Raw genomic sequence first — 56,825 nt, 5'->3', positions numbered from 1 at the left:
CCGAGCAAGCAGGCCAGGCTCCCCACCCCTGCCCGTTGAGCACGCGCTCGGCAATGGCGATCTGCTGGTCCCGGCTGGCCAGGTCCGCTCGGGGCGCGTACGCACCGCCGCCGTAGGCCTGCCACGTGCCTTGCGTGAACTGCAGACCGCCGTAGAACCCGTTGCCGGAATTGATCTGCCAGTTGCCGGTTGCCTCGCATTGCGCGAGGGCGTCCCAGTTCGAATTTCCGGTGACGGGGGCTGGCGGTGGCGCGAAGTTCTGGGTGCGCTCCGGTTCGGTAGTGGTCGGTTTTGGTACCTCCACAAACGACGACGGCGGAGCATTTTGCTCCGTCGTCGTTTCTGACGTTGGTTCCGGGACCGCGAGGTCCGCGATATCAGAACGGGACTTCTCGTCGGGGATCGTCGCCACGTCGGGCTCCCACGCGATCACATCGTCGTCCGACGCCGCTGCCAGAGGAGGCACGACAGCCTCGAGCAGGGCCGCTGAGTTCGCCGTCCGGACGTCGGAGTGCGACAGAGTGTGGCCGGCGACGCCGCCGACACCCAGAACGAGCGCTGACGCACCCAGAACGATTCGTGTTGTCGTGAAGACCGGTTCGACCTTGCGGGCATGCCGACCGACGACACGGGCATGCCCAACTACTCGGCGATGCTTCGCGACCCGGTAATGCTGGCCCATGGTCACGGAAGGCTAATGAAATAACGGCGGGGATATCGGTGAATTGACGTAATCAATTCACCGATATCCCCGATATATACCGTCTGACCAGCGGTTTCTTATTCAATTATAACAATTGATGCGGATCGTTCATTCTTATTACAAGATCATCACGAACATCATTGGTCACATTGTTAACGCAATCCCAATTGCGATGAACACGATGGCCAAGCGCCCCAACCCTGGGCCGCGCGGACCTTTTCCGCGATCGCGATCTGCTGCTCACGCGATGCGAGATCTGCCCGGCCCGCATAGGCGCCACCACCGTAGGCATCCCACGTTCCCTGCGAGAACTGCAGTCCGCCGTAGTAGCCGTTGCCGGTGTTGATCGCCCAGTTCCCACCGGATTCGCACTGCGCGATGGAGTCCCACGTCGCGCCGTTGCCGACTTCCGGCGCCGGTGCCGCAACGGCCGCGATCGCAGCGACTTCCTTCGTGCCGATCCGGACGGTCTCGGCCGTTCCGGCCACGAGGACCTTCTGGCCGACCTGTTCACGCGACACCTCGGTGCCGTTGACTGTCGTGACCTTGAAGGTCACCTCCTCGGTGCCGACCGTTCCCGGAACGTCGACGATGACGACACCGGAGTCGAGGTTCGCGTCGTACGTGACATTCTGCGGCGGCGAAGCCGGACGAGTTTCCGTGACCTCCGTCGTGCGGTTTCGCGTCACGTAGATGTCCGGAGCGGTCCACACCGGCGAATCCGGAGCGGGTGACATCGAGTCGGCCTGCTGCAACGGAACGCCCGCGATCGCGAGGAAGGTACCGAGGTTCGGTGCGGCGAGAGTCAGCCTGCGCGGCTCGGCATTGCCATCGTGGATCGTGACGGTCCACGGCCAGTAGACGTCGATACGCCCACCCTCGATCGGCAGCGGGGCCTTGCGATCGCCCACCACGAAGACATCGGACGGGAAGTTCAGCTGCGCGAGCGCTTCATCTGCGGTAGCGCCCGTGGTCACGAAGTCCTTCGCGTTGCCCTCGGTCACGATGGTGACCTTGCGCGAGCGCTTCAGGGTGATCGTTGCACTGTCGGCAACCTGGGAGGTCAGCGCAGGGGCGACGACGTCGCCTTCCTTCACCGAGTATCCGGCGTCCTTGAGAATCGCGTCGACATTGTTGTCCCACGTCGAAACCTTTTCCGATTTCCCGTCAACCACAACCGTCACTGCATTCGCAGAAGCGACTGCAACGATTCCACCGGCCAGGATCGCGATGAGAAGGGCACCGATTGCGGCATAGAGCCACACGGTCCTCGACTGAGTTATTCGAGCAATTCCGGCCATGGTCACAGGACAGTAACGAGGAATAGTGAACCTCGCCACCTCTGTGACGCGCATCATAACGGTTTGGTTACATTCAATGTCCGCAAAAACATTGATTGACCTGCATTAATGCAAGTTGAAAACTTTTTCGGAGTTCTTGGTCACAATCACGGACAGATCACGCGGATCAGCCCCACGTAGCTCTGCCAGCGCAGATGCGGTGTAGGGCAAGCAGTATGACTCGTTCGGGGCACCTCGGAAGGGGTGCGGAGTGAGGTACGGGGCGTCCGTCTCGACCAGGATCAGGTCGTCCGGAACGAGCCTCGCAGCCTCGTGGAGATCCTTCGCATTTCGGAAGCTGACGGTCCCCGAGAAACTCAGGTAAAACCCCAGGTCAACGCATTCTTTGGCCATCGCGGCATCGCCCGAAAAGCAGTGGAAAATGACCGAATTCGGCGGACCTTCCGATCGAAGAATGGTAAGGACGTCCGAGTTTGCATCGCGATTATGAATCATTAACGGTTTGTTCATATTCTTGGCGAGCTCAATGTGCCAAGTGAACGCCGATTTCTGTTCTTCGATTGTGGCGCAGCCCTCGAGCTTTCCCGGCCAGAAGTAGTCCAGGCCGGTCTCCCCCACCGCCACGACCCGCTCATCCGCCACCAAGCGCTCTACCTCGGCTTTCGCCGCATCGTCGAGCGCGTTGGCCCGCGTCGGATGCAGCGCAACAGCCGCGTAGACGCGCGAATCCCAATGCGCCGCCTGCACCGCAAATCGCGCGGCCTCGATGTCGTCGGCGACCGTGACAACTCGTCCCACACCGACCGATTCGGCGCGATCGACGATGGTTGCCACCGATGCGGCGTCTGTCGCGCCACACGCGTCGAGGTGCGTGTGGGAATCGACCAGCGGCGACAGCGGCTCCGGGAGTGCGGGCGCAGGACGGTTGAAAGCCATGGCTACTACAGTATTGGTCACCATGACTGACACACGTCCGCCGTTTTATGTGACCACGGCTATCGCCTACCCCAATGGCAAGCCCCACATCGGTCACGCGTACGAGTACATCTCCACCGACGCGATCGCTCGCTTCAAGCGTCTCGATGGCTTCGATGTGTTCTTCATGACCGGCACGGATGAGCACGGCCAGAAGGTGCAGCAGTCCGCCGCCAAGGAGGGGCTCACCCCGGGCGAATTCGCCACCCGCAACTCGGACGTGTTCGAGAAGCTCGATGGCATCCTCAACATCTCGTTCGACCGCTTCATTCGCACGACCAACCCGGACCACAAGGTCGCGAGCCAGGAAATCTGGAAACGCATGGAGGCGGCCGGGGACATCTACCTCGACAGCTATTCCGGCTGGTACTCGATCCGCGACGAAGCGTTCTACACCGAGGGCGAGACCACGCTCCAGCCCGACGGAACGCGCCTCTCCACCGAGAGCGGAACGCCGGTCGAGTGGACCGAGGAGTCGAGCTACTTCTTCCGCCTCTCGAACTACCAGGACAAGCTCCTCGCGCTGTACGAGAACCAGCCCGACTTCCTCGCTCCGGCCACACGCCGCAACGAGATCTCCAGCTTCGTCAAGAGCGGGCTCAAAGACCTTTCTATTTCGCGCACCACATTCGACTGGGGTGTCGAGGTCCCGAGCGACCCGGCGCACGTTATGTACGTCTGGGTCGACGCGTTGACGAACTACCTCACGGGCGCGGGATTCCCGGACGTCGAGTCCGAGTCCTACCAGCGCTATTGGCCCGCCGATCTGCACGTCATCGGCAAGGACATCACCCGGTTCCACGCGGTCTATTGGCCGGCATTCCTCATGTCGGCCGGTCTGCCGCTGCCCAAGCGCGTCTTCGCGCACGGATTCGTGAACATCAAGGGCGAGAAGATGTCGAAGTCGGTCGGCAACGTCGTCGACCCGGTCGACATCGTCGGGCAGTTCGGGCTCGACGCGGTGCGCTTCTTCCTGCTTAGGGAGATCTCGTACGGCCAGGACGGCAACTACAGCCACGAGGCGATCGTGACGCGCATCAACGCCGACCTCGCCAACGAGTACGGCAACCTCGCGCAGCGGTCGCTGTCGATGGTCGCGAAGAACCTGGACGGCATCGTTCCGACGCCGGGCGAGTTCACGGCGGAAGACACCGCGCTGTTGGCGCAGGCCGACGACCTGTACGCCAAGTGCAAGGAGCACTTCGACGTACAGGCACTGCACCTCGCCGTCGAGACGCTGTGGGCGATGCTCGCCGAGACGAACCGGTACTTCTCCGCCCAGCAGCCATGGGTTCTGCGCAAGACCGACCCGGCACGCATGGCGACTGTGCTCTACGTGACCCTCGAGGTCGTCCGCCAGGTCTCAATCCTCGTCCAGCCGGTGATGCCGGATTCGGCCGCGAAGCTGCTCGATCTGCTCGGCTGCCGAGAGTCGGAGCGCTCCTTTGCAGCACTGCAGAACCGCTTGGAGGCCGGCCGGTCGCTACCGGCGCCGAGCGGTGTCTTCCCGCGGTACGTCGAAGCCGAATAATCACGCCGAGCCCGGAAGCTTGGGCGCGACGGACGTGTACCGGTGGCCGGTCGGAGTCTTGATCTCGAATGAGTGCCGCTCACCATCAACGGGTTTGGCACTGAAGCCGGGCGATTCTTCGGCGTAGTTGCAGCCCTCACAGACGCCAGCGCCGTTCTCCCCACTGGTGGCACCGCCATGCTGCTTACCCAGGATGTGGTCCCGGTGCCGGATCGGGGCACCGCAAAACGGCATCCGACACGTGTCATCGCGAATGTCGATGAACTCGCGCAGCTTCTGCGGAAAGAGCCGTTTGCGCGATTCCATCGCGACCAGCTCACCCGTTGTCGGCCGCACATAGAGCCGTCGGATGAATCGGGCTCCCTTCTTGATCCACCGACGGGCGATGACCGTGGGAACCGGACCGAAACCTGGAATCGTCGCCGGTTCGCAGTCGCCGGCGAACAATGCGTGGTCGTTGATCGTCAGGTTCACCGTCAGCGGAACCTCGTCGGCGTGGACGAGGCCGGTCAGCAGCTCGACGAACCGGTCCGCCTCGATCTGGCTGTGTGACCGCCCATCACCGCGCGCCTTGGCCGCATCGGCGGCACGCTTGAGCGCCGCCTTGACCGCGACGCCTTGGATCAACGGGACCAGCGCCGTCACGTAGGTCATCGCGTCCGGCGCCGGACGCACACTGACGTGCCGTTCGTTGAGCGCTCGCTCATGCCTCTTGACCACCGCCTCGGGCTCCAGTTGATAGGCGAACTTCTTGATCTCCTGCTCGAACTGACGATCGCTCCACCCATCAAAGGTCGTGGCATCACCACAAATCAGCTCATCGATCCGCGCGCGATCCTCCCGCGTGAGGTAGCCCGTCTCACGAGCCAGAATCGTCGCCCGATATTCGGTCAACACTCCCTCGCGCATGCGATCGAGGGCGCGCGGCATCTCCGCGACCAGGGCCTTGCCGAGCCCCAGGTGCAGATTGCCCCGCTTCGGCGATTCGCGCCGAGCCAGCCCGATCTCCAGGCCGACGCCCTTGCCCTGCCGGTGTTGTGGCAGGCCGGCGGCAGCGTGCTTTTTGCGCACCGAGGCATCGAGTGCCGCGGCCTCCTCGGCTTGGGCGGCGGACAGCGCGTTCTTGGCGCGTTCGTACAGCGCGATCCGGTCGATACGGGTGGCGTCGTCGACGTCCGACTTCCGGTTCGGCAGCCAAACGATCAGGTCTTCGAGTTCGATCACGTGTTCGAAGTTATACCGACCCTCCGACAAGTTCCGGAGCCGGAAAAGGCCCATCTACCTGCAACAATAGGAATCGCACACGATCTCGAGATCGCAGCTGAATAACGCTTTCAGCCGGATCCCGGCCCGAGCGCAGGAAGTTGTCAGACCCCGGGTGCAGACTGCGTGACATGGCCCACACTCGCACGCTTGTTCGACCCGCTTCGATCCATGTCAACCCCGCCGCCCGCTCTGATGGCTGGGCAGTTCTCGATGCTCTTTCCTTCGCTTACGAACGCGGCTGGCTACCCGCCGACCTCATCCATGTGACGCGGCAGTCGCTGGGTACGGCCGAGGTGCGGTTGGCCGCATCGGCGATCCTCTATCACGCGAATGCGTGCCGCATCTACAAAGCCGCGCCCGCTTCGTGGGTCCGTCAGCTTCGCACTATCAGCGACCAACTCGGGGAGCGCCCGCTCGAGTCCTCCACACCGATCCAGCGCTCCGCGCTCGGCGCGCTGTGGCGCGGTCTGCCGAGCCTGTCCAGCGTCGGGTATCCCGCTCCCTCGGAGTGGCCGCGGGTGCGCGCACCACGTCGAGGCAATGCCGGACGCGTCGCGCCGGTCGTCCTCGCCGAGGTCGAGTCGCTGTTGATGCAAGCTGAGCAGGCGATGTTCGGCGAGGAGTCCGAGACTCTGACCGCAACGGCGCAGACCCTGCTGAGTCGTCACGCGGCCGTCGCTCGTCCGGGCCGCGGGGTCGAACCGACCATCAACAGTCGGCACTTCCACATCGAGGCGCCCTTCGCGAGCGAGAAGCTCCTCCTGCTCACATCGGTCGCGGCCGCAAACCAAGCCCGGGTCGCCTGGCACGCGAAGGTCGGCATCGCGACCGTCGTTGGCACCACGGCCTCCCTGAATCACGTTGCGATTCTTTACGGCTCCCTCAAGCGTCAAGCGGAGATGGCCGTCGGAAGGACCCGGGAGAAGGGCAAGACGACGATCAACCAGCGCAAGTCCTTCTTGTACGGCTACGCGGTTCGGATGGGCGTGCGACTGGCACTCGCGGACCGCAACGGCGCTCGGCAGGCTGCCGAACCCGGCGGCCCGGCGGCCGGCACAGTGGAGATCTACCGCCACGTAGACAGCAAACGCGCCAACGACACCTTCCAACGGATGCTGTCGCGATTCGCCACCGCCGAAGATCCTGGCTCGGCCGACCTGCGCAAAGCAGTCCAGACCGCGGCTGCCGGCCGAATCCTGCCGCCGATCTCCGCGCGGGCCGGCTAGGGCATGTCTGACATGCCCTACCCCTTGCGGGCTTCGAGCACGGCCTCGTACAGGTCACGTTTGGAGACGGTCCCAATGGCGACCTGGGCGCAGGCGTCCTTGAGCCGGACTCCGGACTCGACCAACTCGTCGACCTTGGCGATGAGTTGGTCGACGTCGACCTCCACTGGGGCCGTCGAACCCTCGACGACGACGGTGATCTCACCGCGGACTCCCTCAGCGGCCCATTCGGCCAACTCCGAGAGAGTGCCGCGACGGGCTTCCTCGTAGGTCTTGGTGAGTTCTCGGCAGACCGCAGCGCGGCGGTCGGCCCCGAGAACCTCGGCAGCATCGGCGAGACAGTCGGCGATGCGGTGCGGCGCCTCGAAGAAGACGATCGCACGTGGTTCGGCCACGAGCGCGCCGAACCAGGACTTCCTCTGACCGCTCTTACGCGGTGGGAAGCCCTCGAAGCAAAAGCGGTCGACAGGCAGTCCGCTGAGCGCCAATGCGGTCGTCACCGCAGACGGTCCGGGCAGGCACGTCACCGGCAGCCCGGCCTCGACGCACGCCGCGACGAGCCGATATCCGGGATCGCTGAGCGAGGGCATTCCGGCGTCGGTGACGAGCGCGACCGTCTTACCGGACTCGATATCAGCCAGCAAAGAAGGGATACGCGCCTGCTCGACATGGTCATAGAAGCTGACAAAGTGGCCGCGAACTTCGAGGCCGAGACTCGACGCGAGTTGCCGGGTGCGCCGAGTGTCTTCGGCCGCAATCACATCCGCAGTCGACAGCAATTCACACAGACGGGGCGTTGCGTCACCCAGATGTCCGATTGGCGTACCCGCGAGAACCAACCGACCGGGTGCACTCTCAGGAGCCGACATTCTCCACAGCATACGATCGTCGGGTGACCCTCCTGGACTCGCGGCCAACTACCCGACCTTCGGATCGGATCATGATCAGTCCGGCACCGACGGTTCCGCAGGAACTGCCGATGCCGAACGATCGGCTCGAGGCATGGCTCATCACCCTCGTGCTCACTGTCCTGGCTGCCATCACGCGATTCACGATGGTTCAGTCGCCGACCGACGCCAGTACCCCGGTCTTCGACGAGAAGCACTACGCGCCGCAGGCATGGCAGGTGCTGCAGAACGGTGGTATCGAGGACAACCCCGGCTACGGACTCGTCGTCCACCCGCCGTTCGGCAAACAGTTGATGGCCATCGGCGAGGCGATCTTCGGCTACTCCGGACTGGGCTGGCGATTCTCCGCGGCGGCCTGCGGCACGATTCTCGTGCTGCTCGTCATCCGGATCGTCCGTCGTCTCGCGCGCTCGACGATGATCGGCGCCTTCGCCGGCGTCCTCATGATCTGCGACGGTCTGATGTTCGTGTCGTCCCGGATCGGGATGCTCGACATCTTCCTTGCCGTCCTCGTCGTGGCGGCACTGGGCTGTCTGGTCGTCGACCGCGACGATGTGCGGGCACGCATGGCGAAGGTCTATGCCGAAGGCCGGATCGAAGACAGCCCCTGGGGCCCGCGTCTGGGCATCCGGTGGTGGCGGTTCGGGGCCGGCGTCCTGCTCGGTCTCGCGTGCGCCACCAAGTGGTCCGGTCTGTATTTCGTCGCCTTCTTCGGCGTCATGTGCGTGGTGATGGACTACCTCGCGCGGCGCGCGTACCGCGTCCAACGGCCGCTCATCGGTACGGCACTGCGCGACGCGATTCCCGCTCTGTATGCACTGGTCGCGGTCCCGATCGTCGCGTATCTCCTGACCTATGCGCCGTGGTTCGCCAGCGAGTTCGGCGTCGGGCGCTACGTCGTGGGAACGAAGATCGGCACCGACGGGCCTTACGCCTGGCTACCGGACGGCCTCCGATCGCTCTGGTACTACAGCGGCAATGTCCTGAAGTTCCACGAGGAACTCACGAATTCGGCCGGAAACCGGCACCCGTGGGAGTCCAAGCCGTGGACGTGGCCGATGGGCCTGCGCCCGATGCTCTACTACTTCTCCGAGGGCTCGAAGACCTGCACGGAGTCGGGCTGCATCCGCGCCGTCATGGCGGTCGGCACCCCCGCGATCTGGTGGTTGGCGCTGCCCGCCTACTTCTGGGGTGTCTGGCGTTGGCTCGTCAAGCGGGACTGGCGCTACGGGATCGCGGTCGTCGGGTACTCGGCGGCACTGCTCCCCTGGTTCACGGTTCTCGACCGACAGATGTACTACTTCTACGCCGTCGCCATGGCGCCGTTCATGTGCATGTTCATGGCCTTGGCGATGGGTGAGATCGTCGGCCGGGCCCGAAACGGCGAAGAACGGCGCAAGACCGGTCTTCTGGCGGTGTCGATCTACCTCGGAATCGTCGTCGCCAACTTCATCTGGCTGTACCCGATTCTGACGGCGATGCCGATTTCACCGGCCACCTGGAACTCCGAACTGTGGCTGCCTAGCTGGCGCTGAACGCCGCCGTCACGAGCGCCAGCGCCTGGCTCTGAGCGATCCCCAGCTTGCGCATCACGGTCGCGAATTCACCGGCCGCCCGGCCCGCTTCGTCAAGCACCGGGTCACCCGTCGATGCGATGAACGACCCTCCGCGCCCGCGAGTTTCGATGACACCGCGCTTCTTGAGTTCCTCATAGGCACGGGCGACAGTGTTCGGTGCGCGCCCGATCTCGGCAGCCAGTTCGCGGACCGTGGGAATGCGTGCGCCGGCAACAAGCTCGCCGGCCCGAATCTTCTCGATAATCGCCTGACAGACCTGTTCATACGGTGCGATCTCGGCCACCACGAACCTCCGGGCAGAATGACACACATGGCTGACGTGACGATCTACCACAACCCGCGTTGCAGCACCTCACGCACTGTTCTGGGGACGCTACAGGACGCGGGACTCAACCCGACGATCATCCGATACCTCGAAACGCCGCCCGACGAGGCGACTCTGCGGCGGCTGCTGACGGACGCGGGTCTCCAGCCCAGCCAGGCGATTCGCAAGAAGGAATCGCTCTATGCCGAACTTGGTCTGGCCGGAAAGTCCGAGGATGAACTGCTCGCGGCGATGGTCGAGCACCCGATTCTCATCGAGCGTCCGATCGTGGTGACGCCGAAGGGAACGCGGTTGGCCCGCCCGGCCGGCGCAATCAACGAGATCCTCTAGTCGGGCAGCACCGAGCTGAACTTGTTGTTGGCCTGCTGCATGACGAATTCGTAGGGCGCGGCGAACTTCCGCGCCCACCAGTACCCGAATTCGATGTCCCGGCTGGTGTAGACCATAAAGCGGTTCTTCTCGATGCCCTCGACGATCTTCGCGGCGGCCTGCTCCGGCGTGATCGCGGCTTTGACGAACAGGTTCACGTACTTCTGGATCTTCGGATCAGCCCGGTCGACGCCGGCGATCTCAACGGTCTCGACAAGTGGAGTCTTCACCGCGCCCGGGACCACCAGGTGCACCTTGATGTGGTGCCGCTTGAGGTCGAATCGCAGCACCTCGGACAGCCCGCGCAGACCGAACTTGCTCGCGCTGTAGGCCGCGTGCCACGGCAATGCGAGCAGACCAGCCGCCGACGACACGTTGACCAGGTGGCCGCCGCGCTTGGCCGCGATCATCGGCGGGATGAACACCTCGATGATGTGGATCGGGCCCATGAGGTTGACGTCGATCATCGAACGCCAATGCTTGTGTTCGAGGTTCTCGACCGTGCCCCACGCCGAGATGCCGGCAACGTTCATGACGATGTCGAGGCTGCCGTGCGCGTCGTGGACTTGTTTACCGAACGCCACCACCGTCTCGTAATCGGTGATGTCAAACGCCCTGAACATCAGGACTTTTCCGCCGGACGCCGTGATCGAAGCGGCGACCTCGGCGAGACCGGAAGCGTTCACATCGGTGAGAACCAACTCCGCGCCCTTGCGTGCCGCCAATTCCGCAGTCGCGCGGCCGATGCCGCTCGCAGCTCCGGTGATGAATGTCTTCTGGCCGTTCAGCGCGCTGCTCACGCTGTCACAGTAACCGCGATCACCCGGTGAGCGCTGAAAGCATGCCGTCGACCGAAACCGGCCAGCTGAACTGCTCGGCACGCTGACGCGCGGCGAGCCGCCGCTCGACGGGAGGCATCGTCAGGACTCCGCTCACCGCCGTCGCGAACGCCTGCGGGTCATCGGCCGCCACGGCACCGCAGTCGGCGGTGACGATCGACCCGAGCGCCGACGACTTCGACGCGACCACCGGAGTCCCCGCGGCCAATGCCTCAAGCGCGGCCAGGCCGAACGTCTCATGCGGTCCCGGAGCGAGCGAAATATCGGCGGTCGCCAACAGCGTCGCTAACTGGTACCGATCGCCGATGAACCCCGAGAAGCGCACTGGGAGACCGCGAGCCCGACGCTCGAGAGACTCCCGGCGCGGACCATCACCGGCGATCACCAGACGCGCGTCGACCCCGGATCGCCGCAGCTCGGCGAGTGCTTCGATACTGCGATCGACCCGTTTTTCCACCGACAGCCGACCACAGTGGACGAGCAGTGCTCTCGAAACGTCCGCTAGTTCGGTGCGGAGTTCGTCGTTGTGCCGGTCGGGGGTGAAGAGGTCGAGGTCGACGCCCAGCGGCACTTCGCGAACATTGTCCGCACCGATCCGGTCGAACTCCTCGCGCGCGAAACCCGTCGTGCACACGACGGTGTCGTAGCTCGCGGCTGTGTCCTGGTTCGCGATGTCGGCGAGCGCCTGTGCGGCCGACTCCGGCAGCGCCTGACCGAGCAACCGGTCGAGCCGTTCGTGGCTGATCATGACCGACGCGACGTTGCGCCGCCGCGCCCATCGTCCCAACCCGCGGAGCGTCAGCCGGTCGGACACCTCGATCGCGTCCGGGTGCAACCCGCGCAGCACATCCGCCACACGCCAGGGGCTCACCGCCCGGTATCCCCCGGTGAACGGGATTTCCATCGCCGGCAACGTGATCCGAAGAGTGCCGCCTGGAAGCACCTCCTCGGCATAGCCGGGCCCGGGCACGATGAGGATGACTTCATGGCCACGCTCGTGGTAGCCGGCCCCAAGACTGTGCAAGGCCGTCCGGAGCCCACCTGACCGGGGGCCGTAGAAGTTCGCCAGCTGCACAATACGCACGTCAATATGGTTGAACGCACGAATGGATGTGCCCTTACAAGTGGGCCAACGACCGATGAACTCAGCCGCGTCGAGCAGTGACCTTGATCAACCCCTGAGCCGGAAAGTCACGGCTGACAAGAGTCAGCAACGCGTCGGCATCGACCCAACCGCTGCCCGGGAAGCACACGCGCAAGGGCACGGATTCCCGCTCGGAGTCCGCGGCGAGTCGGTCGCACGCGTGCGCCAACGCCTGCGCGGAGTCCGGGTCTATCGTGGGCCGTTCCCGGGTCCAGCGGTCCAGCGGCGAGGCCGGTGCCGTGAGCCATTCGTAGACGAACCTCGAGTTGAGGCTGATACGCCCGATCCCATCGTCGGACAGCGCCGCAGCCGCACGCATCGTCGCCGAGTCGACGGACGGCGCGGGCGGAAGAGCCCCCGAGATGTCGTGGAAGAGCGATCGAATCCGCTTGAACCCGTTGTCAATCCACGCTCGGGACACGAGCTGGAGATGCCGGCTCTCAGATTCTCCGTGACGCACCGAGAGCTCGCCCTCCCACGCGGCCGCGTCCTCGAACTGCGCCGCGAGGCCCATGAGCCCCTGCCAGTCGTCGAACCGCAGAACACGCTGGAAGAAGTCGGTGGCCATCATGGTCGGGCGTTGTTCGCCAGCCGGAATGCCTAGGATGGAGCCCTGTAAACCAGGGCCCTGATGAGCGACCATCGACTCGAAATCCCACACGCTCGCAGCGACGGTTCGGCGTGCAGGCGGTGACATATCCGCAGGCCCAGCCCACATCTGAACGCCGAGAACCGCGGCTGTCGTCGTGCGGACCGGAATAGCGATGACTCGGATCGGACCCCGTTTGGTGTCGAGAAGCCGCTCCTGACGGTCCGACGATGTTCGGCACGCCGCGATGACCTCGTCGAACAACGACGATGCGGCCGGGCCCAAATGCTGACGTACCCGCCGGACGCTCGCGAAAGACTTCCGGCGAGCTCCGTCAGCAACCACGGCCGGCCCTGCAGCGGGGTGCAGCGTCTCGATCAGAAACCATTCAGGGACAGCGGTTTCAGTTGCGTCGTTCGAGTCCATCCCCCGTCCGCACCTACTTCCGCGTATGCGTGGCTACTTTCCCAACGATGCTATGGCGTCCGAACATCTCACCGATACCGACCTCCCGATAGTGAACGGGTGAAAAGATCAGCGGGTGAAGCGTTTGCTGGTCCGCCTGGGTTTGTTGATCTCTCGCTACAAGATCGTCGGCTCGACCGACGAACCGCGCGGAATCTTCGTCGGGTATCCCCACACGTCGGCCTGGGACTTCTTCGCCGGAGTCGCCGTCATGTGGCATCTCGGGCTGAGCATGAAGATTCTGGTGAAGAAAGAAGCGTTCAAGGGGCCGATGGGCTGGCTGGTGCGTCGCCTCGGCGGGATTCCGATGGATCGCCAGAACCCGGGTAACGCCGTTGCAGACCTCGCCGCAATGGCTCGCGAGTCCTCCGGCAGATTCGCCATCGTGCTTGCTGCGGAAGGCACGCGAGGCGAGACCAAGTATTGGAAGTCAGGTTTCTATCGAATCGCCCAGCAATCGGGCCTGCCGATCATCCTGTCCTTCATCGACGGTCCGACAAGGACAATCGGCGTCGGGCCGGTGTTTCATCCGAGCGGCGACATCAAAGCTGACATGGAGATGGTTCGCGCCTTCTACGCCGACAAGCACGGAATCAAGCCGAAGGAACTCGTTCCCCCACGCCTGCGCGAGGAAGACGCCGCCTAATCAGGAGTGGCGTGACGCCCGTGCCGCTTTCAGCAGTGTGACCGCGACTCGCGGCGCGTAGACCAGGAACTTCAGCGGTCGATAAACACGAGCCGCAACCAGGCCTGCCCGGCCTCGCTTGGCGACCGGATACCGGTATCGGAGCTCGTCGGCCGAGGGAAAGACCAGGTGGAACGCCTGGCGCAACCGACGGCCACTCCCCTCGGTTCGCTGCAACCGGTGCACAACGTGCAATCCATACCGCAAGGACAGACTCTCGTCGGTGAGCGCCGATCTTTCGAGCGCGCCCACGAGCGAGGCCGGCACGTCGAGGTCGAGCCGTTCGAGCAGGTCCGGACCGGACTTGTGGCGAGCTATGCCATCCACGAACGCGGAACGGCAACCGAGCGCATCAGCGCGAGCCACGGCCTCGACCCAAGTCGCATGATCGAAGATGTTCAGCGCGCGTTCGAGGTCATCGTCCTCACGACTGCTCCGCGTCTGCACCGCGTTGTGCAGCGCCACGATCAACGCCGTGGCGGGCGCATCAGGAATTCGGACCAGGGCATCTGCAATGCTGAAGTCGACCGCGGTGGTGCTGAGCATGTCCCACCATGCATTCCAGTCCTGGACCCCATGAAAGCCTTGATGGACGTCGATCGCGGCGCCGCTGCGCTCATGAGTAAGCGGCACTTCGAGCGTTATCGCAGATTCCGCGGGATGCAGGTCACCTCGATCCAGACCGCACCCGTGCGCCGCAAGACATTGCTGGGTACTGACGAAATCCGCGGGCGCGACGACGAGGTCGATGTCCCGATAGGAGCGCGTGTGCGGGTCATCCGCATAGAGGTAATGAACGGTCGCTGGACCTTTGACGAGGACGACCGGAATCGAATTCGCCGTAAGAATCGCGATGATTTCGACCGCGACGGCGTCGAGTCGCAACGTCTGGAATGTCGTTCTTAACAATCCGCTGGGAAGAATATTGTCCAAGGTTGAACCTCCCGTCCAGCGGATAGTATCCGGGCATGGTTGCTGAGTTTGATCAGCATGACAATTCACCGCTGCAGCCATCGACGATGCTGGCAATTGCACCCGGCGTGCTCGCACGAAGCAGCGGGTCGGAGATGGTGCTGCTCGAACCGTCAACCGAGCAGTTCTTCGGCCTCGAGGGTGTCGGTGCTCGGATCTTCGAACTTCTGCGCGAACAACGTCGGTTCTCGGATCTGGTCGACATCCTGCTGACCGAGTACGACATCGATCGGGCCACGCTCGAGAACGACGTTTGGGCCCATGTCGAGGACATGGTTCGGGCGAATCTGCTGCGCTTGGTGGTCTGATTGAGCGGGTTCGCGGCGCTGCTCACCGCGCGTGAAATTCCGCCAACGATCGTCGATGGCGTCCGCGAACACATCGCATCTCGCGGGCGCCACGGGCTCTCAACCGAGACTTCAGGCCCATGCGTTCTCCTACATTCCGCACTGTGGACAACGCCCGAATCCACGGCCGAGCGCCAACCCCAGCGCCACACCAATCGCGAGTTCTGGTTGACCGCGGATGCGCGGATCGACAATCGGCGGGAGTTGCGGACCACGCTGCACGGGCACGTTCGCCACCCGCTCGAGACCGACGCCGACCTAATCCTCGCGAGCTACGAATGTTGGGGTCAGCGATGCGTCGACCATCTCATTGGCGACTTCGCATTCGCGATCTGGGACGCTGAGCGCGCCGAACTGTTCGTCGCGCGTGATCCGTGCGGCATGCGGCCCGCGTTCTATGCCACCACCGAAAACGGATTCGTCGCAGCTTCCACGATTCAGTCGGTTCTGGCCGTCATCGATGGAAGTCCGACCATCGATGAGGACTACCTCATCGGCTACCTCGCGGACGTCACACCACGGGACCGAACCATATGGAACGGCATACGCCGCCTCGCCCCGGGGGAATCCCTGGTGGCAAATGAGAGCGGCACGCGCGTGTGGACGTACTGGCAGCCGGACCTCGACTCACATGACCTGTCCCTCACCGAGACCGCCGAGACTGTTCGCAGGTTGTTCGATGACGCCGTCGAATGTCGAATGCGGACCACCGACGGTGTCTCCAGCCAGCTCAGCGGTGGATTCGACTCGACTACAGTGACCGCGACCGCGGCGCGCTTCACCACCGACCTCCAGGCCGTGTCGTTGATCTATCCCGATTTCCCCGGCACGGACGAGTCAGCCCACATCGACGCGGCGGCCGCGCATATCGGTCTCGATCCGCATCGCATCGACGGCGGAAAACTGGCACCCAGCGACCCAAGCGCGTGGTCCACCGCATTCGGCGAGCCTTTGTACTCGGCGGACGCGCCGGACACTGCCGCGTGCCTCGAGGCAGCGGCAGCCAGTGGGCGATCGGTCCTTCTCATCGGTGGCGGCGGCGACGACTTGTTGTATGGCTCCGAAACGGCGACGTTCGACCTGGTCATGCAGCGACGTTTGGTCTCGGCGTATCGCTGGGCCGCCAACGACGGCCTCTCGTCAGGTGCCGCGACGGCATACTTCGCGCGTTCGATGCTCGGCTCCGTTGTCCGGAGGAGTTCTGTGCTCAGACGACTACGGGAACGACAGCGAGTCCAGGCTGCACAGGTGCCGTGGTTGCGGACCGACACCCCGCCGCCGCCGACACCAAGGGCTTGGATTCCACGCGGCCGTTCCGAACGATTGACCCTCTTCACCGACCGTTCCTGGGCGCAGTACCCGACCGAATTGACGAACTGCCTGGCCGCCCAATCCGGGGTCGAGGTTCGCGACCCGTTCACAGATCGACGGTTCGTCGAGTTCATTCTCAGAACTCCGGAGGAACACATTCGAGTCGGCGGCCGTTACCGCGGATTGCATCGAATCGCCTTTCGCGACCGGCTTCCGGCAACGTTGCTCAGCCGAACCGACAAGGCCGAATTCTCGGGACCTTATCTAGCCAAGATCTACCGAACGTTCACCGACAGCGACGCTATCGAGGCCTTCGAAGCTCTCGGTGACCGAATCGCCCAAGAGTCTTATCTGCGGGGATTTCGACGTCAAAGCGACGCATTCGCGGTCGCAGACGTACCGTTCGGTTTCTATCTCTGGGCTGGATTGTCAGCTGGAACGTTTCTTTCGACCCACGGTTCCCAGGGCAACCAATAGTCCAACATTCAATTGCGACTTCAACTAGCGTGTGTACAACGTTTGACTGATCAGACTGAGCGAGGCTCACATGCACCCCCCTGCCGAGAAGAAGCCTTATGCCCGACCCGAGTTGAAGCGCTTCGGTGCCGTGACCCGACTCGTTCAGGGCGCCAGCGGCCTGCTCGCCGATGGCGTCTCGGGCCGCCGACGCAAACTGTAGCCACCCGCAGGCAGCTTGTCCGGCCGGAGTCGGAACCCCCTTGAACCGCTATCACGCTTATGGCCTCGAAGTCTCGAGCGACCGTGCGATCGCTGCGCTCGTCCGCAAGGACGCCGCGCCGCTCGCCGACGTCGCCGTGATCGACGCCAAGATCGACACCGAAGGATTGTCGTTCGCACCGCTCGAAGATGCGGACGCAAGCGACGCGTGGGTCGCATATTCCTGGGATACCAATCGAACAGTCATCCGTTTTCCAGGAGTGACGGCCGAGTTCGACCTCCACCATCGCCAGATCAAGGTCGACGATTCGAGCGCGGACGAAGGCTACGCCGAGCACGTGGTGCTCGACCACGTACTCCCCCGATGGCTCTCACTGAGCGGCGACCTGGTTTTGCACGGCAGTGCCGTAGCGACTGCCCGGCACGCCGGCATCGCCTTCATTGGCGACACCGGTCGCGGCAAGTCGACGACCGCCACGGCTCTGGCCATGCGGCGTTGCTGGACGTTGCTCGCCGACGATGTCTGCCGAATCATCGACCCGCAAAGCACCCCGCTGATCGTGCCGAGCTACCCGGGAGTGCGACTGACCTCCCAGAGCCGCACCGAACTCACGCCGGATTACGCGAGCACTCCGCTCGCCGCGGGGTCGGACAAGGGACGCGTATGCCCCGACGTCGCCCCCGTCTACGGGCCCGTTCCGTTACGGCTCGTCGTTGCCCTCGGAGAAAACAGCGCAAGCCTCGATGCTCGACGGCTTGGACTCGGTGAGGCGACCGCGACGCTGGTGCGCAACATCTTCCACCAAGCTCGCACTCTCGGCGACATCGCACCTCAGGCCTTTCTGCTGGCCAGCGAGGTGGCGGCGGGCATTCCCTGTTATCAAGTGGACTTTCCACGCCAATGGGGCGTATTCGACGACCTGTCCGAACTGCTCGAATCTCTCGTCTAGCGATGGACGGGTGGCGGACTCTTCCGCGCAACACACGCACCGCGGTCCGGCTGGTTCGCCAAGCCGCACCGCGCGAGTACGCCGTGCATGTGGCCACCTCAGTTGCGTCCGGGATCGCACTGCTACTGGTGCTGCTCAGCGGTCGTGAACTCCTGATCAGACTCGCCCCCGCAAGCGAACTTCCCCGGGTATCCGCGCTGGTACCAGTTGTTCTTCTCCTTGGTGCGGCGGCCCTCATCTCAACCTGGGCATCGGCGATCCAGACTTCACGCGAAACGATCCTGAGCCAACTCGTGGTCCGGCGTGCGACCGATCGCATCATCGATGCATCAACCGCCGTACCGCTCGCCGAGTTCGAGTCACCCGACTTTCAAGACCACTTGCGACGTTCGCTCGACCAGTCCTCGTATCGCCCGTGGGAGGTTGCGCAGGCCGTCGGCCAACTCGCGGCGGCCCTCGCCGGCGCTGGCGCAGTCGCGGTCGTACTGCTCGGAGTCATGCCGATCCTGGTTCCGGTCATCGCCATCGCCGGCATCCCGCTATTCATTGCGGCGACCCGCAACAGCCGGACCCTGTTCCAGGCATACCAGTCGGTGACACCCATCGCGCGCGAGCGGATTTACCTCGAATCAGTGCTGACCGGCCGTCGCGAAGCCCCCGAGATTCGTACCTTCCGCAGTCAGAACCACCTGAAGCAGCGCTATGCGGCGTGCTACGACCGCGAGATCGACGCCCTGCGTCACGCCGGCCGAATCCGTGCTCGACGAACAATCATCGCGGGCACTGCGTTCGCCGTCGTCTCGGTGGCGGTGCTTCTGTTGCTGGTGATTCTGACCGCGAACGCGAAGGTCTCTCTCGCGGATGCAGCGGTCGCCGGTGTCGCAGTGCAGCAGCTCGCGTCCCGCGTCCGCGGCGTCAACGGTGCCATAACGGCGATCCAGGAGAATGCCGTCTTCTTGACCGACTACGAAGAATTCCTCGACCGGACTCGGCGGGCTGGTGCGGTGCCGCGCCAACCGGTCACCCAGGCAGGCAACGCCGGACTCGACGACGTGTGGTTCACCTACCCCGGGGCGTCGCAACCAGCGCTCAAGGGTGTCGACATCGACATCCGGCCTGGCGAATTCACTGCCCTCGTCGGACCCAATGGGTCGGGAAAGTCGACGGTGGCCAAACTGATCTGCGGCCTTTATGAGCCGCAAAGCGGGTCGATTCACCGTACGAGCGATGTGGGCGCGGTCTTCCAGGACTTTGTCCGGTACGACATGTCCGCGGCCGAGAACATCGGACTGGGCAACCCGGACCGAATGTCTGATCGAAGCGCCGTCGTGGCCAGCGCGGCAGCGGCCTCCGCGGACGGCTTCATCGCCGACCTTCCCCGTGGCTTCGACACTCGCCTCAGTCCGGCTTACGAAGGTGGCGTAGACCTTTCGATCGGTCAATGGCAGCGGCTCGCAATCGCCCGCGCGCTCTTCAGCGATGCAACGTTGCTCGTCCTCGACGAACCGACCGCATCGATGGACCCGATCGACGAGCACGAACTGATGGACAACTCGACCGGTGCGTTTGCGGGTCGGACCGTCTTGCTCATTTCGCATCGGTTCTCGAACGTCATGCGTGCCGACCGCATCTACGTCCTCGATGAGGGCCGCGTCATCGAACACGGAACCCACGCGGACCTGATGGCTCGCGGTGGCGCTTATGCGTGCATGTTCGACGTGCAGGCCGCCACGTACTCGGAAGCGGTCCGGTGAGGCGGGACCCGGCTCTCGTTGTCCAGGCGGCGGTGATCCTTCCCGCCATCGCGATTTTGCTACGTGTGGTCGGCCTTCGGCGAACGCGAAAAGTTCTTCGCCTGGACGGGGCGTCCGAATCAGGCGACGTACCAGAAGCGGTCCGGCGCAGTGCCGCCGCAGTCGCCACGGTGGTCCGGCACAGCCCCTCGACAGTGCGGTGCCTCCCGAGATCCCTGGCCGTCGCCTACTTGTCGCGCCGACGCGGCCACCATCTCGACATCGTCATCGGCATTGCGCCCGGAACAGGGGATCTAGCAGCCCACGCCTGGGTCGAATTCGCTGGCATTCCCGTCAACGACACCGCAGACGTCCGCGAGCGGTATGCCGTACTCGCGCCGGTCCAGCAGATTTAGGGCATAAGAAAACCCGACCAGCAGAAGCTGGCCGGGTTTAACTCAAGCTCTATCAGAGCGGACGAACGTTCTCCGCCTGCAGGCCCTTAGCGCCCTGGGTGGTGGCGAACTCGACGCGCTGGTTCTCCGCGAGGGTGCGGTAACCATTCGTCTCGATTGCCGAGAAGTGAACGAACACGTCCTGGCTGCCGCCGTCCGGGGTGATGAAGCCGAAGCCCTTTTCAGCGTTGAACCACTTGACGGTTCCCTGTGCCATGTGAATTGCTCTCCCTATTACTTCGGGGTTTAGGTGGCCGCACCGTGCGGGATCACCTGGTTTTGCGCCCCGGCCAGTGGCCGAGTCCGACGCCGCAACAACACTCCAGCGCGAACTACGTGAAGGAAGATTGCAAGCAACCGCTCTTGAGTGTAGTCGTGAAAGACCCCGGTTGCGAACCGGGGTGCGGCGTAGATCACATAGGCTGTTCGGCGAGTCTCACAGTCACACGCCGAATCAGCCCATATTTCCGGCTTCCGGTGAACGAAAATCTCGCGCCCTGGCGGCGATCGCCGGCGCTTGAGGATTCCAGCAAGTCCACAGATCCAAGCCCCAGGGTGGCAACCTCCGCCCCCTAGGGTGCCTACTTTCGGCGTCTCGACAGGCAGATTCTCAAAGGGAAGTACCAATTGGGGCCGCCGCCCCGACCCGAGGAGCTAGCTATGTCCCGGAAGACGACCCTCTCCAGTGTCGGCATCGCATCGGCCGCCGCCACGGCAGTCTTGGCGATCGGTGGAGTGGGAGCAATCGTTCTGTTCTCGAGCGACAGCGACGCGACATCCCCGACCCACCCCCATCCGGCTGCGGTCACCCACATTTCCACGGCTCCGCAGGCTCAGACCGCGCACCTCGACAACAGCCAGGTCGGCCAGTTGAAGCCCCCGCCCCCGCCGGAGCCGCCCGCACCGCCACCGTCGGAGTACACCCCACCCGCTAACCCGGTCCCGCTGACGAACGACAACAACGGAGGGCAGGCCCCCGACAACAACAACGGCGGCGGTTACACCCCGCCTCCGGCGAACAACGACGGCGGCAACAACGGAGGTGGCAACAACGGAGGTGGCGGCTACACCCCGCCTCCAGCGAACAACGACGGCGGCAACCAGGACGACCACCACAACTCATGCGATCGGGACCGCGACTGCGACCGTCACGATGACGATCACCACGACAATGACCGTCACGACAATGACCGTCACGACAATGACCGTCACGACAACGATCACCACGATGACGACCACCATGACAACGACCACCGCGGGCACTGGAACTGGCACTGACCGGGCGCTGTTCGCGCAAACCGTCAGAGCGAGGTCGGACCGTCCCCTCCGTGCCGATTCAGCATTCGGACGGTGCCGTTACGCAGATGCAGAACGATCGATGACGGCGTCTTGGACGACGCGAGGGCGTGCAGGTGCTGGAGCGCCTCGGCCAAGTTCGAATGTTTGTCGATCGGGCGCACTCCGTGCTGGCACACCCAATGGTCGTCACACTCTTCGACGAGATGGAAGTACCAAACCATAGGCCTTTTCTACGGGCCCACAGCAGTCAAACCGTAGGGTCCAAAGGCCTTAAAAGTCCTCGAGGTCACCGACCGGCGTGTGAGAACAGCGTCGAGGACGCGTACGCAGCGGGCGCAGCGCTCGAGACAACGGGCACCGGTGTACTACGCGGCGTTGCCACGATCTTCGACAGAAGCGCGAGATAGTCGTCGATCATCCGGTCGGCGCCGAAGCGTTCGACGGCGTCTTGCCGGCATGCCTTGCGGTCGAGAGTCTCGACCTGGCCCACGCGCAACACCGCTTCATCGATGTCGGAGACGAGGAAGCCGGTCTTACCGTTGCGAATCAACTCCGGCATCGAGCCGAGCGGGGTTGCGATGACGGGAGTTCCGGTCGCGAGCGACTCGACGACCGACAAGCCGAACGGCTCGGCAAAACCGACAAGGTGCAGCAGGGCGCGCGCCCCACCGAGCAGTCGGTTGCGTTCGGCCGGACCGACGGCACCAACAAAACGCACGTTATCGCCGTCGATGTGCGGTTCCACCTGCTCACGGAAATACTCTTCGTCCTGAATAATTCCGGCGATAACGAGAGGCAGGCCGGCTCGTTTGGCGACCTCGATCGCCTGATGTGTTCCCTTTTCCGGATGAATTCTGCCGAAGAACAACAAATAGTCACCGGACGTGCCGACGAAACTGAATTGCGATATTTCAATCCCGTGATGAATTGTCGCGTCGTAGGTCAGGTCGGCGTGGCGGTTCGCCGCACTTATCGCGACATAGTGCGCAATATCGTTGTACGCCTGGTAAACCGGAACAATTTTTTCCGACGAGAAGCCATGAATTGTCGTCACCATCGGAGTGGCAACGAGCCGACTGTAGGTCAGCGGCATGAAGTCGAAGTGATTGACGATGACATCGAAGTCGCTCGCACGCTCGAACACCGCCGCATTGTGCAGGGCCTCGCTGACCTTCGCATCCACACCTGCGGACTCTTCATAACCTGTGGGAACGGTCGCCGAGAGCTTCGCCGACGTCGTCGAGTCTGAGGTTGCGAACAGTGTCACATCATGCCCCCGCGCGACGAACCCCTCGGCCAGCGTCGACGCAATCTGCTCCCACGGCCCGTAGTTGGTCGGCGGCAGACGGTGTGCGACCGACGCAATAATGGCGATCTTCACATGATCTCCTGGATCTGAATTACAAAGAATTTGGACGTTTCGCTGCCGCAGAAATGTGGCGCCGTCTCGATAAGCCAACCGTACCAGGTTTCCTCGTCCGTCAGATTTTGGCACGCGGTGCTATGCTGACCAGAGTCGACTGCTTCATCGAATGCAGCACTCTGACCGACTTTCACGTGATCAATCCAGTCGTCCGGTGACGCCGGTGCGGATTCTCATGCGCCTCCGCGCAACACGAATTGCCAGCTGAGTGGCTACGCCCTGCCCATTTTGTGGCATGTCCGACAAGAAGGACTGGCCTGATGTCAGCAATTTCCTATGGAATCCTAAGCACCTACCCTCCTACCCAGTGCGGGCTGGCTACCTTCACCGCCGCCCTCGCGGACTCGCTCGCCGACACGGAGACCTCCTCCCGTTCGTCGAGCCCGGTCGGAATCGTCTCCATCGTCGACTTCCCGCACGAGGCACCAGCCGACCCGAATGTCACGCATCGCTGGGTCCGCGGCGCACCGCGAGCCGGGATCCACGCAGCGACCGCGCTCAATCGCTTTGACGTCGCGATCATCCAGCACGAGTACGGCATCTTCGGCGGTCGCGACGGTGGAGACGTTCTGGAAGTTGTTCACGCGCTCACGGTTCCGGCGATCGTCGTCATGCACACCGTGCTGACGAACCCCACCACCCATCAGCGCGCAATCCTGCAGGCGCTGGCCCACATGAGTGCCGTGGTCGTCACGATGACGCAGACTGCGCGACGACGACTGGTCGACCTGTACTCGGTCGACGCTGCCAAGATCCGCGTGATTCCGCACGGTGCCGACGACAACCGCCGTCCGCTGAAATACGAAGCAGGCGATCCACTGACGCGGACACCCCTGATTCTCACGTGGGGTCTGCTCGGGCCTGGCAAGGGCATCGAATGGGCGATTGATGCGATGGGACACATCGCGGACCTGCGGCCGGCGCCGCAGTACCGCATCGTCGGTCAAACTCATCCCCGCGTACTGGAACGCCAAGGTGAGGACTACCGCGCGAGTCTGGCGAACCGCGCCCGACTCCTCGGAGTCACCAAGTCCGTGCACTTCGACGCCCGCTACCTCGGCCGAAGCGAACTTTCGCGAATGGTCCGACAGGCCGATGTGGTGCTCCTTCCGTACGACGCGCGCGATCAGGTGACCTCCGGAGTGCTCATCGAGGCGATCGCAGCCGGCAAGCCCGTCATCGCGACCGGGTTCCCCCATGCCCGGGAACTGCTGTCTTCCGGTGCTGGAATCATCGTGGAACGGCAGGACTCGAACAGCATTGCCGCTGCTCTGCGCAGGCTCTTCACCGAGCCCGGCCTCGCCGTTGATATGGAGGCCGAAGCCCGACGTATCGCGCCGGATCTGCTGTGGCCCGCCGTCGGACGGCAGTATCGCGCCATCGGTGAAGACCTGCTCCGCGCCGACTCCACGCTCGCAACAGCGTGAGCGGACTGCCGACGGTGAAAAGCACAGCGATCTCGTACGAACACATGTACCGGTTGAGTGACGTCCACGGGATCTTCGAACATGCCGAGTTCACTGAGCTCAGGCCGGAACACGGATACTGCCTCGACGACGTCGCTCGGGCGTTGATCGTCTGCGTGCGGGAACCCGACCCGACCGCGGAACTCACGATGGCTGCCCGGACCTACTTCCGGTTCGTCACGCGCGCCCAGTCGACGAATGGGCGGTTCCGCAACCGAATGTCGGCGACCCTGGCTTGGGAAGACGTGCCGAGCCTCAATGACCACTGGGGACGCGCACTCTGGGCGCTGGGAAGCGCTGTCAGTCGGGCGCCACATCTCACGTGGCATGCGCTCGAGCATTTCGAACGCGGTGTCCGCCTGCGGTCAGAACATACGCGCGCGATGGCCTTCGCGGGCCTTGGCGCTGCCGAGGTTCTCAAGGCGATCCCGCGTCACGCAGCTTCTCGCGCTTTGCTCATCAGCTGCGTCGAGCGAATCGGCTCGCCCGCAGAAAATGCCGCTTGGCGCTGGCCCGAACCACGGCTGACATATTCCAACGCCTCTCTGGCGGACGTGCTGATCGCGGCCGGGTCCGCACTCGGCGAGGACCAGGTGCTTCGCGATGGGATTTCGATGCTCGAGTGGTTGCTCGACGTCGAGACATCGGGCGACCACATCTCCGCGACTCCGGTCGGCGGCTGGCAGCTCGGCGAACCACGCCCGGCGTTCGACCAACAGCCGATCGAGGTCGCGGCACTTGCTGATGCGTGCGCCCGAGCGTTCGACGTGACGGGTGACTCGCGGTGGGCCGCAGCGGTGCTGCGATGTGAGAAGTGGTTCCTCGGCGCCAATGACTCCAGCGTTGCGTTGTTGGATCAGGCCAGCGGCGGTGGCTGCGACGGACTGCAACGCGAAGGCCGCAACGAGAACCAGGGCGCCGAGTCGACACTCGCCATGTTGTCGACGTTCCAACAAGCTCGCCGGATTCGACTGGTCGCGGGGTGACGAATCTCGTCCGGCGCTCGGACGTGGTCCTGTTTCCCAACCCACGCCGCGTGCTGGCGAGACTCTTCCTCCCTGGTCAAGAGCTTCACTATCAAGGTGTCTCCCGTGCGGACGCGATCATCGGCCGAGTTATGGTGATGTCGGATGAGCACGTTCGCACGACCTTGAAGTCGGTTCACTACCAGTTTTCTGGTCGACATCGGGATATCTCGGCGATCTTCAGCGACCATTTCGGGCTAGTCCGGCATCGCATCAAGGGTGCGTTGCCCGTCGGGCCTCGGGCGCAACTCATCGGAGCCTGTTTCACGCAGGAGTACGCCGTTGAAGCTGCGGCCCTGTTCAACCCGTCGATCGTTGCGCACCCAGATCAGTCAGATCTCCGGCCCGGCGAACTTCGCTTCGTCATGAGTCTCCGCGCGGTCGGCGAGGGGCATACCTCGAGCATCGAATTCCGCACCGGCGTGATCGGACCGGACGGTTCGCTGGACGTCGACGAACCTGCACCGTACCTGGAGGTGGGCCGATTCGGTCCTGCTCCCCTGTCGCGTGAACTCATTCGCGCGATGCTCGACGACGATACATCGTCGTATGTCTTGAGCTTGCTGCCCGCAGAATTCGATCTTTCCGTACTCGAATCGGCCCTGGCATCGGTAGGTCGTGACCGGCTGACACGCGCGAGCACGGATGCCCTGATCGACCGCATCCGCCAGATCGCAGCCGGCGGTTACCGACTCGAATTCGATACGGACATCCCGCTTTCAGCGCGGACGATCTTCCCCTCGACCGAGGGCGAATCGCACGGGATCGAAGACGCCCGTTTCGCCCGCTTTGTCGAAGACGACGGCACCATTTCCTACTACGCGACCTACACGGCGTTCGACGGCGAGCGCGTTTCGCCACGGCTCGTGCGCACGCACGACTTCACGACATTTGAAGTCTCCCAACTGGCCGGACAGTCAGCACAAGACAAGGGGATGGCCCTCTTTCCGCGAAGGATCGACGGCTCGTACTGGATGTTGTCCCGTTGGGATCGCGAGAACGTCAGCGTCGCTCGATCTGACGATCTGCGCATCTGGGGCGATGCGACAACGGTCCACCGTCCGACCGAGCCATGGGAAGTGATTCAACTCGGGAACTGTGGTTCACCTATCGAAACCGAAGCGGGGTGGCTGGTGCTGACCCACGGGGTCGGCGCGGTGCGCACCTATGCGATGGGGGCGATTCTGCTCGATCTCGCCGATCCGACTCGGGTTATCGGACGGCTCACCGAGCCACTGCTGATTCCCGAAGGCCGTGAACGCAACGGGTACGTGCCCAGCGTTGTCTACTCGTGCGGCGCGCTGATTCACGGTGACGTACTGGTCCTGCCTTACGGATGCAGCGACTCCGCAGTGCGATTTGGGTTTGTTGATGTGAAACGGCTGTTGGGCCGGATCCTGGGGTCGCCGAGCGATTGAAATCACGCAAATCGATGCCCGCCCTATGGCAGCGCCAGACAATCCGAGTATGTGTCTTCGGGTTACGGAGCGGACCGCCCTATGACTTCCGGGATACCGGTGTCGGTGTGGGTTCCCGTGCTGCTGACCGCGGCACTACTCCCGTTCGGCGGAGCGCTCACTGTCGCGGTCTCCGGCCGGTACGCGCGGGTTGACCGGTGGTGGCGGCTCGCTACTGGCGTCGGTTTGGTCCTGGCGCTGTGCGGCGGCACGGTCTGCGCTCTTGCCCTGCTCGACATCGGCCTGGGACGGCCCAAACCCTCGGTCACCCAGCCGCTTATCGCGCTGCTGTTCATCATTCTGCTCGTGGCCGGACCAATCGCGGTGCTCCGCATGCCGTCCCTGCGGCAAGCACTCGCCTCCCGCGCCGGGCTGACATTGCTGGCACTGACCCACCTGGTGCGAGTACTCGGCCTGGTGTTTCTCGTCCTACACTCCCGCGATCTGCTTCCCGCCCATTTCGCGTATCCAGCCGCCTGGGGTGACGTACTGGCTGCCGTGCTCGCACCGGCCGCCGCGTGGGCTGTCTGGTTCCATTACCCCGAAGTGCTGCGCCCCGGTTCACCTTGGCGCAAAGGAGTCATCGCGTTCAACGTCATCGGGCTTCTCGACCACGCCTACGCCATCGGCTCAGGCCTGGCGACCGCTCCGGGCATCTGGCAGCTGATCCACACCACCCCGACGACCGCCGTTTTCGCCGGACTCCCGATGGTGCTGTTTCCGGTGTTCCTGGTCCCGTATGCAGACCTGCTCCACGTGATCATGCTGATGCTCGTGCTCCGCCCCCATGCGGCGGACGCTGGACGGGCAAGCTGACGGCTCGAACTAGCCACATATGTTGATGTATATCAATTTACAAAATAGAGTGTTTCGAAGCACCTACCTTCCGGACCTCCCGGCAACTCCGGTGGTTGCGCACTGCCGACGACGAAGAACTGAACGAGACTTGAGGGGAACGGCGCTATGAAAGTAACCCTGAGCTTCGACAACGGGCCTACCGAAACCACGCGTGACGTTCTTGACGTTCTAGCCCAACGGGAAATTCGGGCGAGCTTCTTCGTCGTTGGTACCCAACTCGCCGAGCCCGGAATGCGCCGATACACCGAACGCGCCGCCGAAGAGGGGCATTGGATCGGAAACCATACGCTCACGCACACGGTTCAATTCGGCGACTCGGCCGACCCCGATCTGCCGCACCGCGAGATCGGCTCGGCCCAAGAACTCATCGGAGACCTCGCTCACCGAGACAAGCTGTTTCGCCCATTCGGCGGTGGCGGCATCCTCGACGGACGACTACTCAGCGCTCCAGCGATCGATTACCTACAGAATCACGCGTACACGTGTGTCCTGTGGAACTGCATTCCTCATGACTGGGATCGCCCCGACGACTGGGTAGAAGCGTGCTTGACCGATATCGCGACGCGACCGTGGAGCCTTGTCGTCATCCACGATCTTCCAACGGGCGCGATGACCCATTTGCCTCGCTTTCTCGATGCGCTGGAGAGTCTCGGCGCGGACGTCGCGCAAGACTTCCCCGAGTCGTGCGTGCCCGTCAGAAACGGCGTTGCCAGAGGCTCACTGGATCATCTGAGTACGCCGAAAGCCGTCAGTCGCGGACCGGAATAGCACCCCGAACGTGACGGTCATGCAGAGCGGAAAGCCCGTCGATCAATAAGTCCAAACCGAATGCAAATTCCTCCTCAAGCGAGGTCGGTTAGAACTCAGCCACTGCATGGGTGGCCTGGAACGCCAGCGGGTCGAGTGCAAGGAAGCTGCGCATCCGAACCCATCTGCCGCACCTTCGCGGGGCGCCATGCTGCTCGGACGGCCCCGTTTGGGTCCCCGAACTCTGCGAGCTCTTGGGATCACGTGCGTTCGCAGACACCTGACCAGCTGCGCTCATCTTGCGTATGGTGCTGTCCCAGTCGCACTCTCGCATCGAGGAGGCGCTGGGTGGCCAAACGCTCGACTAGTTCGGGCAAGCCCGCCATGGTCGCCATATCGAGATCGCGGCGACACCCTTCGACCACGGTGAGAACTTCGGCGAAGGTGACATCGGCGCCGAACCGGTCGTGCAGGCGCACGGCGACCTCAACTAACTGGCGAGTCACGTCCGAGACACCCTCGCGCCCGGCCATAACCCGAACTGGGGACGTTAAGCGAGAGGACCTCGACCAGCGCTGGGGTCGGGGAAGAGTGTCGAGGTTGCCGGTGTGCGAAGACGCGCTGTGGACAGCCATTGCTGCCGTTCCCTTTCTTCCAGTAGTTGTGCGTTGCGATGCTCAAGATCCAAGACCATCGCTATACCAGCGATGTTCAGTCCGTCAGCGAGCAACTCGGCGATGCGCCGCAACCGGTCCAGATCACTGGCGCTGTAACGACGAGTCCCACCCTGACTTCTCGCCGGATTGAGCAGACCCCGCGTCTCATACAGGCGCAGGGTCTGCACACCCATCCCGACCAGCTCAGCCGCCACCGAAATCCCGTAAACGCCCTGATCAGGGCCGGGGTCGGTGGCAGCCATCGGGATCTCCTATTTCTTCGACGTCAGACTCTTGCACCACTATATGGCCGGTGCTATAAAAAATCTACATCCAGTGAGATAGATCAGAGGCCTAGAGAGTCGATCCAAGAGGGTGGACAGGGTTTCCGATCGACACCACCGGAACGACAACCCAATACACAAGAAGGAGTACTTGGAGGTGGCCACGATGCTCATGCGTACCGACCCGTTCCGCGAACTCGACCGCCTGACCCAACAGTTTTTCGGCCCCGACGGCACTCTGGCCCGTCCGTCGGCGATGCCGCTCGATGCCTGGCGCGAGGGCGAGACGTTCATCGTCGAATTCGACCTACCCGGGATGTCGAGGGACTCGATCGATCTCGACGTCGAACGCAACGTCGTCACCGTCAAGGCCGAACGGCCACCCCGGGATCAGAGCACCGAGATGCTCGCCGCCGAACGCCCCCGCGGCGTGTTCAGCCGTCAGTTGGTTCTCGGTGAGAACCTCGACACCAGCCGCATCGAGGCCAGTTACGACAATGGCGTCCTCACCATGCGCATCCCGGTCGCCGAACAGGCCAAGCCCCGCAAAATCAGCATCAACGGCGCCAGCGAGAAACAGGCCATCAACGCCTGACCCGCGGACGGTGGTAACCATGGCGAGCTCGACCAGTTCCCGCAGTGAAACCGAGGAGTTCTACGACCTCGTCGCCTCGGACCCAGACCTGCTGCACCTTGAGTTTGAGGCCCTCATCGCCGCCGAATGGCCCGACCAGCCACCACCGCCAGGTCCGGCACCGCGACTGCGGCCACGACGGCCACCGTTGAGCCGCGGTCGATCATGGCCCATCGGCGGTGAGACACGATCGCCAGCGCACCGGCTGCCCCGATCCATGGAGCCGTACCCCCGCTCACCGCCACGACACGCCACGCACCGGACCGAGAGAAAGGAGGACCGATACCAGTAGCCAACCAGAAAAGGTCCCGAATGACGCTCTTCTACCGGGGCGTGACCTCCCCGAGTGGCCCATCCTGTCGATAGTTGGCGCGAACCGATTCCACGCGCACCGCCCATGTCGGGCACATCACGACGGGCCGACCAAGGGGCGGCACGCCCCCCATTTCTTTCATCAGTTCTCACCTTCCACCACCGCGTTGACAACCCTCCCGGATCATCATGGCGACCTTGCCCGACCCCTACGCCACACTCGGAGTCGACCGCGACGCCACCGCGGCCGACATCAAACATGCGTACCGGGTTCTCGTCCGCACACACCACCCCGACGTCGCCGGCGACGCTGTGACGAAAAATGGTCCAACGCTTCTACAGATCTATTGCGCCTACGCCCTGCTGAGCGACTCGCAGAATCGAGCACGCTACGACCAGCAACACCCCGCCCCTCGGCGCGACGAGCCGTCGGCATCTTCTAGCGGTACACCGCCGATACGATTCGGCCCCGTCCACTGGACACCATCACGTTCTCGATAACGACAGCACCTCGCGGTAGTTGGTCAGGCCCCGCGGGAGATCAGACCGGCAACCACCATGTCAGCGATGAACTCCGCATGCCGAAGCACGACGGCCGGATCGACCGGGTCAGAGGGCTCGAGGTGTCGTGCGAGCGGAATGAGACTGAAGGGCGCCGTCCCGCCATGCGCCACAAGGAAATGCAGGGACCGGATGTCCGCCATTGTCAGCACGCCACGATCAACGAACACCTTCAGCGGTGCGGTGATCGCGGAGAAGAGCGGGTCGACATGCATCTCGTAGAGGTACGCAAGCCGAGGGCTTTCCGCTGCGGCTTCAACGGTGATGAGTCTGAAAATGTCGGGATGCCTCGAGTGCAGCTGGAGGAATCGCACAATCGTCGCGCGGACAGCAGCAAGTAGATCGACCTGAGCGAGGTTTGCCAGCTCGTCATCGAAGAGCATGTGCTGCTCGATCTCGCCAAACGCCCAGTCGACGGCCGCATTCCAGAGGCCTTCTTTCGAACCGAACCGCTGGTGGATCAGATTGTGACTGACTCCCAACTCTCGGTTGAGGGCAGCTACTGACGTTCCGTCGAAGCCGCTCTTTGCGAACACATGAAATGCCGCCGACAAGATCTCCCGGAGAGACGCCGGCGATTCGGCGGCAGGTGGTCGTCCTCGTCGTGCAGCAGGCATGAAAATCATCCTACCAATATGTTGACGGTCATCAAGTTTTATGATTAATTGATAGTCATCAATTTAATGCGTTGCTGCGTCGCCCGGCTGGCTCCGACGCACGGTGGTGGCCAAGCCCGCCGAAAGGACTTGAAACAGAATGAAACTCGCGAATCTTGACGGACGTGCCGTCGCGCTCGTCGACGGCGGCGTCGTCGACCTCGCCAAGGCATCCGACGGATACCTCCCGAGCGAGCCGGATGAGGCCATCGCGCGACTCGCAGACGTGAAATCGTGGTTCGCTGACCACGGGCCCGAGCCGACCTCAGACGGAAGCGAAGGCGAGTTCCTGAGCGATCTGTCCCGCCTCGGTCCGCCGGTCACCTCCCCACGACAGATCTTCGCCGTCGGCCTCAACTACGTCGACCATGGCACCGAAACCGGACTGGCAATCCCGGACGAGCCTTTGGTTTTCACGAAGTTCGCTTCGTCGATCGCCGGCCCCGGAGACCCGATCGCCCTGCCGACTGAGACCTGCGACTGGGAAGTCGAACTCGTGGCGGTCGTGGGTACCTGTGGACGCGACATTCCGGCACGGAATGCGTTCGATCACCTCGCCGGCTTCTGCATCGGCCAGGACATCTCCGAGCGTCGATCACAGATGGCCGGGTCCCCGCCTCAGTTCAGCCTCGCCAAGAGCCACCGCGGCTTCACCCCAATCGGGCCCTGGCTGACGACCACGGACGAGCTTGATGCAAACGACCTCGCGATCTCGACCCGAATCGACAACGAGACGGTTCAGTCCGCGCGCACGAGCGACATGGTCTTCGACATCGCAACCCTCGTGAGCCACCTGTCGGGAATCTGTGAACTGTTCCCCGGCGACCTCATCTTCACCGGCACTCCGTCCGGTGTCGGCTTCTCCCGCACGCCCGCTCGCTTCCTGGCGCCCGGCAATGTCCTGCACTCCTACATCGAGGGCCTGGGCGAGCTCCGCAACCCCTGCATCGGAAAGGAGACCGTTCGATGACCATCGTCCTCTCGCTGATCCTCGCGGCCGTCTTCCTCGCCACGGGCTTGATGAAGACGTTCAATTCCGAGACCGCACAAAAGAATGCAACACATCTCGGGCTCGCGACACGACAGAGCCGCCTCATCGGAGTCGTCGAACTCGCAGCCAGCGTCGCACTCGTCGCGGGCCTCGCCTGGCCACCGCTGACCATCGCGACAGCCGCGGGAACCAGCCTTCTGATGTTCGGAGCCATTGGGTCACACCTTCGAGTCCGTGACTCGATCACCGCGATGCTGCCCGCGCTCGTCGTGCTCATCGGGGCCCTCGCACTGCTGGCGATCAGCGTTCTGCAGTAACGCCCGAAGCCAGAGAAACACCACCCATTCCGTCCCCACATCCCACCAAGGAACGACCATGTCTCAGCAGCAGCCCACATCCGTACACCCGGAACTCCCACCCATGGCCTTCGACACCGTCATCGGCAGCGGCGGCAAAGAACTCTTCCTCCGCCGCTATGACAATCCCAATGCCGAATACGTGCTTGTTCTCGTGCACGGCACGGCCGGACACAGCGAGGTCTACCACGAATTCGCCGAGCACTACCGCTCCACCTACCCAGCAGCGATCTGGGCATTCGACCTCACCGGACATGGCCACACCCCCGGTCCACGCGGAGTATTCACCTTCGAGGATTTCCTCGAAGACACGCGACTTGTCGCCGAGGCAGCCGAGCGAACCGGCATCCCCGTCGTGCTGCACGGCTCGAGTCAAGGCGGAGAGATCGCCTTCCACGCGATGGAGCGAACGCCCGGCATCGCCGGCGCCGTCTGCATGGACATCCTTCTCAGCGACGAAGTACCGATGAACGCCGCTGTGAAGGCCATGCAGTCGCCCCTCGTCAACCGACTCATCGACGCCGTTGGCGACCGAGTGCACGTGCCGTTGCGTCGGGTCATCGACTTCGGCGCCGCGTACCAGGAAGACCCCGACCTGCTCGGAAAGAAACTCGCCGACCCGTTCTATGTCTGGTCGTATGGCCTCAAGAGCTATCAGTCGGTGTTCACGTACAAGCCGACAATTCCGGCAAAGTCCAACACCACGCCGGTTCTGGTCACCTGCGGCGGCAACGACGAGATCCTCGACCCCGCTCACATCCGTGAATGCTTCGAACGAATCGGCGGACCCAAGGACCTGTTCGTACTGCCCGGCGGCGGACACCAGCTCATGATTTTCGAGACCGAGGTCTACAGCAAGGTCATCAATTCCTGGATTCAGGAACGCGCCCTGGGCGGAGCGTCCTCTTGGACGGCCCCCATCGACGAAGAGGAACAGGTCTTTTACGACTTCCTCGCCCGGGAAACCAAGAACGGTCAAGCCGGCGGAGAGCCGCAGTACGACTACTCGATTCTCGACAAGGCCCTGACGAAGATCTCGAACGGCACCATCGAGCGCGGCGTGCGGTACTTCTCGCAATCGCAGTCAGTCGATCAATGGCGGTTCACCGGGGAGTTGGTCAGCAAGATCGACTACGCCGCGTGGGACTTCCTGCACGACTACCTGCCCAAGAAGGCACCCTCCGAGAAGCCTCGAATGGCGATCGTCGGATGCGGAGCCGGACACAGCATCGTCGGTTTGCGCCAGCGCTGGCCCGAGCTGAACAACTGGGAGATCGACGGCTTCGACGTCGACTTCAAGGCCATCCGAGCCGGTCGCCGCAACCTCGAAGGCGTGCCCGGCGTTCGACTCTTCGTCGGCGATGTACGGAACCCAGGTGTCTTCGACGCAGAGGGGTACGACCTCATCTACATGCACGGAATCTTCGACCACTGCACCGAACACCGCACGATTCTCGAAAGTGCCTATAACTCACTGCGACCGGGCGGGCGCTACATGTACGTCACCCCCGACCGCAACCCGTACACCTGGGCATCCTTCGTCACCGTCGGACCGCTGTACGTCTTCGGAATGCACATGTCGATCCACGATTTCCGCCGCTTCCCCAGGCCACAGGAACTGTTCTCACTCCTCACCGATGTCGGGTTCCACCTGGTGTCGAAGAAGGACGATCCCGGCAAGCCCGCAGTAGCCGGCCTCGAGTACGCAAACCGCATGAACCCACTTTCGGTCGTGAAGTCCGTCCGAAACCGCGACCTCAGCGACGTCAAACTCGAGCACACGCAGCCGCGGAGCTGGATCGGTGGCGGATACCTCGGTGAGTACGTGGGCGTAGCCGAAAAGCTGGCTCACTAAGCGTGTCTCAAGACTCGACCGACCAAGCAACACCAGGAGTCACCGTGGAGCCCACCGCAAACAAAGAACGCCCGGACCTGACAGATGGCGCTCGACTCGCCCACCGACCCACCGCAGCACAGGTGAACCTCGTTCGAGCCGTTCTGACGCCGTGGCGTCTGGCGACGTCGCCCCACTTCGAAGGCCTCGAGAACATCCCGACTGACGGGCCGGTTCTGCTCGTGGGAAACCACACGCTTTACGGGTTGCTCGACGTTCCCCTCATGGCCGACGAGATCTACCGGAGCCGAGGGCGGTTCGTTCGCGGACTCGCCGAGAACGCCCACTACAAGGTGCCCGGCTGGCGTGACGTGCTGATGGCCGCAGGTGCGGTACGCGGTACGCGCGACAACTGTCGATCGCTGCTCGCCGCCGGCGAGGCCGTGATGGTCTTTCCCGGCGGCGGACGCGAAGTCGCCAAGCGCAAGGACGAGCAGTACCGGCTCCTGTGGAAAGAGCGAATGGGATTCGCCCGCATGGCAATCGAAGCAGGCTGTCCGATCGTCCCCTTCGCGTCAGTCGGAATCGAAGACAACTTCGACATCGTGATCGACGCGGACCATCACGCGCTGACCCCGATCCGGGACGCGTTGCAGAAGGTCGGGGTCAATTGGGATCTTGTCCCACCCGTCGCAACCGGTCTTGGCCCGACGCCATTGCCCCGGATGGAGCGGTTGTACTTCTCTTTTGCCGAACCCATTGACACCACACGATGGGCCGGGCTCCACAACGACGACACCGCGCTCAGAGATGTCCGCGACCGCACGCGAACCGCGGTCGAGGACCACATCGCATCTCTGCAGGCCAAGCAAGAAGCTGACCCGAGTCGCGAGTTGCTCGCGCGCGCCCGGTTCCGATTCGGACTCAGCTAACGTGACGGGGCGAATTGTCTGTAGAAACAAGCCGGGCCAGAACGAAAAACGTTCTGGCCCAAACCTTTTCAATTTGTGGAGCTGAGGGGAATCGAACCCCTGACCTCTTCGATGCGAACGAAGCGCGCTACCAACTGTGCTACAGCCCCATGCCCTTGCGGGCATCGAAACTCTAGCAGGTTCGCCGCCCCGTGATCGAATCCAGGGCGGGCCTGTCGTCACCCAACGCAATCGGGCAGGATTCTCCGCGGCTATCGCGGAGAATCCTGCCCGATCGACTGAGTCGTACTACTCGCCGGCCGCGCGTCGCATTGGACGCTCCTGCATGAGGTCCATCGCACTGCGGACTGTGGCGAGGTGCTCGAAAGCGGGGTCTTCGTCGTCGAGTTCGAGAACGACGGGGGCTCGTCGGACGCCGGCACGACCTGCACCGGCGTCCTTGTTAGGGTCCAGGCGGCCCCGGGCGAACCGCTCCGAGCGACGGCGGCGGATCTCGGTCTCCAGGCTCACCTGACGGCGGAGGTAGACGAGGTAGCCCGCGAGCATGCCCACGACCGCACCCACGCCCCACCAGGCCTGATCGGTGACGAAGATCGAGACGCCGATCAGACCGACCATCGAGACGAGAAGCGCGAGAATCATCCGCTGGCGGAAGGCGAACTTCGCTTCGCGCGCGATCCGGTCTGCCTCGGGGTCGAATCCGCCGCGGCCCGGACGGTACCGGCGCTCGGCCGTTGCGACCGCCGAGTGCGTCCGCTCCTCAGAGGTGCGCCTCTGCGCCGGAGCTTCTGCTTCATGGGCCTGAACTTCGTGGGCTTGAACTTCGTGGACGTCATCCATCTCGGTGACGTCGTCCTGCTCCTCTTCGCTGCTCATCGGAACCTCCTTCGATTCGCCGATTAGCGAGCCTTCCAAGTCCTCCGGTGACGGGGACCAGTCCGGGTCGACCGAGTGCCCCGTCGCCGGACCACCCTTACGACGACGCTTCGAGCCGCCACGGATCAAGACGCGCGTCGCAAGCGCAGCGTCAGTGGTCCGGCGAATGCGTGGGTGTTTGTCCGCCAGTATCGGGAAGAGGACAAAGAGCCACAACGCTACGAGACCGGCCCACAACAATGAGTTCGGCAACGTGCCTGGCCTCCTGCTCAACCAACCAATGCGGAAAACACCCGCTGTTATCGCAGAAGGGTAACGGGATCCAGGTGCCACATCCGGTAAGCGCGCCGTTCGTCAGGCGTGGTTCGCGCGACCTTCATTGATGAGGCGCTGCACGACCGATGTCTGCAGCTCTTCGACGGTGATCGCCACGAGCTGATGGTCCCGCCACTCGCCGTCGACGTTGAGGTAGCGCTTGAGCAGTCCCTCTTCGCGGAATCCGACGTGCCGAAGCACCGCCTGGCTCGCGTGATTCTCTGGACGGACGGTCGCTTCGACCCGGTGCAGCCCCACGGCGCCGAAGCAATGATCGAGGCCGAGCGCCAGGGCCGCGGTGGCCACGCCTTGTCCGACGCGCCCCTTCGTCACCCAGTAACCGATCCACCCCGACCGCAGCGCACCGCGCACGATGTTGCCGACCGTGATCTGGCCGGCGAACTGCCCGTCGACCTCGATGACCATCGGAATCATGTGGCCCTTGCGAGCTTCCGACTTCAGACTCGACCACAGTGCGGGCCAATTGGCGATGTGATGCCGATACTCCCAGGTCTCCACACCGGCAGGCTCCCAGGGCTGGAGGTGATCCCGGTCCGCGGTCCGGAGGCGGCTCCAGGCTCCCCCATCGCGCAGCCGGATCGGGCGCAACGTCACGACCCCACCGGGCACCTGCAGCGGCCCGAGTTTGGCGGGCCAGCCGGGGTGGACGGTGTAGCGCTGAACTTGGGTCGTCATGCGGGTCAGGCGCGCTGGGCCAGGAAGGAGACCTCGACCAGGTCGCCTTGCGGAACCTCGACCACGTCCGGACCCATGACAACCAGGCAGTTGGCCTCGGCGAGCGTCGTGAGCAGGTACGGCGAGCCGTTGTGACCTCCGGTCAGCGGCTTGACGATGAACTCTCCGTTGCTCTCGTCGCGCAGGAGCTGAGCGCGCTGGTAACCGGTGCGATCCGGTACCGACGCCATCGCCGCCACGGTCCGCGCTTTGACGATGCGGCGACCCGGCTGCGGGCGACCGAGGGCGGCGCGGATGAGCGGCCGGATGATCACCTCGAAGATGATCAGTGCACTCACCGGGTTCGACGGAAGGAGGAAGGTCGGCACGTCGTCGCGACCGAGCTTTCCGAAGCCCTGGATCGAACCGGGCTGCATCGCGACCCGGGCGATCTCCACCTTGCCGAGCTCGCCGAGGGCCTCGCTCAACTTTGCTCCCGACGATCCGCCGAGGGCGCCCGAGATGATGACGAGTTCCGAGCGGATCAGCTGGCCCTCGACGACATCGCGCAGCGCACGCGCATCACCGCCCACGATGCCGACGCGGTTGACCTCGGCTCCGGCGTCGCGCGCGGCAGCAGCCAAGGCGTACGAGTTGATGTCGTAGACCTGGCCCGGTCCCGGGGTCCGTCCGATGTCGACGAGTTCTTCGCCGACGGAAATGATCGAAAGGCGGGGACGCGGATGCACGAGCACCTTGTCCTTGCCGAGTGCGGCGAGCAGCCCGACCTGAGCCGCCCCGATCAACTGGCCCGGACGCACCGCCACATCGCCGCGACGGACGTCGTCGCCGGTCCGTTTGACGAAGTCTCCGGAGCGCACGGACTGGTAGACGCGGACACGCGTGCGTCCGTCGTCACTGAACTCGAGCGGGAGCACCGCGTCGGCCAGCGTCGGCATTGGCGCGCCGGTCTCGATCCGGACCGCCTGCCGGGGCTGAAGACGCTTCGGCTGACGCGAACCGGCCGCAATGTCACCCACCACCGGCAAGATGACATCGCTCGGCGAACCGGCCGGACGCGGGCCGCCGGAGGCACTCGAGACATCGACACTGCGGACGGCATAGCCATCGATCGCAGCCTGATCGAACGCCGGCATCGCCTTGTCGGCCGTGATCTCCTCGGCACACAACAATCCCTGAGCTTCGGTGATCGCCACGCGCACTGGGCGAGGCGCGACTGCAGCAGCCATCACAAGTGCCTGCTGCTCCTCAACTGAGCGCATCCAGGCCCCCTTTTTGTCCGTCAGTCGTCTGATGCCAGCCGCGGCGCCCAGTCATCGCTGAGACGATGCTTGAGCCAGTCGCGAAGTCCCGGGCCATATTCCGGGGTGTCGAGTCCGAAATCGACGCACGCCCGAATGTATCCGCCCGGGTTTCCGAGGTCGTGCCTGGCCCCTCTGTGGATAACCACGTGGACCGGATGCCCCTCTTTGATGAGCAACGCGATGGCATCCGTCAGCTGGATTTCCCCGCCCGCTCCAGGCTGCACCCGCCGCAGCGCGTCGAAGATCGCACGGTCGAGCAAATACCGGCCGGCCGCAGCCAAGTTTGAGGGCGCCTGGTCCGCTGGTGGCTTCTCCACCATGCCGGTCACCTTCATGACGTTCGGATTGACCGCATCCGGAACGATTTCCACGGAGAAAACGCCATACGCGCTGACTTCCTCACGCGGCACCTCGATCGCACACAGCACCGAGCCACCGCGCTTCTTGCGGACGCGCGCCATGACCTCGAGAACCCCGCGCGGAGTCACGAGGTCGTCCGGCAGGAGCACGGCGAGACACGTCTCGTCATCGTCGAGCACTTGCTCGACCTGCGCGACAGCGTGACCGAGCCCGAGCGGTTGTTCCTGCACAACGGCTTCGACGTCGAGCAGGTCTGGAGCGACCTGAACCTTCTCGAGAAGCTTGAACTTGCCCTTCTCGCGAAGGTGACGTTCGAGCATGACGTCCTTGACGAAGTGGGCGACCACTCCGTCCTTGCCTGGCGCGGTAATGATGACGAGCCGTTCCGCACCGGACGCCGCAGCCTCGCCGGCGACGAGCTCGATGCCTGGGGTGTCCACCACCGGCAGAAGTTCCTTGGGAACCGTCTTCGTCGCAGGCAGGAATCGCGTGCCCATACCGGCGGCCGGAACGCATGCAGTCCTGAAGACGCGCTGTTCCCCCACGTTCAGCCTCCCGCTTGCATCCATGTCTCGACACCCTAATAGGTATTCCGAGCCGCGACCCGGCACGGCGCCTGAGCATATGGTGATCGACGTGTCTGTGCAGGGAAACGACCCGCTGATTTCGGCCAGTGCGGCCAAGCGAGTTCGCCGTCGCGAACTCAGTGCTCGGCGTCGAGCGGTTTCCCCAGCTCAGCGTGCCACGGATGCGCACGCGTTGGTGGCCGCAGTGGACATTCTCGACCTTGCCGATCGCGTCATCTGCGGCTATGTCCCGTGCGGCGCAGAACCGGGATCTCTCGATTTCGTCAACGCACTTGCGAGTGCAAGTTCACAACTGCTGCTCCCGGTCGTCACGGGCGCGAGTCCGCTCGATTGGTGCGCCTACACCGGCCCCGATTCGCTGGAGCCGGAGAAGTTCGGGTTACTCGAACCATCCGGGGAAAGACTCGGACCGGAGGCGATCTCGCGGGCCGACGTCATTCTGGTTCCCGCACTCGCCGTCGATCGCCGGGGCGTCCGGCTCGGGAGAGGCGGTGGGCACTATGACCGATCGCTGCCGTACGCACGTCCTGACGTGCGGCTCATCGCGGTCGTCCGCGACGAAGAGATCGTCGAGGCGTTGCCCGCCGAGGATCACGACATCCGCGTGAGCTGGGTGCTGACGCCGAGTGGGCTACATCACGTGGAATAACTCCACGATTACCGGCGTTTGCACTGTCAGCGGTAGAGTGCTACCACCCGACTCAGCCGGAGGAACCCGTGCCCACTTATTCATACGCGTGCACTGAATGTGACAACCGGTTCGACATCGTGCAGTCCTTCAGCGACGACACCTTGACCGTGTGCGACGACTGCAACGGCAAGCTTCGGAAGCTGTTCAATTCGGTAGGCATCGTCTTCAAGGGCAGCGGTTTCTACCGGACCGACAGCCGCTCGTCGAAGGCGGACACGATCGCCAAGTCCGACTCGTCGACCAGCACGTCCACGACGTCTACCAGCACCTCCACGGCGTCGAGCACGCCGGCCGCCAGCACCGCAAGCTAAGTCTTCGAATTATCCACAGGCCCTCACCGGAGGGCCTGTTCTGTCGTCTGTGCAGGGGGCGCGCGGCGATAGCGTCGCAAAGGTGAAGGACAGACTCGACCCCACTCCCCTGCAGCGAGTCGTCGAAGCCATCGCTTATCGACTGGCGAACATCCGTCGTCTGCGTCAGATGATCGCCGTCAGCCTGGCGCTCGCCGGATTGGGACTGCTGGCCATCGACGCCGTCGACCCCCACGACGAATCCGTCGTCGTCGCACTCCACGACCTTGCGCCTGGAGCGATTCTGACCTCGGACGATGTCGAACTTCGCGCACTGTCGGACGACGCTGTTCCCGACGGCGCCGTGCACGACCCAGCCCAGGTCATCGGCCGCGCGCTCGCCGGCGCAGCACGTGCCGGTGAGGTCCTGACCGACGTTCGAACTCTCGGTTCCCGACTGGCGGTCCTGGCGACCCACGATCCCGACTCTCGAATCGTCGGGGTACGCGTCGCCGACGCGGCGGTCGCCATGCTGTTGCAGGTCGGCGATCGAGTCGACGTGATCTCCAGCGACGAACTGTCCGGACCGAGACGCCTGGCGACCAACGCGGCCGTTGTCATGGCACCCAGCAAAGACCAGGTGAGCACCCGCGAGGGACCGATGGTGCTTTTGGCCGTTTCGTCCGGCACCGCCTTCGACGTGGCGAATGCTTCGCTGGCCGGACGGGTAACGGTCATCTTGAGTTGATCAGCCGGGTGGTGTGACTTCGACTACCATCCCCCGGGTAACCATGTGGCAACTCACACAGTTCAAAAACTCAGAAATGGAGCAGCAATGCTGAAGGGCTTCAAGGACTTCCTCCTCAAGGGCAACGTCGTTGACCTCGCGGTCGCGGTTGTCATGGGTACTGCCTTCACCGCGATCGTGACTGCCTTCACCAAGAGCATCATCCAGCCGCTGATCGCGGCCGCGGGTGGAGCGCAGAACGTCGGCCTCGGTGTCCAGCTGCTGGACAAGCAGCCGAACGACCCCACCTACGCCACGACCTTCATCGACCTTGGTGCCGTCATCACCGCTGCGATCAACTTCGTCATGGTCGCGTTCGTCCTGTACTTCATCCTCGTGCTGCCGATCACCAAGCTCAAGGAGCGCAAGAAGGTCGAAGGCGACGAGGCTGCCGCGCTGACCGAAGCAGACCTGCTGGTCGAGATCCGCGACCTGCTTGCCGCGAAGTCCTCGTAAGGGCTCAGATAAAGAAGGGCGGCCGATCATCGTGATCGGCCGCCCTTATTTGGCTCACTGCCAGTGCGGTGGAACGTCATTCCGGATGCGCTGCTCGTTTCCCGAGCTGCCCTCGGGATCCCGCTCATCCTGGGTCGTTCCGGGGAGGACGTCGCCGAAGATCTCCGCGATCTTTCGGCGCTGCGCTTCTCGACGCAGCAGCGCCTCCTGGTCTTGCGGTTCAGTCATCGATCTCCAGGTCGGACAATTCCTCGATCAGGTGCTTGGCCAGCGGAATCAGCGTCGCCATGCCGTCGCGGATCGCCGCGCGCGACGAGGCGAGGTTCACGACGAGCGTGCTCCCCGACGTTCCAACGAGGCCACGCGACAGTCCGGCATCCATCGCACCGGCGGACAGACCCGACGACCGGATCGCCTCTTCCACACCCGCAATCTGCCGGTCGAGCACGTCCGCGGTGGCTTCCGGGGTGACGTCGCGCGCCCCGACTCCCGTTCCGCCAACGGAGATCACCAGATCGACTCCACCGATGACAGCGGTGTTGAGCGCGTTCCGGATCTCCACCTCGTCCGACGACACGATCAGCGCGCCATCCACGATGAATCCACCTTCGGACAGCAGCTCGGTGACGAGCTTGCCAGTGGCGGTGCCGCCGGGGTCTCCATGGGCGGAGCGATCATCGACGATCACGACGAGTGCACGGCCCGCGACGGGGGCATCCATAGTCATAGCCAATACCGTAGCGCTCTCAGCTGCCCGCGGGCGCTTCGGTCAACGTGACTGTAACCGTCTTTGAACCGCCGGCTGGGTCGGTGTACGTCACCTGCACCTTGTCCCCCGGCGAATGCGAGCGGATCGCGGCGATGAGCGCACTGCCGTCGGTGATCACCCGATTGTCGACCTTGGTGATGATCGCGCCCTTCGGGATGCCGGCGGCAGCGGCTGCTCCACCGGCCGTCACCGCGGTCACGCGGGCACCCTCGGCGTCGTCTTTCATCGGCACCTGCACGCCGATCATCGCGTGCGTCGCCTTGCCCGTGTCGATGAGCTGACGTGCCACCCGCATCGCCTGATCGACCGGGATCGAGAAGCCCAGGCCGATCGATCCGGTCTGGCTCCCCTGGCTCGAACCGAGCGTCGCGATCGCCGTGTTGACGCCGATGAGCGCGCCGTTCATGTCGACCAGCGGACCACCCGAGTTGCCTGGGTTGATCGCCGCGTCGGTCTGGATCGCGTCGATCACCGAGTTCTGGTTGTTCGACTCACCGCTCGTGGAAACGGGGCGGTCGAGCGAGGAGATGATTCCGGTGGTCACGGTGCCGTCGAGGCCGAGCGGCGAACCGACCGCGACAACCTGCTGGCCGACCACGAGATTGCCCGACGAACCCACCGTGATGGGCGTGAGGCCGGTCTTGTCGACGCGGATGACCGCGATGTCAGACACCGGGTCGGCGCCGACGAGCGTCGCGGCCGACTTCGATCCGTCCGAGAACACCACGTTGATCTGGGCCTTCTTGCCGGCTGCCGACGCCACGTGGTTGTTCGTGAGGATCAGTCCGTCGGCGTTCAGGACGATGCCGGTGCCTTCACCTTCAACCTGGTTACCCGCGACCTCGATCGTGACGACCGAGGGCAGCACCTTCTCCGCCACGGCTTGGATCGTGCCCGGCTCGGCCTTCACCGCGGGCGCCGTATTGCCGGTCTGCCCCAGCGTGACTGAGCTGCCGTTGTGATTGCTCGCGAGGTAGGCGCCGGTGGCGCCACCCACCCCGCCGGAGACGAGGGCGAGAGCGACCATTCCAGCGGCCAATCCGGCCCGGCCCCGCTTGCGCGGCGGCTCTGGCGGATAGACCGGGAACTGCTGCGTGTGCGTCGGCGGCACGCCTCCGGACATCGGTGGCAGTGTCGCCGTGGACGGCGCCGCCCATCCCCCGTCAGTTCGCTCGCCCTGAGCCGGCGCGCCACCGGGTGGTGGGTATCCGAAACCTTCACCAGTCATAGCGAGCTCATCTCCTTCTCTGAAATTCCGATATCGCCCGGCATGACGATGCGAATCAGTGCACCGCCCCGGGATGATGTCTCGACGTTGATGGTTCCGCCGTGTTTCACGACGACCTGCCGAACGATCGCCAGGCCCAAACCGGACCCCGGCATCGACCGCGAGGCCATGGACCGATAGAACCGTTCGAACACGAGCTGCCGCTCGGCCTCCGGAATACCCGGTCCGGCGTCGTCGACAAGCAGGGCCATCAGGCCCGGTCCGGCGGGCTCCATGGTCACCAGCACCTGGGCCCCGCGCGGGCTCCACTTTGCGGCGTTGTCCAGCACATTCAGGATCGCGCGTTGCAGCCCGGCCTCTTGGCCGTAGACGAACCACGGCTGTAGCGACGCCACGAACTCGATCTCGTTGCGGCGGCGGCGCGCCCGCTCGAGCGCCCGTTCCGCGACTTCGGCGATGTCGGTCCGAGTGAATTCATCCTCCGGGACGTCCTCTCGGGCCAGCGCGACGAGGTCGCCGACCAGAGTCGACAGCTCCTCGATCTGCGCCACAACGTCCGCACGCAGCTCGCTCATGTCGTCGTCCGGCACCTTCGGTGCACCCGGACGACTCGACGCGATGAGCAGTTCGGTGTTCGTGCGCAACGATGTCAGCGGTGTGCGGAGTTCGTGTCCCGCGTCCGCGACGAGCCGTCGCTGCCGGTCGCGAGACTCGTTGAGTGCCCGGAGCATCGTGTTGAAGCTCGCTGTGAGGCGCGCGAGTTCGTCGTTTCCGGTCACTGGAATAGGCGTGAGGTCCTCGGTGCGCGCAACCCGCTCGGTCGCCGCGGTGAGGCGCGCGACCGGTCGTAGGCCGGCCCGTGCGGTCGCCATACCGGCCAACGCAGCCAGGACGACACCGAACCCACCCGCGACGAAGAGCACAAACGCGAGCTGGTCGAGAACCGCTCGCGTCGGTGCCAATCGCTGGGCGATGACGAGCGTGAGTCCGGCATTGGTCCGCTCGGCCAGTACGCGCTGTCCGTAGACCGTGCGCAACGACGAATCGATCTCCCCACGCGACACCGCGTACTCAGCATCGGCGATCGGCGGATGCGATCCCGGTGGAATGTACAACTCTTGATTCGGGAGGATCACCGCGACGCTGATGTCCTTCGAGTAGAACGTCGCGAGCGAGATCGTGCGAACGTCGAACGAATCGAAGTCGTTCTCGATGAGAGTGCGCGCTCGCGTGTGGAGCTGATCGTCGACATCGGCATACAACGCGCGCGCGACGACCGCGTAGGCGGCGACCGAGATGAGCGCCACCGACACCGCCACCGAGGTAGCGGCCAGCCAGGTCACACGCCAACGCAGCGAAACCGCTCGCGTGAGGTGGAATGGCGGCCGCATCGGCCGTCCCGAGTCGTCCCCGTTGGTTGTTGGGGAGCCGTGGCGCGTGAAGCGCCACCTCACGGTGGTGTCTCTCGCAACACGTATCCGACTCCACGAACCGTGTGGATCAGGCGTAGCTCGCCCTCGAGCTCGGTCTTGCGCCGCAGGTAGCCGATGTAGACCTCGAGCGCATTGCCCGATGTCGGGAAGTCATAGCCCCAGACCTCTTCGAGAATTCGCCCACGAGTCAGCACTCGGCGGGCGTTCGTGATGAGGAGTTCGAGCAGCGAGAACTCGGTTCGGGTGAGACTGATCGACCGGCCGGCGCGCGTGACATCGCGGGTCACGGGGTCCAGCGTCAGATCGGCGAATTCGATCGGTCCGGCATCGCTCCCGAGGGTGCCCGCCTCGACCGAAGCGCGGCGAAGCAGGGCTCGCAGCCGGGCCAGCAGTTCCTCCAAGGCGAAGGGCTTGGGCAAGTAGTCGTCGGCGCCGGCGTCGAGACCGGAAACCCGTTCGGACACCGAATCCCGCGCCGTCAGCACCAGGATCGGCACATCGTCCCCGGTGCTGCGTAGTCGGCGGCAGACCTCGAGTCCGTCGAGGCGCGGCATCATCACGTCGAGGATGAGGGCATCCGGCTTGGTCGCGTTCGCCTTCTCCAACGCGTCGAGGCCATCGGAGGCGACCTCGACCGTGTATCCGTTGAAGCTCAACGAGCGTCGAAGTGACTCGCGGACGGCCCGATCATCGTCGGCAACCAAGATGCGCATGTTCTTATCTTGCTTGCCAGGACTTAGATCGTCCTGAGAAGTCGCTGCAAGGTCGCTGCCAGGGTTCCTGCCAGGTCGCTGTGAGCCGGCCGGGTGGCCAATCCGGGTTCCGTCAGACCCGGCGGGCAACAACCCGATGGATTGCCGCAAGGCGCATCTGATAAGACGCGTCCGACGGCAATTCATCGGGTATGTGCGCAGCGCGACTAGTGCGCGAAGTGACGGGCTCCCGTGAAGTACATGGTGATTCCGCCGGCCTTCGCCGCCTCGATGACGTCGGCGTCGCGCACCGAGCCACCCGGCTGGACGACCGCCTTCACGCCGGCGTCGATGAGCGTCTGCAGCCCGTCGGGGAACGGGAAGAACGCGTCCGAGGCACCGACGGAGCCCTGTGCCCGCTCCCCGGCCCGCTTCACGGCGAGGAAGGCCGAGTCGACGCGGTTGACCTGCCCCATGCCGACACCGACCGAGCCGCCGTCGTGCGCGAGCAGGATCGCGTTCGACTTCACCGCACGGCATGCGCGCCAGGCGAAGGAGAGGTCGGCGAGGGTCGCCTCATCGGCCGCTTCGCCAGCCGCGAGCGTCCAGTTCGCCGGGTCGTCCCCAGGCGCGTTGATCGCATCCTTGGTCTGCAACAGCGCACCGCCGGAAATCGGACGCAGCTCGACGCCGGTCATCCGCGGCGGGACGACCGTCAGCAGTCGGACGTTCTTCTTGCGGCTCAGGATCTCGACGGCGCCGTCGGCATAGCTCGGCGCGATGACAACCTCGGTGAAGATCTCCGCGACCTGCTCCGCCATTTCGACCGAGATCTCCCGGTTGGCGGCGATCACACCGCCGAACGCGCTGACCGGGTCACAGGCATGAGCCTTACGGTGCGCCTCGGCGATGTCGGCACCGATGGCGATGCCACACGGATTTGCGTGCTTGATGATCGCAACTGCAGGTTCAGCATGGTCGTAGGCGGCCCGCAGCGCGGCGTCGCCGTCGGTGTAGTTGTTGTACGACATCTCCTTGCCGTGCAACTGCACCGCCTGCGCGAGGCTGCCGTGGCCATACTCGTGCACGTACAACGCGGCACTCTGGTGCGGGTTCTCGCCGTAGCGCAGGGACGCGCTTCGGGTCCACGTACCGCCCACCCAGGCCGGAAAGTTGGTTCCTTCCTCCGGCGCGACGACCGAGCTCATCCACGAAGCGACGGCGACGTCGTAGGAAGCGGTGTGCTGGAAAGCCTGCGCGGCGAGGTGACGGCGCTGTTGGAGGGTGAATCCACCGGCGGCGACCGCCTCGAGCACGTCGTCGTAACGCTCCGGGTCGACGACCACGGCCACCGACGGGTGGTTCTTGGCCGCGGCACGAACCATCGACGGACCGCCGATGTCGATCTGCTCGACGCACTCGTCCTGCGTTGCTCCCGAGGCGACGGTCTGAGTGAACGGGTACAGATTCACGATCACGAGCTGGAAGGCCTCGACGCCAAGTTCGACGAGCTGGTCGAGGTGCTCTTCGCGCCGCGTGTCGGCGAGAATGCCGGCGTGCACGCGCGGGTGCAGCGTCTTGACGCGGCCGTCGAGGGTCTCGGGGAAGCCGGTCAGCTCCTCGACCTTGGTCACCGCGATACCGGCTTCGGCGATCTTGCCCGCGGTCGAACCGGTGGACACGAGCTCGACTCCCGCGGCGCTGAGCCCCTTGGCGAGTTCGACCAGTCCGGTCTTGTCGTAAACGCTGACCAGTGCCCGCTTGACTGGCTTGCGACCTTCGTCTGAAGTCACTGTGCGATCCTCGCCTTTCGTCCGTCGGTGATGATTCCGTGCTTGGCCGCTAGGGCGACGACGTCGACCAACAGCTTGCGTTCGATGACCTTGATGCGTTCGTGCAGGTCTTCCTCGGATTCGCCGTCGCGTACCTCGAGCGCGACCTGCGCGAGAATCGGCCCTGAGTCGACACCGGTATCGACGAGGTGGACCGTCGTGCCGGTGACCTTCACGCCGTACGCGAGCGCGTCCCGAACGCCGTGCGCACCGGGGAATGCGGGTAGGAGCGCCGGATGCGAGTTGATGATCCGGCGGTCGAAAGCCTCGATGAACTCGTTGCCGAGAATGCGCATGAACCCCGCGGTCACGACGTAGTCCGGCGAATACTCGCTGACCTTCTTCGTGAGCGCCGACGTCCAGGCGTCGCGATCGGCATAGTCGCGCGGCACCATTCGGAAGTGTTCGATGCCGGCTTCCGCGGCGCGCTCGAGAGCGGCACAGTCCCGGTCGGCACCGACCGCGACGATGGTTGCGGGAAAGTCCGGAGCTGCGGCGGCTTCGACAAGCGAAGCCAGCAACGTGCCGCTGCCAGACGCAAGGACAACCAGACGCGGCCGTGTGATGCTCACTTCTGGCGAACTCACTCTTTGGCCGTGTTCCTTATCCGCTTGATACCTGCGGGTAACAGCGTAATGGCAGCCTCGGCGAGCCGTGCAGGCGGGAGTTATTTCTTCCGGAACGGAATGGGCAGCGCGCCGACCACGGACGACACGAGTCCCGGCTTCTTGTCTTCTTCCGGCTTGCTTTCGGGTTCGGGTTCGCTCGGCTCCTCGGCCGCGTCTTCCTCGACCACTGGAGTTTCCTCGACCTCCGGCTCGGCCGGCTTCGGCTCCTTGGGCTCCTTGGGCGCTTTCGGCTCCCTGACCCGAACCCGGAAGAACGCACCCAGCGTCGAGAACATGGCGAACCACACGAACACCGACAGGCCGAACATCGCCGGCGACAGTCCGACGTAACCGATCGCGCCGAGAACGCCGCCGGAGACTTCGGCGATCAACACCGACACCACCGAGCACCCGACTGACGCGACGAGCGCCATGCGGATCGCCGCTCCCCGACCCTCGGCCAGGCGCGCACACTTACGGCCGGTCAGGAACGCCACGAAGAGCGGCACGAGCAGCGCCGACTGCCACCACGTCTCGGCCGGCCCCTCCGGCAAGGCCGCCATGAGGGGCAACGGTGGCATCTGCCCCTGCGCGACCTCGAACAACGAGATCGAACCATCGCCGAGCGTGATCGCCGAACCGCACAGCACGCCGACCGCGTAGACCGCCATGTTCGGCAGGTAGAGCAGCGAGACAACCGTCAGTCCGAACGCGCCGCCGTCACCGTGTCCGGCAGCCATGAACGACTCGACCGCCGACCAGCGGACGACGATGACCGTCACCGAGGCCAGAAGACCGGAGAGAAACAGCAGGCGCGTGGCGTACCGGGTCGCCTCGCCGGCATTCGCCACCCAGCCGGGAACGATGCGATGCGGAATCGCCGGCATGCTCTTGCGCAGGCCGATGACCGCGCCGAAGAGGTGAACTGACGCGACCCAGCCGAGCATCGACAACGTCGGGGGCGTATTGAGCTGGGACTCGACCGACGCCTGGCCGACGGCGACGAGCGCGAGAACCGAGAACAGGATCGGCCCGACGACCATGCCGGCGATCGCGAGTCCCACGTCCTTCCAGCCCTGGACATGCGACGACAGTTTCCGCGCGGTCCGCGACGTCAAGCCGATGAGAAGCGCAGTGGCGGCGAGGGGCATCAATCCGAGGGCGTCCGCGCCCAGTTGCAACGGCACCTGATGCAGCGCCAGCCAGGCCGCCGCGATGTAGGCCGCCGCATCGTGGAACCCGGCGCCGCCCGCGAAGAGCGTGAGCAGGATCAGGACAGCGACGACGAGCAGGCTGATGCCAGACGGGCGTAGACCGGCAAGCACGAACGCCCGGACGTCGGCAGCTTCGGAATGCTGCGCTTGGGCCGGGGCGGTTTTGCTCGAAGTGATCGGTGGGTCAGCTAGCAGACTCATCGATTTCGAGATTGGCAGGAAAACCTCAACCCCCCGATCAGGCGCGCCGATCGGGGGGTTGAGGTGTGAACAGTGTTACTCGCCGTTACGCCGAGACGCGAGACTTCATGATCTCGCGAGCCAGCGCAGCGGTCTCGGACGGCGTCTTGCCGACCTTGACGCCGGCCGCCTCGAGGGCGTCCTTCTTGGCCTGTGCGGTGCCCGACGAGCCCGACACGATCGCGCCGGCGTGGCCCATCGTCTTGCCCTCGGGAGCGGTGAAGCCCGCGACGTAGCCGACGACCGGCTTGGTGACGTTGGCCTTGATGTAGTCCGCGGCACGCTCTTCTGCGTCACCACCGATTTCACCGATCATGACGATCAGCTCGGTTTCCGGGTCCGCCTCGAACGCGGCGATCGCGTCGATGTGGGTGGTGCCGATGACCGGGTCGCCACCGATGCCGATGGCGGTCGAGAAGCCGAAGTCCCGGAGCTCGAACATCATCTGGTAGGTCAGCGTTCCGGACTTGCTGACGAGTCCGATCGGGCCCTTGCCGGAGATGTTGGCCGGGGTGATGCCGGCGAGCGCCTCACCTGGGGTGATGATGCCCGGGCAGTTGGGTCCGATGATGCGGGTCTTCTGACCCTTCTCGACGTTGTAGGCCCAGCAGTACGCGCTGTCCTGCACCGGAACACCCTCGGTGATCACGACGAGCAGACCGATCTCGGCGTCGATCGCCTCGATGATCGCGTCCTTCGAGAAGGCCGGCGGAACGAACGCGACGGACACGTCGGCGCCGGTCTTCGCCATGGCCTCGGCGACCGATCCGAACACCGGAAGGTCGATCGCGTTGCCGTCCTTGTCGGTGTGGCTGACCGTGGTGCCGGCCTTGCGCGCGTTGACGCCACCGACGATCTGGGTGCCCGCGGCGAGCATGCGAGCGGTGTGCTTGCTGCCCTCACCACCGGTGATGCCCTGGACGATGACCTTGGAGTCCTTGTTCAGGAAGATTGACATTTCTCGATTCCTTACTTCGCAGCAGCGGCGAGCTCGGCGGCCTTGTCGGCTGCGGCGTCCATGGTGTCCACCTCGGTCACGAGCGGGTGGTTGGCCTCGGCCAGGATGCGGCGACCCTCTTCGACGTTGTTTCCGTCGAGACGAACGACGAGGGGCTTGTTGGCCTCATCGCCGAGGATTTCCAGCGCCTGCACGATTCCGTTGGCGACGGCGTCACACGCTGTGATGCCACCGAAGACGTTGACGAAAACGCTCTTGACCTGCGAGTCGTTGAGAATGACGTCGAGGCCGGCGGCCATGACCGCAGCCGAGGCGCCACCACCGATGTCGAGGAAGTTAGCCGGCTTCACGCCGCCGTGCTTCTCCCCGGCGTACGCGACGACGTCCAGCGTCGACATCACGAGACCTGCACCGTTTCCGATGATGCCGACCTCACCGTCGAGCTTGACGTAGTTGAGGTCGTTCTCCTTGGCCTTGAGCTCGAGCGGGTCAGTCGCTTCGATATCTGCGAATGCCGCGTGGCCCGGCTGACGGAACTCGGCATTGCCGTCGAGGGTCACCTTGCCGTCGAGGGCGAGGATCTCGCCTTCGGGAGTCTTGACGAGCGGGTTGACCTCGACGAGGAGGGCGTCCTCCTTGATGAAGACTTCCCACAGCTTCGAGATCGTGATCGCGGCCGCGTCGAGGACCTCGGCCGGGTAGTGGCCCGCCTCGGCGATCTCGCGAGCCTTGGCCAGATCGACGCCCTTGGTCGCGTCGATCGCGATCTTGGCGACCCGCTCGGGGTTGTTCGCCGCGACCTCTTCGATCTCCATGCCGCCCTCTACCGAGCAGATGGAGAGATAGGTGCGGTTCGAACGATCGAGCAGGAAGGAGATGTAGTACTCCTCCGCGATGTCCTTCGCTTCGGCAATGAGGAGCTTCTTGACGACGTGGCCCTTGATGTCCAAGCCGAGAATGTTCTGCGCGTGCGTTTCCGCGTCGTCTGGTGTGGCCGCATATTTGACGCCGCCGGCCTTTCCTCGACCGCCGACCTTCACCTGCGCCTTGACCATGACGGGCTTGCCGATTTCTTCCGCAATTTCGCGCGCGCCCTCGACCGTGTCCGTGACACGGCCTTCGGACGAGGGAACTCCGTGCTTAACGAACAGTTCCTTCGCCTGGTATTCGTACAGATCCATGTAGCCACCATCTCGTATGCGTTTCGCCGCTCTCGGATAGGGAGCGGACCGCTTCGAACTCTAGTAACTACCCCCCGGGTCGCGCCTAGCGCATGGGCGAAGTTATCGAGTTTGCTGGGGGATCAATTTGCATGTGAGGAAGATCTGCGGTAATACAGACGGCCAAAATCGGCCAGATAACGGTCAAATCACTGGGGTTGCCCGGCTACTCCAAAGTAAACCTCAGAAATTGTGACTCATATCTCAAAGTTTGCTGCGGCGTGTCTATTGCTTGCTGACGCCGAGACCCTTTCGTTACCGTCGAGTGGTCTAGGTCACGGCCAAGTAACGATGTAAGAGGACGAGACCTTGCTCGAACAACGCAGTTCCAGGGCTGATGTGCGCCCGAATGGACGAAACGAACACAGTAATCACCGCCAGCTGGACCACGCTCCGCGTCTGGTTCTGACCGGCTCGGCTCGCAAATATGCAGCATCCGATTTGCTCAGGGTGACCGATCTCCTATCCCCGGAGAATGAGCGCCTGTACGAACATCTCGTCGTTCGGGGCGCTCGCCACGGCCGTACTGCGCTCGTCACCGAAGAAAACGTCGAACACCCGCACCGGCCCGCCAATGAGCGCATCACGCGCCGGGCTTGGATGGGCGTTCTCGCTGGAAAGCGCCGGATCTCGCTCGTTGCCATCGCCGCGGCAGCTGTGGCCGTTGGCAGCGCAGGCCTGTCCTCAGGGTCAGCTCCGGCCCGCCTCGATCCCGCGCTCGTCGCGACCGTCTCCACCGATCCACCCGAGCCGACCGCAGAGGTTCTCTCGATCCCGGCCGCCGCCATCGGCGCACCGAGTGTCGGCGACCTGGCCAAGGGCGCGTGGTGGGAACAGCAGCGCGCCATCGAGGAAGCGAAGAAGCTCCGTCCGCTCTTCGTTCCGTACACCACTGGCATCTTCACCTCTGGATTCGGCATGCGCTGGGGTGCCATGCACGGCGGAATCGATGTCGCCAACGCGATCGGAACGCCGATCATGGCGGTCGGCGACGGCGTGATCATCAAGTCCGGCGATGCCGGCGACGGTTATGGCAACTCGGTCAAGATCCTGCACTCCGACGGAACCATCACGCACTACGGCCACATGAGCCAGACTCTCGTGGCTGTCGGGCAGAAGGTGCTCGCGGGTGACGAGATCGGGCTCATGGGCAGCACCGGCGACTCGACCGGCCCGCACTGCCACTTCGAGGTCTACGTCGGCGGCGACGCCATCGGCAACCGAATCGACCCGGTTCCGTGGCTTGCCTCGCGCGGCATCGACATGGGTGGGCGCGGGTAGGGCGCTCGACCGGGGCCCAATGTCTTCGCCCAGGCGTTTTGTACGAACCTGGTGGTTTGTACAGACCGAAATTTCGAAGACTGGTACCCGGCGGCTTGCCGTCTCGCTAAAGCTTCGTGAGGGGTACGCCCGGGATCAACGCCAGGCGTACCTTTCCGTTCGAGCCGAAATCGATGATCACCGAAGCGATTCCGCCGACCGGACTCGACTCCATGACGGTTCCGAGCCCGTACTTGTCGTGATTGACCCGGTCACCGACCGCCAGCTTGGGCGCAGGCGCACCGGTCTTCCCGAAGCTCGGCGTGCTGCGTGGACTCGGACGATCGACGTTGCCGCGGTAGGAACCGCCACTCCCGACACCAGTGCGACGGTCGTAATCGCTGCGCCAACTGGGCTGCTCCTCGCCCCCGTATCGCTGCCGACGATCGTTCGACCGCCCGAACGTCTTCTGCGGGTCGAGCCGACGCCAGTCCATCAACTCCTGCGGGATCTCCCGAAGGAAGCGTGATTCCGGGTTCGAAATCGGCTGCCCCCACCCCGACCGAACGACCGAGCGCGTCAGGTAGAGGCGCTGCCGCGCACGGGTGATGCCGACGTAGGCGAGTCGGCGCTCTTCGGAAAGCTCGACCGGATCGCCAAGTGCACGCATGTGCGGGAACTGACCGTCTTCCCAGCCGGTCAGGAACACGACCGGAAACTCGAGGCCCTTCGCCGTGTGCAGGGTCATCAGAGTGACGACGCCCTGGTCGTCATCCGGGATCTGGTCGGTGTCCGCAACGAGCGCAACCCGCTCCAGGAAGGCGGCGAGCGACCCCGGCTCAGCTGAGCCCTCCGGCAGCTCCTGCTCGAGTCCCTCGGCATTGCGTGCGTCGGAACTGAATTCGCGCGCGACGTTGACGAGTTCGTTCAGGTTCTCGAGTCGAGCACCGTCCTGCGGGTCACTGCTCGCCGACAGTTCGGCACGGTAGCCCGTACGGTCGAGGATCTCCTCGACAACATCACCGATGTCCGCGATCGAGCCGTCCGCCGGATGGGACGTGCCGCGAATGTCGTCCATGAGCTGCATGAACTGCGCGATCGCTTTGGCCGACCGCGAGTTGAGGAACGGAACCTGCCCTTCGCCTGCCGCCTTGAGCGCCGCACCGAACCCGATGTCCTGCTGTTCGGCATAGACCGCGACGCACGCCTCGGCCCGATCGCCGATGCCGCGGCGGGGAGTGTTCAGAATTCGGCGGAGGTTGACCGAGTCTTCCGGATTGTCGAGCGCCCGCAGATACGCGACGACATCGCGCACTTCCTTGCGCTCGTAGAAGCGGACACCGCCGACCACCTTGTAGGGCAGGCCCATCCGGATGAAGATTTCTTCGAACGAACGCGATGCGCTGTTCGTCCGATAGAAGACAGCGACCTCGTTGTAGCGCGCCTCGCCGAGGTCACTGAGGCGGTCAATTTCGCGCGCGACGAACGCGGCCTCGTCGTGCTCATTGTCCGCGACATAACCGGTGATCAGTTCGCCGTCACCGGTGTCGGTCCACAGACGCTTCTCGCGACGACCGGCATTCTTCGAGATGAGTGCATTGGCCGCGGCCAGAATGTTCTGCGTCGATCGGTAGTTCTGCTCGAGCAGGATCGTCTCCGCGTTCGGGAAGTCGCGTTCGAACTCCTCGATGTTGCGGATGGTCGCACCGCGGAACGCGTAGATCGACTGGTCGGCGTCACCCACGACGCACAGTTCAGATGCCGGAAGGTCGTCGGTGTCTTCCCCGACGAGCTCTTTCACCAGCGTGTACTGCGCGTGGTTCGTGTCCTGATATTCGTCGACCAGGATGTGACGGAACTTGCGACGGTAGTACTCGGCAACCGCGGGGTGCCGCTTGAGCAGGGCGACCGTCTCGCCGATGAGGTCGTCGAAGTCGAAGGCGTTGGCCCCGCGCAGCCGGCGCTGGTACTCCGCGTACACCCGGGCGACAATCCTGGGCAGTTCCGCAGTTTCAGCGGTGGCCTGGTCTTCCGCCTCTTCTGGCGAGATGAGCTCGTTCTTGTGGTTCGAAATCGCGGTCGCGAACATGCGCGGCGTGAACTTCTTCGCGTCGAGGTCGAAGTCGCGCACGATCATCGTCAGGAGGCGGCGCGAGTCGTCGGCGTCGTAGATCGAGAAGTTCGAGTTCAGTCCCTCGAGCAAGGTCGACTGGGCACGCAGAATTCGCACACAACTCGAGTGGAACGTCGCGATCCACATCGTCTGCGCGCGCCTGCCCACGAGTCCGACGACGCGTTCGCGCATCTCGGCCGCGGCCTTGTTCGTGAACGTGATGGCCAGAATCTGCCCGGGAGCGGTGTCTCGCTTGGCGAGCAGATAGGCGATGCGCCGCGTGAGGACGGCAGTCTTTCCAGACCCCGCACCAGCCACGATGAGCAACGGAGATCCGGTGTGCAGGACGGCTTCTCGCTGCTGCGGATTGAGACCCTCGAGCAGCTTGTCGGCATCCGGAGATGCCCGGCGCGGCGCGGGTTCTTGGGCGGGCAGGTCGAGCGACAGCGGAAGCGTGTTCATTGCCCCACAAACCTACTCCCGGGGTCCGACAGATTTCGCAAGCGGCGAGGCTCGCGACGCGAACTCGCCACACCTTACGATGCGGTTATGCCGGCAGCGAGCGTCGTCCTTGCCATCGTTGCGGCACTCCTTTTCGCCCTGTCCGCGGCATGGCAGCAGTCGGCCGCCCGGTCGAACGCGCTCGCCAACTCGAACCGATGCGCGGATTCAGGTTCTGTGACTCCACCAGCTCCAGATCACCGTGTTCTAGCTGCTCAAAAAGACCTCTGACAGCTGAGGAAGCCTGCATATGAGGGCGGTTTCAAGCGGTCGCTGCAACTGGTTCGGTTGGATTGGACAGTAGTTGTTCGAGGGCCTCGGCTGGGGTTTTCCAGCTGAGGGTCTTTCGCGGTCGGCCGTTGAGCTCGGATGCGACGTTGTCGAGGATTCCCGGGCCGTGGAACGAGAGGTCCGTTCCTTTCGGGAAGTATTGGCGCAGAAGCCCGTTCGTGTTCTCGTTGCTGCCGCGCTGCCACGGTGAGTGCGGGTCGCAGAAGTAGATCGGCATGCCGATCGTGGCGGTGATTTTGGCGTGCAAGGCCATCTCTCGGCCTT

The 56,825-nt window shown here is 64.1% G+C and carries 60 protein-coding genes, 1 tRNA gene and 1 pseudogene (1 of these 62 running past the window's edge); 28 read left to right on the top strand and 34 right to left on the bottom strand.

Translation table 11 applies throughout. The annotated features are described in order from the left end of the window. From F600_RS32240 to F600_RS0102350, 3 genes and pseudogenes are all read right to left on the bottom strand, one after another. Positions 1-226 (bottom strand): annotated as a pseudogene (locus F600_RS32240) (transglycosylase family protein) (its annotated part extends 20 nt beyond the left edge of the window); the annotation flags it as partial. 629 nt (positions 227-855) lie between these two features. Then, positions 856-2,004: a resuscitation-promoting factor gene (locus F600_RS0102355; RefSeq protein ID WP_026306087.1), complete on the bottom strand. Its 1,149-nt coding sequence runs from the start codon at positions 2,002-2,004 to the stop codon at positions 856-858. A gap of 105 nt (positions 2,005-2,109) precedes the next feature. Then, a complete protein-coding gene (locus F600_RS0102350) occupies positions 2,110-2,940 on the bottom strand; it encodes a TatD family hydrolase (RefSeq protein ID WP_018158976.1) in 831 nt (276 codons plus the stop codon). A 22-nt stretch (positions 2,941-2,962) separates the two neighbouring features. Here F600_RS0102350 and metG point away from each other — a divergent pair, with 22 nt between their 5' ends. Then, positions 2,963-4,510: a methionine--tRNA ligase gene (metG, locus tag F600_RS0102345; protein ID WP_026306086.1), complete on the top strand. Its 1,548-nt coding sequence runs from the start codon at positions 2,963-2,965 to the stop codon at positions 4,508-4,510. Here the strand turns inward: metG and F600_RS0102340 are convergent, their stop codons facing one another. Further along, positions 4,511-5,734 (bottom strand): HNH endonuclease, encoded by a 1,224-nt coding sequence (locus F600_RS0102340; protein ID WP_156024372.1) that lies wholly within the window; start codon positions 5,732-5,734, stop codon positions 4,511-4,513. A 170-nt stretch (positions 5,735-5,904) separates the two neighbouring features. Here F600_RS0102340 and F600_RS26495 point away from each other — a divergent pair, with 170 nt between their 5' ends. Then, positions 5,905-7,002, top strand: a complete 1,098-nt coding sequence (locus F600_RS26495) for a hypothetical protein (RefSeq protein ID WP_018158973.1) — start codon at positions 5,905-5,907, stop codon at positions 7,000-7,002. A gap of 17 nt (positions 7,003-7,019) precedes the next feature. Here the strand turns inward: F600_RS26495 and rsmI are convergent, their stop codons facing one another. Then, entirely contained in the window at positions 7,020-7,871 is an 852-nt protein-coding gene (gene rsmI, locus F600_RS0102330) for a 16S rRNA (cytidine(1402)-2'-O)-methyltransferase (RefSeq protein WP_026306084.1), read from the bottom strand. Between the two features lie 71 nt (positions 7,872-7,942). Here rsmI and F600_RS0102325 point away from each other — a divergent pair, with 71 nt between their 5' ends. After that, positions 7,943-9,445: a dolichyl-phosphate-mannose--protein mannosyltransferase gene (locus tag F600_RS0102325; protein ID WP_018158971.1), complete on the top strand. Its 1,503-nt coding sequence runs from the start codon at positions 7,943-7,945 to the stop codon at positions 9,443-9,445. On the opposite strand, the gene F600_RS0102320 is transcribed toward F600_RS0102325, so the two are convergent. Next, complete coding sequence (locus F600_RS0102320) at positions 9,432-9,770, bottom strand: GntR family transcriptional regulator (RefSeq protein WP_018158970.1); 339 nt, start codon at positions 9,768-9,770, stop codon at positions 9,432-9,434. The genes F600_RS0102325 and F600_RS0102320 overlap by 14 nt on opposite strands. Before the next feature lie 18 nt (positions 9,771-9,788). On the opposite strand from F600_RS0102320, the gene arsC reads away from it, so the two are divergent. Beyond that, positions 9,789-10,142, top strand: coding sequence for an arsenate reductase (glutaredoxin) (gene arsC / locus F600_RS0102315; RefSeq protein ID WP_026306083.1), 354 nt, complete (start codon positions 9,789-9,791; stop codon positions 10,140-10,142). Here arsC and F600_RS0102310 read toward each other — a convergent pair. From F600_RS0102310 to F600_RS0102300, 3 genes are all read right to left on the bottom strand, one after another. Continuing rightward, the gene (locus tag F600_RS0102310; protein WP_018158968.1) at positions 10,139-10,981 is read right to left on the bottom strand and encodes an SDR family oxidoreductase; all 843 of its coding nucleotides are present in this window, start codon (positions 10,979-10,981) and stop codon (positions 10,139-10,141) included. The genes arsC and F600_RS0102310 overlap by 4 nt on opposite strands. Positions 10,982-11,000: 19 nt before the next feature. Beyond that, positions 11,001-12,104 (bottom strand): glycosyltransferase, encoded by a 1,104-nt coding sequence (locus tag F600_RS0102305; RefSeq protein WP_026306082.1) that lies wholly within the window; start codon positions 12,102-12,104, stop codon positions 11,001-11,003. 61 nt (positions 12,105-12,165) lie between these two features. Continuing rightward, positions 12,166-13,179, bottom strand: a complete 1,014-nt coding sequence (locus F600_RS0102300; protein ID WP_018158966.1) for a GAF domain-containing protein — start codon at positions 13,177-13,179, stop codon at positions 12,166-12,168. A gap of 115 nt (positions 13,180-13,294) precedes the next feature. Between F600_RS0102300 and F600_RS0102295 the strand changes: the two genes are divergently transcribed. Next, on the top strand, positions 13,295-13,864 hold the full coding sequence (locus tag F600_RS0102295) for a 1-acyl-sn-glycerol-3-phosphate acyltransferase (protein ID WP_018158965.1): 570 nt from the start codon (positions 13,295-13,297) through the stop codon (positions 13,862-13,864). Here the strand turns inward: F600_RS0102295 and F600_RS0102290 are convergent, their stop codons facing one another. After that, on the bottom strand, positions 13,865-14,917 hold the full coding sequence (locus F600_RS0102290) for a nucleotidyltransferase family protein (RefSeq protein ID WP_081628675.1): 1,053 nt from the start codon (positions 14,915-14,917) through the stop codon (positions 13,865-13,867). Between F600_RS0102290 and F600_RS0102285 the strand changes: the two genes are divergently transcribed. The 6 genes from F600_RS0102285 to F600_RS26485 all read left to right on the top strand — a co-directional run bounded on the left by F600_RS0102285 (position 14,872) and on the right by F600_RS26485 (position 20,310). Beyond that, a complete protein-coding gene (locus F600_RS0102285) occupies positions 14,872-15,183 on the top strand; it encodes a PqqD family protein (RefSeq protein WP_018158963.1) in 312 nt (103 codons plus the stop codon). The genes F600_RS0102290 and F600_RS0102285 overlap by 46 nt on opposite strands. After that, on the top strand, positions 15,184-17,010 hold the full coding sequence (locus tag F600_RS30000; RefSeq protein ID WP_018158962.1) for an asparagine synthetase B family protein: 1,827 nt from the start codon (positions 15,184-15,186) through the stop codon (positions 17,008-17,010). It abuts the gene before it with no gap. Positions 17,011-17,080: 70 nt separating this feature from the next. Continuing rightward, entirely contained in the window at positions 17,081-17,212 is a 132-nt protein-coding gene (locus F600_RS32535; protein WP_018158961.1) for a hypothetical protein, read from the top strand. 40 nt (positions 17,213-17,252) lie between these two features. Next, entirely contained in the window at positions 17,253-18,161 is a 909-nt protein-coding gene (locus tag F600_RS0102270; protein ID WP_018158960.1) for a hypothetical protein, read from the top strand. 2 nt (positions 18,162-18,163) lie between these two features. Further along, positions 18,164-19,915, top strand: a complete 1,752-nt coding sequence (locus F600_RS0102265) for an ABC transporter ATP-binding protein (protein WP_018158959.1) — start codon at positions 18,164-18,166, stop codon at positions 19,913-19,915. Beyond that, entirely contained in the window at positions 19,912-20,310 is a 399-nt protein-coding gene (locus F600_RS26485; protein ID WP_018158958.1) for a lasso peptide biosynthesis B2 protein, read from the top strand. The genes F600_RS0102265 and F600_RS26485 overlap by 4 nt, the downstream gene beginning before the upstream one ends. A 52-nt stretch (positions 20,311-20,362) precedes the next feature. Here F600_RS26485 and F600_RS0102255 read toward each other — a convergent pair whose 3' ends face one another. Further along, entirely contained in the window at positions 20,363-20,566 is a 204-nt protein-coding gene (locus F600_RS0102255) for a cold-shock protein (RefSeq protein WP_018158957.1), read from the bottom strand. Between the two features lie 443 nt (positions 20,567-21,009). On the opposite strand from F600_RS0102255, the gene F600_RS31455 reads away from it, so the two are divergent. After that, the gene (locus F600_RS31455) at positions 21,010-21,627 is read left to right on the top strand and encodes a hypothetical protein (RefSeq protein WP_018158956.1); all 618 of its coding nucleotides are present in this window, start codon (positions 21,010-21,012) and stop codon (positions 21,625-21,627) included. A 23-nt stretch (positions 21,628-21,650) separates the two neighbouring features. Here F600_RS31455 and F600_RS0102245 read toward each other — a convergent pair whose 3' ends face one another. Together F600_RS0102245 and F600_RS0102240 are read right to left on the bottom strand one after the other, a co-directional pair. Continuing rightward, positions 21,651-21,869: a hypothetical protein gene (locus tag F600_RS0102245; RefSeq protein ID WP_018158955.1), complete on the bottom strand. Its 219-nt coding sequence runs from the start codon at positions 21,867-21,869 to the stop codon at positions 21,651-21,653. A 65-nt stretch (positions 21,870-21,934) separates the two neighbouring features. Beyond that, positions 21,935-23,029, bottom strand: coding sequence for a glycosyltransferase family 4 protein (locus F600_RS0102240; protein WP_018158954.1), 1,095 nt, complete (start codon positions 23,027-23,029; stop codon positions 21,935-21,937). A 302-nt stretch (positions 23,030-23,331) separates the two neighbouring features. Between F600_RS0102240 and F600_RS0102230 the strand changes: the two genes are divergently transcribed. From F600_RS0102230 to F600_RS0102210, 5 genes are all read left to right on the top strand, one after another. Beyond that, entirely contained in the window at positions 23,332-24,498 is a 1,167-nt protein-coding gene (locus F600_RS0102230; RefSeq protein ID WP_018158952.1) for a glycosyltransferase, read from the top strand. A 14-nt stretch (positions 24,499-24,512) separates the two neighbouring features. After that, on the top strand, positions 24,513-25,523 hold the full coding sequence (locus F600_RS0102225; RefSeq protein WP_245541455.1) for a glycosyltransferase: 1,011 nt from the start codon (positions 24,513-24,515) through the stop codon (positions 25,521-25,523). After that, positions 25,520-26,980 (top strand): glycoside hydrolase family 130 protein, encoded by a 1,461-nt coding sequence (locus tag F600_RS0102220; RefSeq protein WP_018158950.1) that lies wholly within the window; start codon positions 25,520-25,522, stop codon positions 26,978-26,980. The genes F600_RS0102225 and F600_RS0102220 overlap by 4 nt, the downstream gene beginning before the upstream one ends. Before the next feature lie 81 nt (positions 26,981-27,061). Then, positions 27,062-27,835 (top strand): hypothetical protein, encoded by a 774-nt coding sequence (locus F600_RS29995; RefSeq protein WP_018158949.1) that lies wholly within the window; start codon positions 27,062-27,064, stop codon positions 27,833-27,835. Between the two features lie 147 nt (positions 27,836-27,982). Beyond that, positions 27,983-28,645, top strand: coding sequence for a polysaccharide deacetylase family protein (locus F600_RS0102210; protein WP_018158948.1), 663 nt, complete (start codon positions 27,983-27,985; stop codon positions 28,643-28,645). Between the two features lie 239 nt (positions 28,646-28,884). On the opposite strand, the gene F600_RS0102205 is transcribed toward F600_RS0102210, so the two are convergent. Both F600_RS0102205 and F600_RS26475 read right to left on the bottom strand, forming a co-directional pair. Beyond that, positions 28,885-29,130, bottom strand: coding sequence for a hypothetical protein (locus tag F600_RS0102205; protein WP_156024370.1), 246 nt, complete (start codon positions 29,128-29,130; stop codon positions 28,885-28,887). 44 nt (positions 29,131-29,174) lie between these two features. Then, complete coding sequence (locus F600_RS26475; RefSeq protein ID WP_018158946.1) at positions 29,175-29,543, bottom strand: MerR family transcriptional regulator; 369 nt, start codon at positions 29,541-29,543, stop codon at positions 29,175-29,177. A gap of 187 nt (positions 29,544-29,730) precedes the next feature. Between F600_RS26475 and F600_RS0102195 the strand changes: the two genes are divergently transcribed. Continuing rightward, a complete protein-coding gene (locus tag F600_RS0102195) occupies positions 29,731-30,159 on the top strand; it encodes an Hsp20/alpha crystallin family protein (protein WP_026306078.1) in 429 nt (142 codons plus the stop codon). A 113-nt stretch (positions 30,160-30,272) separates the two neighbouring features. Here the strand turns inward: F600_RS0102195 and F600_RS31450 are convergent, their stop codons facing one another. Continuing rightward, positions 30,273-30,443, bottom strand: coding sequence for a hypothetical protein (locus F600_RS31450; protein WP_018158944.1), 171 nt, complete (start codon positions 30,441-30,443; stop codon positions 30,273-30,275). A 256-nt stretch (positions 30,444-30,699) separates the two neighbouring features. Between F600_RS31450 and F600_RS30975 the strand changes: the two genes are divergently transcribed. After that, positions 30,700-31,011, top strand: coding sequence for a DnaJ domain-containing protein (locus F600_RS30975; protein ID WP_081628666.1), 312 nt, complete (start codon positions 30,700-30,702; stop codon positions 31,009-31,011). Between the two features lie 23 nt (positions 31,012-31,034). Here the strand turns inward: F600_RS30975 and F600_RS0102185 are convergent, their stop codons facing one another. Continuing rightward, the gene (locus F600_RS0102185) at positions 31,035-31,688 is read right to left on the bottom strand and encodes a TetR/AcrR family transcriptional regulator (protein WP_081628674.1); all 654 of its coding nucleotides are present in this window, start codon (positions 31,686-31,688) and stop codon (positions 31,035-31,037) included. 139 nt (positions 31,689-31,827) lie between these two features. On the opposite strand from F600_RS0102185, the gene F600_RS0102180 reads away from it, so the two are divergent. Genes F600_RS0102180 through F600_RS0102165 form a run of 4 tightly spaced genes read left to right on the top strand, consistent with a single transcriptional unit; the run spans position 31,828 to position 35,840 of the window. Continuing rightward, positions 31,828-32,697, top strand: a complete 870-nt coding sequence (locus F600_RS0102180) for a fumarylacetoacetate hydrolase family protein (RefSeq protein WP_018158942.1) — start codon at positions 31,828-31,830, stop codon at positions 32,695-32,697. Beyond that, entirely contained in the window at positions 32,694-33,035 is a 342-nt protein-coding gene (locus F600_RS0102175; protein WP_018158941.1) for a DoxX family protein, read from the top strand. Before F600_RS0102180 ends, F600_RS0102175 begins: the two co-directional genes overlap by 4 nt. A gap of 58 nt (positions 33,036-33,093) precedes the next feature. After that, positions 33,094-34,929: an alpha/beta fold hydrolase gene (locus F600_RS0102170; RefSeq protein WP_156024368.1), complete on the top strand. Its 1,836-nt coding sequence runs from the start codon at positions 33,094-33,096 to the stop codon at positions 34,927-34,929. Between the two features lie 44 nt (positions 34,930-34,973). Beyond that, the gene (locus F600_RS0102165; RefSeq protein WP_018158939.1) at positions 34,974-35,840 is read left to right on the top strand and encodes a lysophospholipid acyltransferase family protein; all 867 of its coding nucleotides are present in this window, start codon (positions 34,974-34,976) and stop codon (positions 35,838-35,840) included. Between the two features lie 76 nt (positions 35,841-35,916). Here F600_RS0102165 and F600_RS0102160 read toward each other — a convergent pair. From F600_RS0102160 to F600_RS0102140, 5 genes are all read right to left on the bottom strand, one after another. After that, positions 35,917-35,989 (bottom strand) — tRNA-Ala (locus F600_RS0102160). Positions 35,990-36,128: 139 nt separating this feature from the next. Further along, positions 36,129-37,049 (bottom strand): divisome protein SepX/GlpR, encoded by a 921-nt coding sequence (gene sepX, locus F600_RS32600; RefSeq protein WP_342664555.1) that lies wholly within the window; start codon positions 37,047-37,049, stop codon positions 36,129-36,131. Positions 37,050-37,070: 21 nt separating this feature from the next. Beyond that, positions 37,071-37,727, bottom strand: coding sequence for a GNAT family N-acetyltransferase (locus tag F600_RS0102150; RefSeq protein WP_018158937.1), 657 nt, complete (start codon positions 37,725-37,727; stop codon positions 37,071-37,073). Between the two features lie 5 nt (positions 37,728-37,732). Further along, positions 37,733-38,989 carry a molybdotransferase-like divisome protein Glp gene (gene glp, locus F600_RS0102145; protein WP_026306076.1) on the bottom strand — a complete coding sequence of 419 codons (1,257 nt, stop codon included), beginning with the start codon at positions 38,987-38,989 and terminating at the stop codon, positions 37,733-37,735. Positions 38,990-39,009: 20 nt separating this feature from the next. Further along, positions 39,010-39,960: a UTP--glucose-1-phosphate uridylyltransferase gene (locus F600_RS0102140; RefSeq protein WP_051090717.1), complete on the bottom strand. Its 951-nt coding sequence runs from the start codon at positions 39,958-39,960 to the stop codon at positions 39,010-39,012. Between the two features lie 67 nt (positions 39,961-40,027). On the opposite strand from F600_RS0102140, the gene F600_RS0102135 reads away from it, so the two are divergent. The 4 genes from F600_RS0102135 to mscL all read left to right on the top strand — a co-directional run bounded on the left by F600_RS0102135 (position 40,028) and on the right by mscL (position 42,202). Continuing rightward, positions 40,028-40,627, top strand: a complete 600-nt coding sequence (locus F600_RS0102135) for a 5-formyltetrahydrofolate cyclo-ligase (protein WP_026306074.1) — start codon at positions 40,028-40,030, stop codon at positions 40,625-40,627. Positions 40,628-40,695: 68 nt separating this feature from the next. Then, positions 40,696-40,980, top strand: a complete 285-nt coding sequence (locus tag F600_RS0102130; RefSeq protein WP_026306073.1) for an FmdB family zinc ribbon protein — start codon at positions 40,696-40,698, stop codon at positions 40,978-40,980. 82 nt (positions 40,981-41,062) lie between these two features. Further along, positions 41,063-41,707, top strand: a complete 645-nt coding sequence (locus F600_RS0102125; RefSeq protein WP_018158932.1) for an SAF domain-containing protein — start codon at positions 41,063-41,065, stop codon at positions 41,705-41,707. A gap of 87 nt (positions 41,708-41,794) precedes the next feature. Then, positions 41,795-42,202 (top strand): large conductance mechanosensitive channel protein MscL, encoded by a 408-nt coding sequence (gene mscL / locus F600_RS0102120; protein ID WP_018158931.1) that lies wholly within the window; start codon positions 41,795-41,797, stop codon positions 42,200-42,202. Between the two features lie 54 nt (positions 42,203-42,256). Here mscL and F600_RS31965 read toward each other — a convergent pair whose 3' ends face one another. The 10 genes from F600_RS31965 to sucC all read right to left on the bottom strand — a co-directional run bounded on the left by F600_RS31965 (position 42,257) and on the right by sucC (position 52,357). Continuing rightward, complete coding sequence (locus F600_RS31965) at positions 42,257-42,430, bottom strand: hypothetical protein (RefSeq protein ID WP_018158930.1); 174 nt, start codon at positions 42,428-42,430, stop codon at positions 42,257-42,259. Continuing rightward, complete coding sequence (locus F600_RS0102110; RefSeq protein WP_026306071.1) at positions 42,423-42,929, bottom strand: MogA/MoaB family molybdenum cofactor biosynthesis protein; 507 nt, start codon at positions 42,927-42,929, stop codon at positions 42,423-42,425. Before F600_RS0102110 ends, F600_RS31965 begins: the two co-directional genes overlap by 8 nt. A gap of 19 nt (positions 42,930-42,948) precedes the next feature. Further along, the gene (locus F600_RS0102105; protein WP_018158928.1) at positions 42,949-44,199 is read right to left on the bottom strand and encodes a S1C family serine protease; all 1,251 of its coding nucleotides are present in this window, start codon (positions 44,197-44,199) and stop codon (positions 42,949-42,951) included. Beyond that, the gene (locus F600_RS26465; protein ID WP_051090716.1) at positions 44,196-45,590 is read right to left on the bottom strand and encodes a sensor histidine kinase; all 1,395 of its coding nucleotides are present in this window, start codon (positions 45,588-45,590) and stop codon (positions 44,196-44,198) included. The genes F600_RS0102105 and F600_RS26465 overlap by 4 nt, the downstream gene beginning before the upstream one ends. 59 nt (positions 45,591-45,649) lie before the next feature. Continuing rightward, positions 45,650-46,345: a response regulator transcription factor gene (locus tag F600_RS0102095; RefSeq protein WP_018158926.1), complete on the bottom strand. Its 696-nt coding sequence runs from the start codon at positions 46,343-46,345 to the stop codon at positions 45,650-45,652. Between the two features lie 206 nt (positions 46,346-46,551). Further along, a complete protein-coding gene (gene purH, locus F600_RS0102090) occupies positions 46,552-48,117 on the bottom strand; it encodes a bifunctional phosphoribosylaminoimidazolecarboxamide formyltransferase/IMP cyclohydrolase (protein ID WP_018158925.1) in 1,566 nt (521 codons plus the stop codon). Next, positions 48,114-48,743: a phosphoribosylglycinamide formyltransferase gene (purN, locus tag F600_RS0102085; RefSeq protein WP_245541454.1), complete on the bottom strand. Its 630-nt coding sequence runs from the start codon at positions 48,741-48,743 to the stop codon at positions 48,114-48,116. The genes purH and purN overlap by 4 nt, the downstream gene beginning before the upstream one ends. 80 nt (positions 48,744-48,823) lie before the next feature. Next, positions 48,824-50,179 (bottom strand): cell division protein PerM, encoded by a 1,356-nt coding sequence (locus F600_RS0102080; RefSeq protein ID WP_018158923.1) that lies wholly within the window; start codon positions 50,177-50,179, stop codon positions 48,824-48,826. A gap of 85 nt (positions 50,180-50,264) precedes the next feature. Further along, positions 50,265-51,176: a succinate--CoA ligase subunit alpha gene (gene sucD, locus F600_RS0102075; protein ID WP_018158922.1), complete on the bottom strand. Its 912-nt coding sequence runs from the start codon at positions 51,174-51,176 to the stop codon at positions 50,265-50,267. Between the two features lie 11 nt (positions 51,177-51,187). Then, positions 51,188-52,357: an ADP-forming succinate--CoA ligase subunit beta gene (gene sucC / locus F600_RS0102070; protein ID WP_018158921.1), complete on the bottom strand. Its 1,170-nt coding sequence runs from the start codon at positions 52,355-52,357 to the stop codon at positions 51,188-51,190. Between the two features lie 489 nt (positions 52,358-52,846). On the opposite strand from sucC, the gene F600_RS26460 reads away from it, so the two are divergent. Next, entirely contained in the window at positions 52,847-53,677 is an 831-nt protein-coding gene (locus F600_RS26460) for a M23 family metallopeptidase (protein ID WP_156024367.1), read from the top strand. Positions 53,678-53,783: 106 nt separating this feature from the next. Here F600_RS26460 and pcrA read toward each other — a convergent pair whose 3' ends face one another. Next, positions 53,784-56,231, bottom strand: a complete 2,448-nt coding sequence (gene pcrA / locus F600_RS0102060; RefSeq protein ID WP_018158919.1) for a DNA helicase PcrA — start codon at positions 56,229-56,231, stop codon at positions 53,784-53,786. 301 nt (positions 56,232-56,532) lie between these two features. Continuing rightward, positions 56,533-56,825 (bottom strand): IS30 family transposase (locus F600_RS26455; protein ID WP_018158582.1); only part of this gene is annotated, 293 nt, incomplete at its 5' end.

It is taken from the genome of Smaragdicoccus niigatensis DSM 44881 = NBRC 103563, from assembly GCF_000380645.1.
GTDB classification, from domain to species: Bacteria; Actinomycetota; Actinomycetes; order Mycobacteriales; family Mycobacteriaceae; genus Smaragdicoccus; species Smaragdicoccus niigatensis.
Note: the sequence above shows the minus strand (reverse complement) of the source record. Positions and strands in the feature narration are given on the sequence as shown.

Coding starts and splice junctions, on each gene's coding strand:
- sucC (WP_018158921.1), bottom strand. CDS start 52,357: ATGGATCTGTACGAATACCAGGCGAAGGAACTGTTCGTTAAGCACGGA.
- F600_RS0102105 (WP_018158928.1), bottom strand. CDS start 44,199: ATGACTGGTGAAGGTTTCGGATACCCACCACCCGGTGGCGCGCCGGCT.
- F600_RS0102255 (WP_018158957.1), bottom strand. CDS start 20,566: ATGGCACAGGGAACCGTCAAGTGGTTCAACGCTGAAAAGGGCTTCGGC.
- F600_RS0102230 (WP_018158952.1), top strand. CDS start 23,332: ATGTCAGCAATTTCCTATGGAATCCTAAGCACCTACCCTCCTACCCAG.
- F600_RS31455 (WP_018158956.1), top strand. CDS start 21,010: ATGTCCCGGAAGACGACCCTCTCCAGTGTCGGCATCGCATCGGCCGCC.
- F600_RS0102150 (WP_018158937.1), bottom strand. CDS start 37,727: ATGACGACCCAAGTTCAGCGCTACACCGTCCACCCCGGCTGGCCCGCC.
- F600_RS0102325 (WP_018158971.1), top strand. CDS start 7,943: ATGATCAGTCCGGCACCGACGGTTCCGCAGGAACTGCCGATGCCGAAC.
- arsC (WP_026306083.1), top strand. CDS start 9,789: ATGACACACATGGCTGACGTGACGATCTACCACAACCCGCGTTGCAGC.
- F600_RS0102350 (WP_018158976.1), bottom strand. CDS start 2,940: ATGGCTTTCAACCGTCCTGCGCCCGCACTCCCGGAGCCGCTGTCGCCG.
- F600_RS0102140 (WP_051090717.1), bottom strand. CDS start 39,960: ATGGATGCAAGCGGGAGGCTGAACGTGGGGGAACAGCGCGTCTTCAGG.
- F600_RS0102180 (WP_018158942.1), top strand. CDS start 31,828: ATGAAACTCGCGAATCTTGACGGACGTGCCGTCGCGCTCGTCGACGGC.
- pcrA (WP_018158919.1), bottom strand. CDS start 56,231: ATGAACACGCTTCCGCTGTCGCTCGACCTGCCCGCCCAAGAACCCGCG.
- F600_RS0102195 (WP_026306078.1), top strand. CDS start 29,731: ATGCTCATGCGTACCGACCCGTTCCGCGAACTCGACCGCCTGACCCAA.
- F600_RS26475 (WP_018158946.1), bottom strand. CDS start 29,543: ATGGCTGCCACCGACCCCGGCCCTGATCAGGGCGTTTACGGGATTTCG.
- F600_RS0102300 (WP_018158966.1), bottom strand. CDS start 13,179: ATGGACTCGAACGACGCAACTGAAACCGCTGTCCCTGAATGGTTTCTG.
- F600_RS31965 (WP_018158930.1), bottom strand. CDS start 42,430: ATGACTGAACCGCAAGACCAGGAGGCGCTGCTGCGTCGAGAAGCGCAG.
- F600_RS29995 (WP_018158949.1), top strand. CDS start 27,062: ATGACTTCCGGGATACCGGTGTCGGTGTGGGTTCCCGTGCTGCTGACC.
- F600_RS0102355 (WP_026306087.1), bottom strand. CDS start 2,004: ATGGCCGGAATTGCTCGAATAACTCAGTCGAGGACCGTGTGGCTCTAT.
- rsmI (WP_026306084.1), bottom strand. CDS start 7,871: ATGTCGGCTCCTGAGAGTGCACCCGGTCGGTTGGTTCTCGCGGGTACG.
- metG (WP_026306086.1), top strand. CDS start 2,963: ATGACTGACACACGTCCGCCGTTTTATGTGACCACGGCTATCGCCTAC.
- F600_RS0102175 (WP_018158941.1), top strand. CDS start 32,694: ATGACCATCGTCCTCTCGCTGATCCTCGCGGCCGTCTTCCTCGCCACG.
- F600_RS0102210 (WP_018158948.1), top strand. CDS start 27,983: ATGAAAGTAACCCTGAGCTTCGACAACGGGCCTACCGAAACCACGCGT.
- F600_RS0102095 (WP_018158926.1), bottom strand. CDS start 46,345: ATGCGCATCTTGGTTGCCGACGATGATCGGGCCGTCCGCGAGTCACTT.
- mscL (WP_018158931.1), top strand. CDS start 41,795: ATGCTGAAGGGCTTCAAGGACTTCCTCCTCAAGGGCAACGTCGTTGAC.
- glp (WP_026306076.1), bottom strand. CDS start 38,989: ATGCGCTCAGTTGAGGAGCAGCAGGCACTTGTGATGGCTGCTGCAGTC.
- F600_RS0102265 (WP_018158959.1), top strand. CDS start 18,164: ATGGACGGGTGGCGGACTCTTCCGCGCAACACACGCACCGCGGTCCGG.
- F600_RS0102080 (WP_018158923.1), bottom strand. CDS start 50,179: ATGAGTCTGCTAGCTGACCCACCGATCACTTCGAGCAAAACCGCCCCG.
- F600_RS0102285 (WP_018158963.1), top strand. CDS start 14,872: ATGGTTGCTGAGTTTGATCAGCATGACAATTCACCGCTGCAGCCATCG.
- F600_RS26495 (WP_018158973.1), top strand. CDS start 5,905: ATGGCCCACACTCGCACGCTTGTTCGACCCGCTTCGATCCATGTCAAC.
- F600_RS30975 (WP_081628666.1), top strand. CDS start 30,700: ATGGCGACCTTGCCCGACCCCTACGCCACACTCGGAGTCGACCGCGAC.
- F600_RS26465 (WP_051090716.1), bottom strand. CDS start 45,590: ATGCGGCCGCCATTCCACCTCACGCGAGCGGTTTCGCTGCGTTGGCGT.
- F600_RS0102245 (WP_018158955.1), bottom strand. CDS start 21,869: ATGGTTTGGTACTTCCATCTCGTCGAAGAGTGTGACGACCATTGGGTG.
- sucD (WP_018158922.1), bottom strand. CDS start 51,176: ATGTCAATCTTCCTGAACAAGGACTCCAAGGTCATCGTCCAGGGCATC.
- F600_RS0102110 (WP_026306071.1), bottom strand. CDS start 42,929: ATGACTATGGATGCCCCCGTCGCGGGCCGTGCACTCGTCGTGATCGTC.
- F600_RS0102290 (WP_081628675.1), bottom strand. CDS start 14,917: ATGGCTGCAGCGGTGAATTGTCATGCTGATCAAACTCAGCAACCATGC.
- F600_RS0102185 (WP_081628674.1), bottom strand. CDS start 31,688: ATGCCTGCTGCACGACGAGGACGACCACCTGCCGCCGAATCGCCGGCG.
- F600_RS32535 (WP_018158961.1), top strand. CDS start 17,081: ATGCACCCCCCTGCCGAGAAGAAGCCTTATGCCCGACCCGAGTTGAAG.
- F600_RS0102170 (WP_156024368.1), top strand. CDS start 33,094: ATGTCTCAGCAGCAGCCCACATCCGTACACCCGGAACTCCCACCCATG.